The 40,414-nt window shown below is 61.0% G+C and carries 39 protein-coding genes and 1 pseudogene; 18 read left to right on the top strand and 22 right to left on the bottom strand.

Annotated features, from left to right (window positions below):
• Positions 1 to 699: hypothetical protein (locus ACILSI_RS19665; RefSeq protein ID WP_395723614.1), on the top strand; the 699-nt coding region annotated here is incomplete at its 5' end.
• A 16-nt stretch (positions 700 to 715) separates the two neighbouring features.
• Positions 716 to 1,516 carry an HAD family hydrolase gene (locus ACILSI_RS19660; RefSeq protein ID WP_395723613.1) on the top strand — a complete coding sequence of 267 codons (801 nt, stop codon included), beginning with the start codon at positions 716 to 718 and terminating at the stop codon, positions 1,514 to 1,516.
• Positions 1,517 to 1,750: 234 nt separating this feature from the next.
• On the opposite strand, the gene ACILSI_RS19655 is transcribed toward ACILSI_RS19660, so the two are convergent.
• Together ACILSI_RS19655 and ACILSI_RS19650 are read right to left on the bottom strand one after the other, a co-directional pair.
• Positions 1,751 to 2,092 (bottom strand): hypothetical protein, encoded by a 342-nt coding sequence (locus ACILSI_RS19655; RefSeq protein ID WP_395723612.1) that lies wholly within the window; start codon positions 2,090 to 2,092, stop codon positions 1,751 to 1,753.
• A gap of 81 nt (positions 2,093 to 2,173) precedes the next feature.
• Positions 2,174 to 3,964, bottom strand: coding sequence for an NADPH-dependent assimilatory sulfite reductase hemoprotein subunit (locus ACILSI_RS19650; RefSeq protein WP_395723611.1), 1,791 nt, complete (start codon positions 3,962 to 3,964; stop codon positions 2,174 to 2,176).
• A 303-nt stretch (positions 3,965 to 4,267) separates the two neighbouring features.
• On the opposite strand from ACILSI_RS19650, the gene ACILSI_RS19645 reads away from it, so the two are divergent.
• Positions 4,268 to 4,846, top strand: a complete 579-nt coding sequence (locus ACILSI_RS19645; protein WP_395723610.1) for a c-type cytochrome domain-containing protein — start codon at positions 4,268 to 4,270, stop codon at positions 4,844 to 4,846.
• A 2-nt stretch (positions 4,847 to 4,848) separates the two neighbouring features.
• The gene (locus ACILSI_RS19640) at positions 4,849 to 6,213 is read left to right on the top strand and encodes a prenyltransferase/squalene oxidase repeat-containing protein (protein WP_395723609.1); all 1,365 of its coding nucleotides are present in this window, start codon (positions 4,849 to 4,851) and stop codon (positions 6,211 to 6,213) included.
• Positions 6,214 to 6,230: 17 nt separating this feature from the next.
• On the opposite strand, the gene ACILSI_RS19635 is transcribed toward ACILSI_RS19640, so the two are convergent.
• Both ACILSI_RS19635 and ACILSI_RS19630 read right to left on the bottom strand, forming a co-directional pair.
• Complete coding sequence (locus ACILSI_RS19635; RefSeq protein WP_395723608.1) at positions 6,231 to 7,328, bottom strand: DNA alkylation repair protein; 1,098 nt, start codon at positions 7,326 to 7,328, stop codon at positions 6,231 to 6,233.
• Between the two features lie 52 nt (positions 7,329 to 7,380).
• Complete coding sequence (locus ACILSI_RS19630) at positions 7,381 to 8,199, bottom strand: hypothetical protein (protein WP_395723607.1); 819 nt, start codon at positions 8,197 to 8,199, stop codon at positions 7,381 to 7,383.
• Positions 8,200 to 8,278: 79 nt separating this feature from the next.
• Between ACILSI_RS19630 and ACILSI_RS19625 the strand changes: the two genes are divergently transcribed.
• The gene (locus ACILSI_RS19625; RefSeq protein ID WP_395723606.1) at positions 8,279 to 9,436 is read left to right on the top strand and encodes a pyridoxal phosphate-dependent aminotransferase; all 1,158 of its coding nucleotides are present in this window, start codon (positions 8,279 to 8,281) and stop codon (positions 9,434 to 9,436) included.
• Between the two features lie 1,231 nt (positions 9,437 to 10,667).
• Here the strand turns inward: ACILSI_RS19625 and ACILSI_RS19620 are convergent.
• From ACILSI_RS19620 to ACILSI_RS19575, 10 genes and pseudogenes are all read right to left on the bottom strand, one after another.
• Positions 10,668 to 11,384, bottom strand: a pseudogene (locus ACILSI_RS19620) (sulfate/molybdate ABC transporter ATP-binding protein); the annotation flags it as partial.
• Positions 11,381 to 12,244, bottom strand: a complete 864-nt coding sequence (gene cysW / locus ACILSI_RS19615) for a sulfate ABC transporter permease subunit CysW (protein ID WP_395723605.1) — start codon at positions 12,242 to 12,244, stop codon at positions 11,381 to 11,383. The gene cysW and the pseudogene ACILSI_RS19620, both read right to left, overlap by 4 nt.
• A gap of 211 nt (positions 12,245 to 12,455) precedes the next feature.
• Entirely contained in the window at positions 12,456 to 13,280 is an 825-nt protein-coding gene (gene cysT, locus ACILSI_RS19610; RefSeq protein ID WP_395723604.1) for a sulfate ABC transporter permease subunit CysT, read from the bottom strand.
• Between the two features lie 9 nt (positions 13,281 to 13,289).
• Complete coding sequence (locus ACILSI_RS19605) at positions 13,290 to 14,066, bottom strand: succinylglutamate desuccinylase/aspartoacylase family protein (RefSeq protein ID WP_395723603.1); 777 nt, start codon at positions 14,064 to 14,066, stop codon at positions 13,290 to 13,292.
• Between the two features lie 4 nt (positions 14,067 to 14,070).
• Complete coding sequence (gene cysK, locus ACILSI_RS19600) at positions 14,071 to 15,033, bottom strand: cysteine synthase A (protein ID WP_395723602.1); 963 nt, start codon at positions 15,031 to 15,033, stop codon at positions 14,071 to 14,073.
• A 33-nt stretch (positions 15,034 to 15,066) separates the two neighbouring features.
• On the bottom strand, positions 15,067 to 16,056 hold the full coding sequence (locus tag ACILSI_RS19595) for a sulfate ABC transporter substrate-binding protein (protein WP_395723601.1): 990 nt from the start codon (positions 16,054 to 16,056) through the stop codon (positions 15,067 to 15,069).
• A gap of 46 nt (positions 16,057 to 16,102) precedes the next feature.
• A complete protein-coding gene (locus ACILSI_RS19590; RefSeq protein WP_395723600.1) occupies positions 16,103 to 17,542 on the bottom strand; it encodes an alginate export family protein in 1,440 nt (479 codons plus the stop codon).
• A gap of 90 nt (positions 17,543 to 17,632) precedes the next feature.
• Positions 17,633 to 17,824: a YezD family protein gene (locus ACILSI_RS19585; RefSeq protein WP_395723599.1), complete on the bottom strand. Its 192-nt coding sequence runs from the start codon at positions 17,822 to 17,824 to the stop codon at positions 17,633 to 17,635.
• A gap of 6 nt (positions 17,825 to 17,830) precedes the next feature.
• Positions 17,831 to 18,373, bottom strand: coding sequence for an RrF2 family transcriptional regulator (locus ACILSI_RS19580; protein ID WP_395723598.1), 543 nt, complete (start codon positions 18,371 to 18,373; stop codon positions 17,831 to 17,833).
• Positions 18,374 to 18,457: 84 nt separating this feature from the next.
• Positions 18,458 to 19,834, bottom strand: a complete 1,377-nt coding sequence (locus ACILSI_RS19575) for an alginate export family protein (RefSeq protein ID WP_395723597.1) — start codon at positions 19,832 to 19,834, stop codon at positions 18,458 to 18,460.
• Between the two features lie 118 nt (positions 19,835 to 19,952).
• Between ACILSI_RS19575 and ACILSI_RS19570 the strand changes: the two genes are divergently transcribed.
• Positions 19,953 to 21,515 carry a sialate O-acetylesterase gene (locus ACILSI_RS19570; RefSeq protein ID WP_395723596.1) on the top strand — a complete coding sequence of 521 codons (1,563 nt, stop codon included), beginning with the start codon at positions 19,953 to 19,955 and terminating at the stop codon, positions 21,513 to 21,515.
• Between the two features lie 82 nt (positions 21,516 to 21,597).
• Here ACILSI_RS19570 and secG read toward each other — a convergent pair whose 3' ends face one another.
• Positions 21,598 to 22,164, bottom strand: a complete 567-nt coding sequence (gene secG / locus ACILSI_RS19565; protein ID WP_395723595.1) for a preprotein translocase subunit SecG — start codon at positions 22,162 to 22,164, stop codon at positions 21,598 to 21,600.
• 146 nt (positions 22,165 to 22,310) lie between these two features.
• On the opposite strand from secG, the gene ACILSI_RS19560 reads away from it, so the two are divergent.
• Entirely contained in the window at positions 22,311 to 23,195 is an 885-nt protein-coding gene (locus ACILSI_RS19560) for a polyprenyl synthetase family protein (protein ID WP_395723594.1), read from the top strand.
• Here the strand turns inward: ACILSI_RS19560 and ACILSI_RS19555 are convergent.
• From ACILSI_RS19555 to ACILSI_RS19535, 5 genes are all read right to left on the bottom strand, one after another.
• Entirely contained in the window at positions 23,148 to 23,909 is a 762-nt protein-coding gene (locus ACILSI_RS19555; protein ID WP_395723615.1) for a glycosyltransferase, read from the bottom strand. The two genes, ACILSI_RS19560 and ACILSI_RS19555, sit on opposite strands and share 48 nt — an antisense overlap.
• 132 nt (positions 23,910 to 24,041) lie before the next feature.
• A complete protein-coding gene (locus tag ACILSI_RS19550) occupies positions 24,042 to 24,488 on the bottom strand; it encodes an arsenate reductase ArsC (protein WP_395723593.1) in 447 nt (148 codons plus the stop codon).
• Positions 24,485 to 25,132, bottom strand: coding sequence for an MIP/aquaporin family protein (locus ACILSI_RS19545; RefSeq protein WP_395723592.1), 648 nt, complete (start codon positions 25,130 to 25,132; stop codon positions 24,485 to 24,487). The genes ACILSI_RS19550 and ACILSI_RS19545 overlap by 4 nt, the downstream gene beginning before the upstream one ends.
• A 1-nt stretch (position 25,133) precedes the next feature.
• A complete protein-coding gene (locus ACILSI_RS19540; RefSeq protein WP_395723591.1) occupies positions 25,134 to 25,625 on the bottom strand; it encodes a DUF6428 family protein in 492 nt (163 codons plus the stop codon).
• 6 nt (positions 25,626 to 25,631) lie between these two features.
• Positions 25,632 to 25,943: an ArsR/SmtB family transcription factor gene (locus ACILSI_RS19535; protein WP_395723590.1), complete on the bottom strand. Its 312-nt coding sequence runs from the start codon at positions 25,941 to 25,943 to the stop codon at positions 25,632 to 25,634.
• Positions 25,944 to 26,101: 158 nt separating this feature from the next.
• On the opposite strand from ACILSI_RS19535, the gene arsD reads away from it, so the two are divergent.
• Together arsD and arsA are read left to right on the top strand one after the other, a co-directional pair.
• Entirely contained in the window at positions 26,102 to 26,434 is a 333-nt protein-coding gene (arsD, locus tag ACILSI_RS19530) for an arsenite efflux transporter metallochaperone ArsD (RefSeq protein ID WP_395723589.1), read from the top strand.
• Complete coding sequence (gene arsA / locus ACILSI_RS19525; RefSeq protein ID WP_395723588.1) at positions 26,431 to 28,230, top strand: arsenical pump-driving ATPase; 1,800 nt, start codon at positions 26,431 to 26,433, stop codon at positions 28,228 to 28,230. Before arsD ends, arsA begins: the two co-directional genes overlap by 4 nt.
• Positions 28,231 to 28,239: 9 nt before the next feature.
• Here arsA and ACILSI_RS19520 read toward each other — a convergent pair whose 3' ends face one another.
• Positions 28,240 to 29,352: a GTP-binding protein gene (locus ACILSI_RS19520; RefSeq protein WP_395723587.1), complete on the bottom strand. Its 1,113-nt coding sequence runs from the start codon at positions 29,350 to 29,352 to the stop codon at positions 28,240 to 28,242.
• 87 nt (positions 29,353 to 29,439) lie between these two features.
• Here ACILSI_RS19520 and ACILSI_RS19515 point away from each other — a divergent pair, with 87 nt between their 5' ends.
• The 6 genes from ACILSI_RS19515 (at position 29,440) to ACILSI_RS19490 (ending at position 33,864) form a co-directional block, all read left to right on the top strand.
• Positions 29,440 to 29,754: an ArsR/SmtB family transcription factor gene (locus ACILSI_RS19515; protein WP_395723586.1), complete on the top strand. Its 315-nt coding sequence runs from the start codon at positions 29,440 to 29,442 to the stop codon at positions 29,752 to 29,754.
• Positions 29,755 to 29,820: 66 nt separating this feature from the next.
• Complete coding sequence (locus ACILSI_RS19510) at positions 29,821 to 30,201, top strand: hypothetical protein (protein ID WP_395723585.1); 381 nt, start codon at positions 29,821 to 29,823, stop codon at positions 30,199 to 30,201.
• Between the two features lie 78 nt (positions 30,202 to 30,279).
• Entirely contained in the window at positions 30,280 to 31,272 is a 993-nt protein-coding gene (locus tag ACILSI_RS19505; RefSeq protein WP_395723584.1) for a hypothetical protein, read from the top strand.
• A complete protein-coding gene (locus ACILSI_RS19500) occupies positions 31,269 to 32,390 on the top strand; it encodes a hypothetical protein (RefSeq protein WP_395723583.1) in 1,122 nt (373 codons plus the stop codon). Before ACILSI_RS19505 ends, ACILSI_RS19500 begins: the two co-directional genes overlap by 4 nt.
• Positions 32,387 to 33,133, top strand: a complete 747-nt coding sequence (locus ACILSI_RS19495; RefSeq protein ID WP_395723582.1) for a hypothetical protein — start codon at positions 32,387 to 32,389, stop codon at positions 33,131 to 33,133. The genes ACILSI_RS19500 and ACILSI_RS19495 overlap by 4 nt, the downstream gene beginning before the upstream one ends.
• Before the next feature lie 281 nt (positions 33,134 to 33,414).
• Entirely contained in the window at positions 33,415 to 33,864 is a 450-nt protein-coding gene (locus tag ACILSI_RS19490; protein WP_395723581.1) for a hypothetical protein, read from the top strand.
• A gap of 191 nt (positions 33,865 to 34,055) precedes the next feature.
• On the opposite strand, the gene ACILSI_RS19485 is transcribed toward ACILSI_RS19490, so the two are convergent.
• A complete protein-coding gene (locus ACILSI_RS19485) occupies positions 34,056 to 35,033 on the bottom strand; it encodes a hypothetical protein (RefSeq protein WP_395723580.1) in 978 nt (325 codons plus the stop codon).
• Positions 35,034 to 35,105: 72 nt separating this feature from the next.
• On the opposite strand from ACILSI_RS19485, the gene ACILSI_RS19480 reads away from it, so the two are divergent.
• From ACILSI_RS19480 to ACILSI_RS19470, 3 genes are all read left to right on the top strand, one after another.
• Complete coding sequence (locus ACILSI_RS19480; RefSeq protein ID WP_395723579.1) at positions 35,106 to 38,918, top strand: RDD family protein; 3,813 nt, start codon at positions 35,106 to 35,108, stop codon at positions 38,916 to 38,918.
• A gap of 22 nt (positions 38,919 to 38,940) precedes the next feature.
• Complete coding sequence (locus ACILSI_RS19475) at positions 38,941 to 40,188, top strand: hypothetical protein (RefSeq protein ID WP_395723578.1); 1,248 nt, start codon at positions 38,941 to 38,943, stop codon at positions 40,186 to 40,188.
• 2 nt (positions 40,189 to 40,190) lie between these two features.
• Positions 40,191 to 40,414, top strand: a 224-nt coding sequence (locus ACILSI_RS19470) for a zinc-ribbon domain-containing protein (RefSeq protein ID WP_395723577.1), incomplete at its 3' end; no start/stop codon positions are given.

Here is a 40,414-nt window from a genome sequence, read left to right as displayed (position 1 = left end):
ATTTTGCTCGTCGCCTGTCACTTGATCACCGTGGGGCCGATGCTTGCGCATTCGAAGGAGAAGCTGGGCGATGCCGCGCCGTTCTTCTGGCGCTGGTTTGACGATGAAAACGCCATGCGCCAGTGGACGGCGGCGCATCAGACCCGCGAGTCGCTTCAGTCCGTGTCGGCGACCGAGTTGCCCAGCTATGCGAACTACCTCGAATTCCATGCTGCCGACGCAGTGAGCGAGCGCCTCAGCCAGGGCAGCCAGCAAATGATCCAGTCCGTGCTGCAATGGCCCTGGCGTTTTGATTCGCTGCCGCATGAGCGCGGTGTCTTCGTGGCCGCGCTCTCGGCAGTGCTGATTCTGCTCATGCTCATTGTTTGGTTCGTGGCCCCGCGTGCCGCGCATGCCGGGCAGGCATTGCATCCTGAGACCGCGCCGCTGGCGTTTTTCACGGTGCTGGCCTTCGCGGTCTGCACGCTCGATTTCGGCTGGGACATGCCGGTTTTGACCTGGGGCAGCCGCCACCTCGCGCTGTATCCGCCTCTGGTGCTCTGCCTGCTCTGGGCCAGCGAGTCCCTGGTGCATCGCGCCCGGCGGCGGCAGATGCGGCTGCCGGTGTTCGTGATTTATGAGACGATTCTGTGGTCGCTGTGCGCCCTGGCCGTCTGGCGTGTGATCGCGGTCTTGCAGCCCGTCCCTTTCACGGCATGAATGCGCCCCCTGATTCATGGCCGCCCCCAAACATCGTTTCATCCTCTGCTTCGACTTCGACGGCACCCTCGTGCATCCAGAGGGAGATCCTGTGTATCATCCCGGTTTCGGGCAAATGATTCAAGTGCTGCGTGGCCAGGGGGCCGCGTGGGTCATCAACACCGGGCGTAGTTTGAGCCAGACGCTGCAAGGACTCGCGCAATACGGCATCTTTTCGGAGCCGGATTTCATCATCGCCGAGGAGTGCGACATCTATAAGCCCGGCTTCTTCAGCCGCTGGAAGGATTACGGCTCATGGAACCGCCTGGCACGCCGTGCGCAGGAGCGCTTCATCAAAGACCACCAGCCTTCGTTTCAAGCCATCAAGCATATGGTGGAGACGCAGACCCACGCCTCCTTCATCACGGGTGGGGATGGAGAGATGGGCATCGTTGGCACCACGGACGCCGAGCTCGACGGCATCTGCGCCTACATCGACTCGCACACTCGGCAGTTCCCGGACATCGGCTATCATCGCAACGGCATCTACCTGCGCTTCTCTCACAGCGGCTACAGCAAAGGCACCGCGCTGAGCGAGCTGGCGCGCCTGCTCGGACTCGATTCCTCCGCCTGTTTCGCCGCCGGGGACAACTACAACGACCTCAGCATGCTCGATCCGCGCCACGCCCGCATGATCGCCTGCCCGGTCAACGCGCTCGATCCGATCAAGCAGATCGTACATTCTTACGGCGGCTTCATCGCCACCCGTCCCGCCAGCGAGGGCATGATGGAGGCGCTGACGCACTTCTTCGGCGGTGCCCCTGCCCAGGCGGCCTGATGTTCACTCCGCAAACCGGCCCGTGCGCAGAAAGCGCCGCACCTTGCGCATCACGACCGGCCTGAAGAGCGCCGTGAGATGATTCACCGGCAGCACGCCGGTTTCAGGCGGCAGCGGGCCGAGTGCCTTTGGCGTGTGATTCGGTTCCGTGCCCCGTCCCGATGTTTTGGAAAGCGCTTAGGAAGTCTTCGGGATCAATCCCGACAGGGCTTGTTCAACCATTGGCTTGTTGGCTCAAAACACCGGCTTGAAGTAGCCGATGTAGCCCAGCACGCCGCCGATGAGGGCGGCGATGAGCACCACGAGGGGCGCGGCGAGCACGCGGCGTTTGGCGAGCACGGGCAGGAAGCCAAGCACCAGCCACAGCGCGATCTTGATCCACACCCAGGTGGGCATAGCGCTCATGATGCCGAGCTTGGCCAGCATGCCGAAGCCGGAGACCAGGCTGATGACCAGGCCGATGCCGTGCCACATCATGGCCTTCTTGGCGCCTTCGCTGGAGAGCAGGCCGCCGAAGCCGATGAAGACAAAGATCAGGCCGATGAGATGGAGGAAGTGGTAGGTCTGGAGGGACATGGCAGAGTCTGTGGCCCAAAGAAACGCCTCCCACAAGTCCGGCGATGCGATGATTTCGCATCACCGTTCCTGGAAGCCGTCTCAGCCTGCCTCACCCACCTTCTCACCGGCGAGCTTGGCGGCGCGTTCCGCGAGTTCGATGTGGAACTGTTCGGGTGTGGGTTCGGCGCCCTTGGTGCGGGTACGCTCGAACCAGTCGGCGAAAATTTCACCTGCCTGACGACCGGCTTTAAACTCCTCAAGGATGGCCCGTACCTTGCCCGGAACTTCTTCGCCGAGGACGGACTTGTATTCGAGGCCGGCGAGGCGGTTGCCGCGGATGCTGCCGCCGACGAACATGGCGTACTTGTTTGGCGAGCGGCCGACGAAGCCGAAATCGGCGTTGTAGGGACGACCACAGCCGTTCGGGCAGCCGGTCATGCGGAAGAGGATCGGTTCGTCTGCGAGACCGAGTTCGCGGAGTGCTTCATCAATCTTGTCCATAAAGCCGGGCAGGACGCGCTCGGACTCGCTGAGGGCCAGGCCGCAGGTCGGCAGGGCGACGCAGGCGTGGGCGACCTTGCGGGCGCGAGTCATGCCGTCGCTATGAACGACGCCGTGCTTCGCCAAAATGGCATCGGCGGCGGCTTTTTGCTCAGGCGCGACTTCAGCGATGATGATGTTTGTGTTCGGCGTGACGATGAGGGGCAGGTCGAGCGTCTGGCACAGCTCGGTGAAGGCGCTGCGGTAGTGCGGGCCGTTTTCGCGGTCCACGATGCGGCCCATGCTGACATGGACGGCGCAGTAGAGCTTGCCGTCGCCTTGCTCGTGCCAGCCGAGGTTGTCCTCGACGGTGTCAAATTGGAGTTCCTTGGCGGGGAAGGTCTCGATGCCGGGCAGCCGACGCACCACTTCGGCACGGAAGCCGTCAAGGCCCATGGTTTGCACGGTGTATTTGAGGCGGGCGTTTTTGCGCTCGGTGCGGTTGCCGTGGTCGCGCTGCGTGGTGACGACGGCTTCGATGGCATCGACGACGTTCGCACGCTTCGCGTAGAGGAGCGGCTGGCCGAGGAAGGGGCGGGTGCTGAGCTGGCCGTGGCTCATGCCAAAGCCGCCGCCGACGGTGATGGTGTAGCCTTCGACCTCGCCATTCACGACGTGCGGGACGAGGCCGACATCTTGCGAGTAGATGTCTGCGTCATTGAGCGGCTGGATGGCGACACCGATCTTGAATTTGCGCGGCAGATAGACTTTGCCGTAGATCGGGTCATCGCCCTCGGCGGCCTTGGTGGCTTCGCGGACGGCGGGATTGACTTCGGGGTCCTTGATCCAGTTCGGCTCGAGCTTTTCGCCATCGAGCCAGATGTCCGCGTAGGCGCTGGAGCGCCACAGGAAGCGCTGGCTGATTTCCTCGGTGAGCTTCTGGGTGTCGGCATGCACGGCGTCCTTGATCGGCGCGGCGGGGCCCATGGTGTTGCGCACGACGTCCCCGCAGGCGCCCATGGTGCTGAGACCGCTGTGGCAGACGTTGTGGATGACCTCTTTGAGGCCGCCTTTGAGCACGCCGTGGAGCTGGATGCCCTGGCGGTTGGTCAGGCGCATGTTGCCGAAGGCCTTGGTGCAAAGATCGTCATGGATGAGCCACTGCTTGGCCGTGATGCGTCCGCCGGGCATCTTGCTGCGGATCATGAAGCTCCAGGCCTTTTCGAGCTTGGCCTTGGTGCGCTCGGCGCGGACATCGCGGTCATCCTGCTGGTAGGAACCGTGGTGTTTGAGGAGAATGTTGCTGTCCTCCGGGATGTTCGGGATGCTAGTGTCAGCGAATAGCTCGGCGAGCTGGCCGCGGAGGCCGGCGGAGGCGAGTTTGATGTCTTCAACGGAGGCTTTGCTCATAAAAGTAGTGGCGAGGAAATGGGGGGCGGGCAGACTGGCGTAGAATGCCATGAAAGCAAGCAGCGGCAAGAGTTATTATCAATAAAGTCTATCGGTTTTATATAGAAATGGTTAATGCCGCGATTTACCGCCCTTCCTCTGATCAAATCGGTTCATTTCCCCATGATGAGTCTCGTTCCACAGATTTCTGCGTCCCTGCTATGCGCATACACCGCGCCAGATCGCTGTCGAGTCGCTGATTGCCTAACCTCAGCAAAATTAACTAGGCAAAACGCAATTTTGATCGTTTCCTAGGTCACTGCCATGACCCACCGCCTTCTCCTCGCCCTTGTTGTGCTTACCAGCACGGCCTCCGCCGTCGATTACCGGACCCAGATCTCCCCGATCTTCCGCAACAAATGCTTCGCCTGCCACAGCGTGACCAAAAAGGTCAAAGGCAAGCTGGCCATGGATGACAACAAGATCGCCGAGCAGATCGGAGCTGGAAAAAACATCATTCCTGGCGAGCCGATGAAGAGCACGCTCTTCATCAGTTGCACCCTGCCGGATGACGACACCGACGTCATGCCCCCGGATGGCAAAAACCGCCTCACCGCTGCCGAGGTTGACACACTCAAGGCCTGGATCACCGAAGGTGCCAGCCTCACAGGTGGTGGCGCGGCTCCAGCACCCGCGCCGACAGCAGCCCCCGCCGCTGCTGCTGGTGACGGCCCGCTTCTGAAATGGACCAGCAGCGACGGCAGAGCCCTCGAAGCCCACTTCATGGGACTCCAAGGCGATGGTGTTCTTCTGAAGGTTCCCGCCACGGGCGTTACCCATATTTTCCCGCTGGCCAAGCTCTCCCCTGAAAGCCAGGCACAGGCCAAGTCTGCGACGAAGTAGCCATGAAGCACGTCCTCTGCACGGCTGCATTCATCGCGACGATGTTCTGCGGCACGGCGGCGGGCGAAGTTCGTTTTTGGACGAATACCAGCGGCCAGCTCATCGAAGCCGAGATGGTCGGGGTGAATGTCCCGAAGCGCGCGGTGAAAATTCGCCTCAAGGACGGCAAGGAATTCGAGATCGCCATCGACAATCTTAGCCCGCCCGACAAGGCCTATGCCAAAGAGCATTGGCTGTCGATGCAGAATGCCCCGGCAAGTTCAGAGGGTGATTCCGCCAATCGGACACCTGATGCAGGGCTCCAAAACCTGCCGCCGCGTTATCGTTCACGTCTCAGTCCTGACGCCCGACTCAAGGCGATCCTCGAAGGCGGTGGCACAGCCGAAATCGAGGCCGCCGTGGTGCGCTCTCTGGGCGGCCTCAAGATCAGTCAGAACCCCGACGGCTCCTGGGGTCGTGCCAACAAAGGAGCCATGACCGGTTTCGCTCTGCAATGCTATCTCGGTCATGGGGAGACGGCGGATTCGGCGGAGTTTGGAGACACGGTCATGAGGGGACTCCTCTACCTCATCACTCTCGCAAAGCAGAACCCGCATGGTCTTCTCACGGAGGCGTGGGCAGGCCAGAAAGGCGGGGCAGGCACCTATGAGCATGCGATTGCCACCGTCGCTCTGGGTGAGGCCTATGTCCTGGCAAGGCTTGGCTCCAAAGCTCTTCCCGGCTTGCGTGAGGCCTTTGAGCAGGCCGTCGAAACCATCATCAGCCAGCAGACCAAACGCGGTTCCTGGACCTATGGCGGCCAGGACATTGCTTATAATCCAAATGGAGGCGCAGACCTGTCTCTCGCGAACTGGCACTTCCAGGCGCTACACCTCGCCAAGGAAACCGGCCTGCAATTGGGCGCCCTGGATGCCTGCATCAAAAAATCCGTTGGCTACATCGAAACCATGCAGACCAAAACGGGTGGTTTCGGTGGCTCCGCCCGCGACACGCATTACAACCAGTGGAGCCTGACGGGTGGAGCGCTGGCTGGAATACAACTGCTCGCCACGCAGCCGAAGCCCGCTGAGACCAACAAGGCCGTCACGTTTCTTGCCGATTTCATCTCCGCCGAGCCGCTCGACTGGAACAAGAACTGCAATCTCTACAGTTGGCATGGCTACACCACGGGCTTGTTTCTCGCTGGCGGTGAGGTCTGGAAACAATACGCCCGGCAGCTCATGCCGCAGCTCCTCGCGGCCCAGGAGCCCGACGGCAGCTTCAAGCGTGGCAGACCCAACTGGCCTGCGAGCGATGCCGCCGACGCCATCTATCGTCAGACGCTGTGCACGCTGATGCTGGAGGTGTTCTACCGTTTCGCGCGCTAAGCAGGACCGCCGGACGGCTACTTCAAAGCAAACATCGTCTCCGCCACCCGCTGCCCGTTGATCTGCAATTCGACGCGGTGTCTGCCGGGATGATGCTTCCGCGTCGTGAAATCACGGATCACCTGGCTTTTGCTCAATTCAAGCGTGCCACGCGCTGGCAGATCGACCTCGGTCCATTTGAAAACCTTCTCGGCGCTCACACCACGCGCCTTCACATAGTGAATGACGTAGTCCACCGCGAGCCGCTGCGATTGACGGCTGGTCGAGGTGATCACGGCGGTCAGCGTGAGCCGTTCACCGAGTTCGAGACATTGCGGAGATGCTTTGAGCGTGGCGGCGACCTCGGCTTGTTTGCCAAAACCGAACAGTTTCAACGCGCGCGGATGTCCGCGCTTGATCAACGTGCGGCAGGCCTGCTTCGCGATCCAGCGCAAGTGCTCGCGCTCCAGCTCCCAGGACTCAAGAAGCTGCAAAACGAACTCAGGATGATCCTTGGTGATGTCATTGAGATGATTAGCCACCGAACGCCGCACAAACAGCGACTCATCGTCCTTCAACGCCTCCAAAATCACCAGCGTCGGCGAAGGATCGCGCACCAGCGCGCTCAAACGCATGCCCCATGGCAGACGTGGTCGTGAGCCTTCGCTCGCCAGCCGCCGCACCTTCTCATCCGCGTCCTTCGTCCACTGCCGGAGCGTTTTCAGCGCCCGCTCCTGATCTGCTACGATGAACGGCCGCACCGCGAACTCCGAAGAGCCAAACACCGTGAAAAATCGCAGTGCCTCCATCGAGAAGTCGAAATCTTCGCGCCCGAAGGTGGCCACGAAGTCGCCGAGGAAAATGGTCACAAACTCATGCCCGAGCTTGGGCGCGAGCTTTTGCAGCACGCGCACCTTCTGCTGAAAAGATCCCGGCAGCGTCGCATCCGTCGCCACCGCAGACTGATGCAGCCGCTCCATCAGCGTGCGCACCTCCAGCCCATCGAGCACGAGCTTCAAAAACGTCTTCGCATCAAACTTTGGCGCGAGTTGGGTCAGTTCGCGTGCGATGGACCGGTAGCGGGCTTCATCAAACCAGTCTTTGAGTTGGGCTGGAGGGCTAGGTTCGGAGGGCATGAGTATTGGATTGCCGCAAAAAGGCTCAAAAATGGAGAGTTGCCTTAAAGCATCATCTTTTTGCGTCTTCTGCGCTTTTTTGCGGCCATTCCTTCAGTTGCGCAAACGCTGCCCGGATTTCCTCCAAGCTGCCAATCGTGAGCACCACCTCGTATTCAAACACCAATCCAGGCTTGAGCGCGAAGGTCTGGATCGGTGCGAGGTAACTGCAGTCGCCCTTGTTGCCGTTGCGCACGCGGTAGCAGGTGATCTGCGTCGTGTGCGGCATGGACAGGCCAATACCGTGGTCGTTGGCGTCCACCCATGCGCACCATGGCTCGCCGACGCGAAAGTATTCGTTCGGGAATCCCGGCTGATTGCGCTTGAGCTTCTTTTCAGCGTCCACAAACACCAGCGTGTCGAGCTTCGGTGCCACAAACAACGCTGGCAGCTCCTGATGTCTCGGTTTGTGCTCCTTTTCCCCGGTGTAGGTCATCTTGAACTTCAATCGCGCCAGTCCGCCATCCAGCCGCAGCCATTCCTCCATCACGCACTCGGGCGTAAAGGCTCCGGTGGCCCAGTGTCGCGGCTTCGTCTTCGCGTAGAAGCTGGTGGCGTCGGATTTCGTCTCCACGACCTCCGCAGGTGCGTTTTTCCAGCTTCCACCCTGCACCGGATTGTAGCGCCAGGGTTTGCCGTTCCAGTCACTGCCATCCTCATCGCCATAATACGACTGCTGCACATAGCGGCCCACATCGTAGGCGTTGAGCAGGTTGTCCTGCGATCCTGAAGGCGAAAACCAGCCGATGCAGGCTCCGGCGCTGAGGTTCACGCCGAGCCGGACCTCGCCGTTGTCGAGGTAATGCCAGTTCTCGGCCGCCTGGACCGGCATGCCCAGCGGCAAGAGTGCGATAATGAAACATTTTGGCGACATCCTTGCAGCCTCGCGGCATCTCGCCAAATGCGCAAGCATGCCCGCGACCTCACGCCGACTTCACGCCTTCACCGAATCCGTCATCCGTGCGATGACGCGCCTCTCGAATCAGCATGGTGCGATCAATCTTTCCCAGGGCTTCCCCGACTTCAATCCGCCGGAGGAGCTGCTCGCCGCGCTCGAACGCGCCACACGCGGCCCGTTTCATCAATACGCTGTGACCTGGGGCGCACCACGCTTTCGGCAGGCGCTGGCGCGGAAGATCACGCATTTCTCCGGCACGCCGGTCGATCCCGATCAAAACCTCGTCGTCACCTGCGGCAGCACGGAGGCGATGATGTGCGCCATGATGACCTGCTGCGAGCCGGGGAACAAAGTCATCGTCTTCTCGCCCTTCTACGAGAACTACGCCGCCGACGCGATCCTCTCCGGCGCGGAACCAATCTACGTCCCGCTGCGTCCGCCGCAGTTTGGCTTCGACCCCGATGAACTCGCCCGCGCTTTTGCCCAGGGCGCGAAGGCCATCATCGTCTGCAATCCCTCGAATCCGACCGGCAAGGTCTTCACACGCGCCGAACTGCAAACGATCCTCGATCTCGCCGAAAAACACGATGCGTTCGTCATCACCGACGAGCCCTACGAGCACATCGTCTATGCGCCGCATGAGCATGTTTACATGCACTCGCTGCCCGGAGCCTCGGAACGCGTGATCGTGTGCAATTCGCTCTCCAAAACCTACTCCATCACCGGCTGGCGGCTCGGTTACGTGCAGGCCGCGCCGTACATCATCGCCCAGGCACGTAAGGTGCATGATTTCCTCACCGTCGGTGCCGCTGCACCGCTGCAGGAGGCCGCCGTGGCCGGTCTGGAGCTGCCCGACAGCTACTACCACGGCCTGCGCGATCTCTACACCGCGAAGCGCGATGTCTTCCTGAACCATCTCCGCGCCACCGGCCTGCCCTTCACCGAACCGCAGGGCGCTTACTACGTGCTGCTCGACATCTCATCACTCGGCTTCACCACGGACACCGAAGCCGCCGAATGGTTCGTGCGCGAGATCGGCGTCGCCGGCGTCCCCGGCTCCAGCTTCTTCCGCGAACCCGAGCACCGCTTCATCCGCTTCCATTTTGCAAAGCAGGTGGAGACGCTGAATGCGGCGGGGGTGAAGTTGGAGAGGTTGAGGAAGGGATGTTAAGTCGTGGCCTCAATCTGCTGCGCCCGCTTGTGCTTTGTCCGCTATCCTTGTGCATAGACTTTTCCATATGGATCTTTGATTACCCAGTGGTCGTTGAATGGACGCGCCCATTTTTCAACTACAACCAATGCCTCTTGCGGTGTCTTGAAAAGACCTTTGAATGTTCCGTTAATTTCTAGTGTGTACATGTTATTTGTGTTGTTGGATTAATGGTGTGGTTCGACTTGAATTGTGGCGCACACTTTTGATGCAGCCGCTTGTTCTGCTTTGGGGCGCAATAGTTGCCGAAATGCTTCTCGGTTACTCGGATCTAACTTGGCTTGAGTCCGCCACCTCTCCATGAGGTCTTTCCAAGCTTGAGTTTGAAGGAGAGCTTCGAAACAATCTAGCGGTAAGTATCCCTTCAAATCGTTGAGTGCGTAACAGGTAATCTGAACTCCCGATGTCAGGCACCCTGGTGAAATATGATCAACAGCGGGCGATAATGGATGACAGCCAGGGCCACCCGCGACCGGAGTTCTATCCAGTCTATCGAAAACAAGATCCACACTGGAAAAAGCGCACTTTCCGGCCTGTTTTACGAGTAGCTCTCGAAGTTTTGATGATGAGATGCGTTGCTTTGGCTTCGATACCCAGTATTCCTGCTCACTTGATAATTTCATATTCAGTCTGCTTCTGGATTCTTTACAAGTTCATGTAGCCGCGAAATCGCGGCATACTGATCGGTCGATCCTCCCACAAGATTTACCAACATCGAACCCAAGGTCTCATCAATGTTCCGCAGGAGAGTCGCCGTCGATAACGCCCCGAGTTTCTCTCGTGAAACCCGATTGGGGCCTTCTACCAATCGTCGATTAATCCGACCCGCATGAAGTTGACTAAACATTAGCGACTGTGCGAAAGCTCGCGGGCGCTCATACCTTCCAATGCGCTCGCACACCTCTTCCAACATCTGATAAATGTGTGGGATGGAGTTCATAAGGAGGATTTGATTTTAGCAGAACTAGTTGATGAGAAACAATTCTGTAGAGTGTGTCAACAACGCTTTTGGAGGAGGTTTTTTCCAGCACCAATGAGCCGCGATGGCGATCACTACAAGTTCGCCGCATACGCCTGCATCTCGCAATATTCCGCCAGGATGCGTTTCACAGAGGCGGCGGTCGTTTTGACCTGCGCCGTGGCCGCCCTGACCTCCTGACCCTGGTTCCTCCCCTCAAATCATCACGCAGTCCAAGAAGTCGGCGACGAACTCGTTTTTCGGGTTCTCGCGAAGTTGCGCGGGCGATCCAACCTGTTGCACATCGCCTTCGTGGAGGATGACGACGCGGTCGGCGAGTTCGAAGGCTTCGTCTTGATCGTGGGTGACGAACAAGGTGGTGACTTTAGTCTCGTCGTGGAACTGACGGAGCCATTTGCGCAGGGTTTTGCGCACTTTGGCGTCGAGGGCACCGAAGGGTTCGTCGAGGAGAAGAACTTGGGGGCCGACTGCCAAGGCACGGGCGAGCGCGACGCGTTGTTTCTGGCCGCCGCTGAGCTGGGAGGGATAACGGTTCCCGTAGCCTTCGAGAGCGATGCGGCGGAGGAGTTCGGTGACGGATTTGTCGATGTCTTCACGCTCGGGACGCTGTGGCTTTTTCATGACGCGCAGGCCGAAGGCGATGTTGTCGGCTACTGTCATGTGATTGAAGAGCGCGTAGTTTTGGAAGACGAAGCCGGCCTTGCGCTCGTAAGCGGTGTGGTTGGTGACGTCGGTGCCGTGGAACTCGATTTTGCCCTCGCCTTCGTCGGCGAATTCGAGTCCGGCGATGATGCGCAGCAGCGTGGTCTTGCCGCTGCCGCTGGGACCGAGCAGGGCGACGAGCTCGCCGGTTTTGACTTCCAGGTTGACGTTTTTAAGCGCGTTGAAACTGCCGAAGGTCTTGGTGATGTTGTGAATGTGGATGCTCATGCAGCTCCTCGTTTGGTGGTCGTGAGAGTTTTCAAAATCAGGGTCGCCAGCGCGAGCAGCGTCAGCACGGACGCGACGGCGAAGGCGGGGACGAATTGGTACTCGTTGTAGAGCACCTCAATGTGCAGCGGGACAGTGTTGGTCTTGTTGCGGATGTGGCCGCTGACGACGGAAACGGCGCCGAACTCGCCCATGCTGCGCGCATTGCACAGGATGATGCCGTAGAGCAGACCCCATTTGATTTTTGGAATGGTGACACGCCAGAACATCTGGAAGCCGTTCGCGCCGAGTGTCATGGCGGCTTCTTCCTCGGCCTGACCCTGGGCTTCCATCTGTGGCGTGAGCACACGGGCGACGAAGGTGAAGGTGACGAAGATGGTGCTCAGGACGATGCCGGGCAGCGCGAAGATGATCTTGATGCCGTGCTCCTTCAGTGAGGGGCCAAAGAAACCCTGCGCGCCAAACAACAGCACATAAATCAGTCCAGCGATGACGGGCGAGACCCACAACGGCAGCTCGATGAGCGAGGTGAGCAGTCGTTTGCCGCGAAACCGAAAGCGCGAGACGCACCAAGCCGCCGCGAGACCAAAGATCGTGTTCAGCGGCACGGTGATGGCGGCGACTTGCAGCGTGAGCCAGATGGCGTGCATCGTGGCGCGATCATCAAAGGCCTCGACGTAGCCCTCCCAGCCTTTGCGGAAGGCCTCCTGGAAAATAACGACGAGCGGCAGCACAAACATCAGCCCCATGAAGCCCACGGCGATGCTGATGACGAGCCAGCGTGACCATGCGGACTCGGCGGTGGCACGGCGGACCCGCGTACGATGTTTGGCAGGATGAATGTCGATGAGAGCTGCCATGATGAATCAATAACGAATGGTGGCCGGTTGGCGAAGCGAGGCGTGACCCCTCACCCAACCTCTCCCCGAAGCAGAACCTGTGAGTTTGCGAATGGCTAGGGCGGGGAGAGGGGACAGAACGCGCAACTCCTCTCCCCGTCGATGTCGTGGCTGGGTGTTGGATGAAATTCGGGGAGAGGCCGGGTGAGGGGTCATGACCATTGAAGAAGGGCTAGTGGCCGGTGCGTTTGCGATTCCACTGCGCGAGGAGATCGGCGGTGAACAGGATCAGAAAAGAAGCGATGAGCATAATGACACCAATGGTCGCCGCGCCGCTGTAGTCGTATTCTTCGAGGCGCATGGTGATGAGCAGCGGGGCGATCTCGGTCTTGAACGGCAAGTTGCCGGAGATGAAGACGACGCTGCCGTATTCACCGACGGCCCGGCCAAAGGCGAGCGTCATGCCGGCCAGCGTGGCGGGTAGCAGCGCGGGAAAAACGACGCGCGTGAGCGTCTGCCAGCGATTCGCACCGAGGCAGGCGGCGGCTTCTTCCAATTCCATCGAGAGATCGGCGATGACCGGCTGCAAGGTGCGCACGACGAACGGAAAACCGACAAAGACGAGCGCAATCGTGATGCCGAGCGGCGCATAGGCGGCCTTGATGTCGTATTGCGCCAGCCAGGCGCCGATCCAGCCATTGGGCGCATACAACGTGACCAGCGCGATGCCGGCGACGGCGGTTGGCAGTGCGAAGGGCAGATCGACCATGGCATCGAGCAAACGGCGTCCTGGAAATGAATAGCGCTCCAGCGCCCAGGCGGTGAGCAGGCCGAAGAAGCCGTTCACCAGCGCGGCAGTGAAGGCGGTGGTGAAGCTGAGTTTCAACGACGCGATCACGCGCGCATGCGTGATCGTGGCCACCACGCCATCCCAGCCAGCGGTCGATGCTTTCCACACGAGCATCGACAAGGGAATGAGAACGATGAGACTGAGATAAGTGATGGTGAAGCCGAGGGACAATCTGAACCCCGGCAGCACATGACGTGTGCGTGCCATGAGGTGGGATTACAGGTTCGCGGCGTAGGCCTGGAGTTCGCGGTATTCGATGAGGATGCGCTTCACGGCGGCGATGGTTGCTTTGACCTGCGCGTCCATGGGTGCGAGCGCAGGAGTCTCGAACACGATTTCCAGCGCATGCGGTCGTTGCTCCGGCGGAGCGCTGAGGATGCCGAGGTAGCCCTCCTTGATGATGCCGCGTGAGGAGAGGAAGCCATCAATGATATGCTGCTCGTTGCGCGGCAGAAATTCGCTCGATGCTTGCAGCGCAGGCTCCAGCAGGTGCTCGCTGAGCAGCGCACCGCTGACGAAGCCGTAGCAGCCGTCGGAGGTGTCGTCGGAGTGCAGCGAGATGATGCCATCGTATTTCTCACGACGCAGTTCGCTTTCGAGATAGACGATCTCCGGCTCGGTGGAGCCGAACCAGAACTCGCGGTTCAAATCGAGGCCGCTGTGACTGTGACGTGTGCCAAGATTGCTGCCGGTGGGATTGCAGATGGGGAAGAAGTGCAGCTCGTAGTCGTGCAAATCCTCCGGCTTCTCGGCGGCCCAGCGGATGAGATCCTGCACGGCCAGCGTGCCCGCCTCCTCATCGCCATGGATGCCGGCAAAGATGCCGATCTTGATGCCGTGGCCCGGCTTGAGCGGCTTGCTGACGATCTTCGGGATGAAGATGCCTTGCTCTGGCGGGTTGATTTCAGTCATCAGTCGTGAAGACGGCAGCGGGGTGGTGCCACGCTGAAACGCGTGCCTGCCGGTGAACTGCAAATGGGAGGGAAGTGTCATGGTTTCAAGCGGTGACTTTGTTGCGGGCCTCGTCAGTGAGGGCGGTGGAGAGATAGCGCTCGCCAGTGCTGCAACCGACGGTGACGATGAGCTTCCCGGCATTCTCAGGCCGTGCGGCGACTTGCAGCGCGGCCCACACGTTCGCGCCGGTGGAAATGCCGACGAGCAGGCCTTCCTCGCGAGCGAGACGCTGCGCTGTGGCGAAGGCGTCCTCGTTCGTGACCTGGATCACGTCATCGACGATGCCGAGATTGAGGTTCTTCGGCACAAAGCCAGCGCCCGTGCCTTGAATCTTATGAGGGCCGGGCTGCACGGGCTGACCTGCACGCGTCTGTGAGATCACTGGCGATGCCGCAGGTTCGACGGCGATGGATTGCAGCGAAGGTTTACGCGATTTGATCACTTCGCTCACGCCGGTGATCGTGCCGCCCGTGCCCACAGCGGCAACGAAGATGTCGATCTGCCCTGCGGTGTCGTGCCAGATTTCATTGGCCGTCGTTTTTCGATGAATCTCGGGATTGGCAGGATTCTCAAACTGCTGCGGCATCCAAGAGCCGGGCGTTTCGGCGATGAGTTCCTCGGCGCGTTTGATGGCACCCTTCATGCCGTCCTTCGCCGGCGTGAGCACCAGATTGGCTCCGAGCAACGCCAGCAATGTACGACGCTCTAGGCTCATGCTCTCCGGCATCGTCAAAGTGAGCGGATACCCTTTGGCCGCAGCGACAAACGCGAGCGCGATGCCCGTGTTGCCGCTGGTCGGCTCGATGATATGCGCACCGGGCTTCAAAACGCCGGATTGCTCCGCTGCCTCGATCATGGCACGACCGATGCGGTCCTTAACGCTGCCGAGCGGATTCTTGAACTCGCCTTTGAGGGCGATGGTGGCAGGAAGTCCGGCGGTGATGCGATTGAGCTTCACCAGCGGAGTGCGACCGATAGTTTCGACGATGTTGGAGAAGAAGGGCATGATATGAAGGTGGTTTGAAGTTTCAGCGACGGATCACTTAGGTTGGTAGATCTGGTCAAAGATGCCGCCGTCATCGAAGTGCTTCTTCTGCGCCTTGCCCCAACCGCCGAAGTCGCCGTCGATGGTGACGAGACTGAGTTTGGGGAAGCGGGCGCTGTATTTGGCAGCAGCAGCGGCATCACGCGGGCGGTAGTAGTGCTTGCCGATGATGTCCTGTGCTTCGGGCGTGTAGAGGTATTCGAGATAGGCCTTCGCGACCTCGGCGGTGCCTTTTTTCTCGGCGTTCTTGTCCACAACAGCCACGGTCGGCTCAGCGAGAATGCTCAACGAAGGAATGATGATCTTGGTCTGGCCGGGGAACTCACGCTGGATTAGCCAGGCCTCGTTTTCCCAGGAGAGGAACACATCGCCAATGCCACGCTGCGCGAATGTCGTCGTCGAAGCACGAGCACCGGTGTCGAGCACGGGCACGTTCTTGTAGAGCGAGGTAATGAACTCTTTGGCCTTGGCTTCACTGCCGAATTTCTTCAGTGCGTAGGCCCATGCGGCGAGGTAGTTCCAGCGCGCACCGCCGGAGGTCTTCGGGTTCGGCGTGATGACGTTCACGCCGGGTTTCACCAGATCATCCCAGTCCTGGATGTTCTTCGGGTTCTCTTTGCGGACGACGAACACGATCGTGCTCGTGTAAGGCGCGCTGCTGTTGGGGAGACGCTTCTGCCAGTCCTTCGCGATCAAGCCTGCCTGTTGGCCGATCACGTCGATGTCACCGGCGAGCGCCAGCGTGACGACATCGGCTTCGAGACCATCAATGACGGCGCGGGCCTGTTTGCCGGAGCCGCCGTGTGATTGGTCAATGCTGACTTTCTTGCCTGCGGTTGCCTTGTAATGCTTAGAGAAGGCTTTGTTGAACTCGGCGTACAGTTCGCGAGTCGGGTCATACGAGACATTGAGCAGCTCGAAGTCGGCGGCTTGAACGGTGAGGCCGAACAGAACGGCGGAGAGGAGTGTGAGCGATGCTTTCATGATGTTTGGATGAGTTGGAGTGTTGAAGTGAGAGTTGTGGTGTGGATCAGAAGAAGCGGTGGCTGACTTCGAGATAGGCGAAGTCGGTGTCGCCGCTGCGAACGCGGTTTTGAATGAAATCACCCTCTTTGAAGTAGGCGTAGCCGAGAGTGACCTCTGTCTTGGGGCTGAGCGCGTAGCGGGCGCGGATGTCGAACTCCTGGCCGACGAAACCACCGCTGCGTCCCGTCACATCACGGGCGTTATTCGCTCCGTTGAAGCGATCTTTGTCGCTGGCGAGCCAGTACCAACTGTGGCCGAAGTCCACGCGCAGGTTGTGACGTGGTTTGATCTCCACGCGTGCCTTCGGCGCGCTGATATTCTCGAAGACGATGTAATCGTTCGCCGACCACGGACGGCCGAAGCCGAAGAAGCGCTCGAAGCGGTTGTCTTCGTTGTCGGTCGGATCACGATCGCCGCTGGCATAGCCGTAAAAGAGGCTGAAACGAGGCTTCCAGGGGTTCGAAGCGAGTGTGTAACCGACTTCGATGTTTCCGGCATACGCACGCACATCCCGCGCCCCGTTTCTGCCAAACTGGTAGATGAAACTGAAGTCGTAGTCGAAGCCCGTGCTGCCCACAATGCCGTAGCCGCGCAGACCGGGTGAGTGAACGAGTCGCTCTGCCACCCCCCTATAAGCCGACTGATTCAAGGCCAGATAAAACGGCTCAAGCGTGATGACATCTGACCAGCCCCGCCAGTGACCAATGGCGGCGTAGAGCCACTGCTGCTCCACGGGGCGGTCCCATTCATACTTCGAGCGATACAGCGGCTGCACGGCGAGCAGGTCGATCTGCCAGTCGTTGCTTTCCTGGCCGAGGCTGCCGTGGAAACCCTGGAAGGTGTTGGCCGTGTTGCGCCACTGGTTGTTGCCGAGCAGACGACGGTCAAGGAACTCAAAGTTGTGAATGCCGTAGCGGATGCTGACCGGACGCGAGTTGCCGATGGCATCATGGCCGAGCAGATCCTTGAAATACAACTCGCCGTAGAGCCGGATGAACTCGAACTCATTGAAGTCGCGGTTGTCGCGGGCGTAGTTCGAGTTGTAGCGGCGTGAGTCCTGCAACTCGGCGGCAAAGCGGAAGGGATCAGCGATCTCCTTGATGCCGATGTAGGCCCGCGTGCGGTGCAGCCATGGCTCGTCAAGTCCGGCCTGGGCACGGCGGATGTCGTCGTCGCGATACTCGTAGCGGAAGCGGTAATCGAGGCCCACGTCGAGCCAGTTCACGTTCAGCAGCGAGTCGATGCCGAGTTCACTCACATTGCGTACATACTTCGGCGGATCAGGATCACGCGTGGTGCTGTAGCTGAGCGGATTTTGGTAAAAGGTTCCTCGCGTGAGCTTGGGCGGCTCATAGTCCTCTGCGAAGGCCGGAGCGGCGATCAGGAGGAGTGCGGCGAGGGAAGAGACGTATCGTTTTCTGAGGTGCTTGGTGTTGTGGTGCATGATTCTTGCGGGCGTCGGCTTCCGGTGGTCCGGTCGGCGTCAGCAAGAGTGTTTTCGGAGGCCCCTGCGGGTGCAGTAGGCAAAGGGGTATCAAGGCCGCGAAGTTCGGCGTGGGGGCGGAGACTCGTCAGCGGCGAAGCGTGTCTTCTCGGTGCTTTCGACCTGAGTCACGCGTCCTTCATGGACGACGATCTGCACGGAGCCGAAGCGCATGGCGGCGACTTTCTGGCGGACGATTTCGAGCCATGGCTCGATGGAAGATGGGGAGAGGGTCTGGCTCATGACGCATCAGGTGGCGGGTGAGAGCAGGGCGGCGAGGAAGCCGTCGGCGGGATCGGCGTGGAGGATTCTGGAGGTTTTTTTCTTGGCGGTCTTTCGTGTGGCAGCAGCCTGCTGCTCCTGCTTGCGGAGCGTGACCTCGACGACGTGCTCCAGCGTGTAGCGGTCAAGGATGTTGGCGATGGCGTTGCGCACATCGATCATGAGCATCCGCAGGCCGCAGTGCTCCTCGTCGGGGCAGGTACACTTTTCATACTCCGTCTCGCTGGCGCAGCCGATGGGGGCGAGCTTGCCGTCGATGAGGCGGACGACATCGCCCATCTTGATGGACTTTGCCGGCTTGGCGAGGCGAGCGCCGCCGTGCTTGCCGCGCAGGCTTTCCACATAGCCGGCCTGGCGTAGCTCAAAGAGGATGGCTTCGAGAAACTTGAACGGCAGGCGCTCCTGATCTGCCAGCACGGACACGGAGATCACGCCCTCGCCCTGCCGGTCGGCGATGCCGAGCCGGATCAGGGTGCGCAGTGCGTATTCGCCACGTTTGGTGAGTCTCATGGCCGAACTTATGCACGTCTAATATACACTCATCAAGTAGGAATTAAGAATTTCTTTCCGCTGCTGTGGCAGGCTGCCGCGTTCTCAAAAGAATCGCGTGCTGATCTCCAGATAGGCGAAGTCGGTGTCACCGCGCCGCACATTGTTTTCGACAAAACCGCCTGCGCTGTAGTGCGCGTAGTCGAGGATCAGCTCGGTCTTGTCGCCGATATTGAAACGGGTGCGAAGGTCGAACTCGTGGCCGATGAAGCCGCCGCTGGCTCCGGTGGCGTCGCGGGCATTGTTGGCACCGGCGAAGCGGTCCGTGGCGCTGTCGAGCCAGTACCAACTGTAGCCGAGGTCGAAGCGGAAGGTTTTGGCCGGAGCGCATTCGAGGCGGAGCTTCGGAGCGCGAATGTTTTCATAGACGATGTAGTCGTTGGCAGACCACGGCCGGCCGAAGCCGAAGAATTTCTCGAAGCGATTGTCCGTGCCGTCATTGGGATCGTGGTCTCCCGAGGCTTGGCCGTAGAAGAGGCTGAGGCGTGGATTCCAGGGCAGTTGGAAGTTGTAGCCGACCTCGGCGGTGCCGGACCATGCGCGGACTTTGCGCGTGCCGTTCTGGCCGAACTGATAATTGAAACTGGCGTCGTAGTCGAAGCCAGTCGCGCCGATGACGCCGTAGCCGCGCAGGCCGGGATTGTGAACCATGCGCTCCAGCACTCCAGCGTGCGCGGACTGGTGCAAGGCGAGGTAGTAAGGCTCCAGCGTGATGATCTCCGCCCAACCGCGCCAGTGGCCGATGGCGGCATACAGCCACTGCTGCTCGACGGGACGATCCCAATCATACAGAGCACGGCTCAGCGGCTGCACGGCGAGGAGATCGAGCTGCCAGTCGTTGCTCTCCTGGCCGAGAGAGGCGTGGAAACCCAGGAAGGTGTTCGCGGTGTTGCGCCACTGGTTGTTACCAATGAGGCGGCGGTCGAGGAACTCGAAATTGTGGATGCCGTAGCGAATGAAAGCGGGGCGGGCGTTGCCGTGCAGATCGGCACCGAGAAGGTTTTTGAAATGCAGTTCAGCGTAGAGCCGGATGACCTCGAACTCGTTCACATCGCGGTTGTCACGCGGATAGCGGCTGTGGTAGCGGCGCGAGTCCTGCATCTCCACAGCGAAGCGGAAGGGATCGAGAATGTCGTGGATGCCGACATAGGCCCGCGTGCGGTGTAGAAAGGGATCATCCAGCCCGGCTTGCGCACGGCGGATGTCATCGTCGCGGTATTCGTAGCGGAAGCGGTAATCGAGGCCGAGGTCGAGCCACGCGGCGTTTTTGAGGAAGTCGATGCCTGTCTCTGGCGCATGCCGCGCATACTTCGGCGGATCAGGATCGCGTGTGGTGCTGTAGCTCTGCGGCGCACGGTAAAAGCTCTCCGCGAGAAGCGACGTGGAGAGTATGAGCAGCAGAAATGACGAGCGAACCGGCATGACGAAGTCGGAAACGAACCTGCGTGGCCTCATTCGGCCACGAGTTCAAGCGTGATGGCAAAAGTTTGATGAAAAAGCACCCGGGTGCCGCGTTGATTCACGCCCCGTCCATCCGACCATGAAACTCACGACCCTGACCACCCTCCTTGCCGCACTGGCGTTCACCGCCCGCGCCGAACTGAAACTCCCCGCCATCATCGGCGACAACATGGTGCTGCAGCAAAAGCAGACGAATCCGCTCTGGGGCTGGGACAAACCCGGCACGGAGGTGACGGTGACGTTTGCCGGTCAAACCAAGAGCGGCAAGGCCGGCGCGGATGGCAAGTGGACGGTGAAACTCGATCCTGTGCCCGCGAACGCGAAACCCGCGACGATTTCAATCAAGGGCAGCAGCGCAAAGGAGATCAAGAACGTGCTCGTCGGCGAAGTGTGGATCTGCTCCGGCCAGTCCAACATGCAGTGGAGCGTGCAAAGCTCCTGGGACTCCGATTTGGAGATCGCCACGGCGAAATATCCAAACATCCGTCTCATCACGGTGCCAAATGTGGGCACGCAGGAGCCGCAGCAGGATTTCAAGGGAGCGTGGGCTGAATGCACGCCGCAGAACGTCGGCGGCTTCAGTGCTGTGGGCTTCTTCTATGGCCGCGTGCTGCACAACATCCTCGATGTGCCCGTCGGTCTCATCAACAACGCCTGGGGTGGCAGCGCCGCTGAGGCGTGGGTGAATCGTGGCGAACTGGAGGAAGATCCGCGCTTCAAGCTGCTGATGGAGAACACCAAGGCCAATGAGGCACGCCTGACCTCCGCTGCCGCCAAGCAAAAATACGAGGCCGACCTCGCCGCATGGAAACAACAGGCCGATCAGGCCAAGCAGGTCGGCAAAGCCTTTACCATTCGTGCCCCTGCAGCGCCAGACGCTTGGCTGCGTGGCAATGCCCGCCCCGGCAACATCTACAATGGCGCGTTGCTGCCCACCATCGGCTACGGCATCAAGGGCGCGATCTGGTATCAGGGTGAGAGCAACGCCAGCCGTGCTTACGAATACGCCAGCCTCTTCCCCTTCATGATCCAGAACTGGCGCAACGAATGGAAGCAGGGCGATTTCTCCTTCTACTGGGTGCAGCTCGCCGACTTCATGGCCGAAAAAACCGACGCGGAGCAGGCCACCGCCAGCCAATGGGCCGAACTGCGCGAGAGCCAGACCAAAACCCAGAACGCCATCAAGAACGGTGGTCAGGCCGTCATCATCGACCTCGGTGAGGCCAACGACATTCATCCGAAGAACAAGCGCGACGTCGCCGAGCGCCTCGCCCGCTGGGCTCTGGTCAAAGATTACGGCATGAAGCTGCCGTATCGCAGCCCTGAGTTCAAATCCGCCGAGTTTGCGGGTACGAAGGCCATCGTCACGCTCGACACCTTCGGTAGCAGCCTGCGCACCGTCGATGTGAGCGATGTGAAGGGCTTCGTCATCTGCGGCGAGGACAAAAAATGGGCCTGGGCCACCGCCAAAATCATCGGCAAGGACAAGGTCGAAGTCAGCGCTCCAGCCGTCGCCAAACCGGTCGCTGTCCGCTACGCCTGGTCGGACAATCCGGTGTGCAATCTCTTCACCACCGACGGCCTGCCCGTCACGCCATTCCGCAGCGACGACTTCGAGATGCTCACCAAGCCGAAGCCGTAACGAGTTCATACAAAGCCATCAAAACAAAAGGCACGACCTTCAGGTCGTGCCTTTTTCGTTGGGAACTTGTGAGATCAGTCAATCACTTCGGCTGCGTGGCCGGAGCCGCAGGAGCCGGGGCGGGAGCTGGCGTTGCAACAGGAGCAGGTGGCGGAGTCGCCGGAGCCGGGGCAGCAGGTTTTGGTGCTTCAGGAGCTTTGGCAGGAGCGGGAGTCGCAGCGGCGGGCGCGGCTTTGGGAGTTTCGACGGACTTGGCCTTGGCAGGTGCGCCAGCTTTCGCGGGTTCGGCTTTGACGGCGTCTTGGATCTTCTGCACGACCTTGGCAGCTTCAGCGTCCGGTGTGGCGGCAGCCGGGGCTGCGGGGGCGGGTTTGGCGTCGCCAAAGATTTTTTCGGTCTTGCCGCCCGTGTGGGTGCGGCTGACGAGCACGGCGAGCAGCAGGGTCAGGCCAAACAGGATGACGGCGAGCCAGACGGTGAACTTTTGCAGCACGTTGGTGGTTTGCGCACCCCAGACTTGGCTGGCGGCGGCGTCGCCGAAGGAGGCGCCGAGGCCTTCCTGACGTGGGCGCTGCATGAGCACGACGAGAATGAGCAGAAGGCTGACGATGACTTCCACCGCGGTGAGAATTCCAATGAAGATGTCCATAAAAGGGTCGCGAATATGGGGGCACTTCCCGGGTTGGCAAGGGGTAGTTCAGCCTGTTCCACGGCCTTCTGACCGACCCAGTTTGGCGCTGCCGGGGCCAGAAATGAGGTTGAAGGCGGCCCAGTCGGCTCCAAGTGTCCCGTTTCATGTCCGATCTCAAAGAACACCTCACCCAGCGCTGCCAGCTCGTGGACGCGGCGCTCGAACGTTTCATCCCGAGCGCCGAAACTCGCCCCGTGACACTCCACCACGCGATGCGGCACAGTGTTTTCGCCGGGGGCAAGCGGCTGCGGCCCATTTTATGCCTCGCGGCGGCGGAAGCCTGCGGCGGGTCGGTGGAGGCTGCGATTTTCAATGCCTGCGCGACGGAATGCCTGCACACCTACTCGCTCATTCACGACGACCTGCCCTGCATGGACGACGACGACATGCGCCGCGGCGTGCCGACCTGCCACAAGGTCTATGGCGAAGCGATGGCGCTGCTCGCAGGCGACGCGCTCCAGGCGCTGGCCTTTGAATTGGTGACGAAAACGCCCGCCACAGCGAATCACACGACAGCCTCAATGGTGCTCGAACTCGCCAGGACTGCCGGCAGCCTCCATCTCGTGGGCGGGCAGGTGGCGGATCTCGAAGGCGAGGGCAAACAACTGCCGCTGGACGACCTGCGCTTCATTCACGAAGGCAAAACGGCGGCGCTTCTCACCACCAGCGTGAAACTCGGCGCGATGAGCGCGAACGCGAGCGCGGCACAAATGCAGGCGCTGCATGATTTCGGCATGGCGACGGGCCTGGCTTTCCAAATCATCGACGACATCCTCGACGTGACCCAAACCAGCGAAAAACTCGGCAAGAGCGCCGGGAAAGACATCGCGGCGGAAAAGAGCACCTATCCGGCGCTAATGGGGTTGGAAGCCTCGCGAGCAGAAGCACATCGCCTCACTGAGGTCTCGCACCGGGCGCTGGATGTGTTTGGCGCGGCTTCTTCACGGCTGCGTCAGCTCTCGGATTATCTTCTCAACCGGGATTATTGAAACTTTTTTCCGCTCCGGCAGATCATCCGCCAGGTGCATGGGGCGTGCGTCGCGCCACGCGCCGCGTTTGGCCTCGTCCACGTCGATAAAACCGGTGATGAGGTCAAAGACCCCGTCAAAGCGCCGCCGCGTCACCCGGCCCGCGCCCCACAGCCAGATCTCTCGGCCTGTGGCATGTGTTTTGAGCCAGTCCTTCAAATAGAGGCACTTCATCGCATAAAACGCCTCCACGGAGTATCGCGCATCCGTGCGTGAAAGCCGCTGCGGCGGGTCATTCCAGGTGAGCAATTCCTCATCCACCTTTCCAAACCTCACGCCCGCCTCCAGCCAGCGAAGGCAAAGCTCGTAGTCCTCCGGGAAATCACCCTCGCGATACCCGCCATGCCTCGCGAGCAGCTCGCGACGAAACATCACGCTCGGATGCGCCACGGGTGCCTCCACAAAACGCCGCAGGCTCATCGCATCGTGATTCATGAGGGAGTTCACCCATTCCACATGCCCCGCATAACCTACCTCCGTGCCGCCAAACCGCACCCGGCACGGAACGAGGCCTTGATCATCGTTCTCGGTCAAAAACGCCCGTTGCAGCTCCAGCCGCCGAGCATCCATCACATCGTCCGCATCCATCCGCGCGATGAACTCGCCGCGACACGCCTCAAAACCACAACGCAACGCCTGCGCGATGCCTTCCACCTTCTGCTGGATCAAAACGATGCGAGCATCAATCCTCGCAAAACGCTTTAAAATTTCCAGCGTGCCGTCCTGCGAACCGCCGCCTCGACCGTCTCCCGTGCGTCGCGCACGGGCATGAGAACGGAGATGGCGGAAAATTCGGGCATGCGTCGATCACGAAGCGGCTCGCCGCTTCATTTCATCGCGCCGTCCATCCGCATACGCGATGAAGACCGCTTTGATCTCTTCGCGAACGCGACGGAAGACGGCCAGGATTTCTTCCTCGCTGCCGGTGGCGTGGGCGGGATCGTCAAAGGGCCAGTGGTGGCGGTTGAGCTGGCCGGGGAACATCGGGCAGGCCTGGTCGGCGTTGCCGCAGACGGTGATGACGGTTTCAACATCGCGGCTGAGGAAGTCGTTCATGTGCTTGCTCGTGTGAGCGCTGATGTCGATGCCGATCTCGGTCATCGCCTTGATGCCGAGCGGATGAACGTAGCCTGCGGGCTTCGATCCGGCGCTGGCGACTTCAAGGATGTCACCAGCGACCGAACGCAGGATGCCTTCGGCGAGGTGGGAGCGGCAGGAATTGCCGGTGCAAAGAATAAGGACGAGGGGTTTCATGAGGGGGAAGGTTCGACTGCTTTTGCGAGCGGCACGGCGGTCACCGCGCCAAGCACGATGGCTGTCAGATAGACCCACAGATGCTCCAGATGGCCGGAGACGAGCGCTGGGGCCAGTGAGCGGGCGGGATTCATCGATGCACCACAAATTGGACCGGCGAACATCGCCTCAAGTGCGATAATGCCGCCGATGGCGATGCCGGCGGTGATGCCTTTTTCCTTCGCGCCGGTCGAAACACGCAAAATGGCCAGCATGAGCACGCAGGTGAGAATGAACTCCAAAATGAAGCTCTGCATCGCGGAGCCACTGGGCAGCGTCGCGCCGAGTTTTTCGTGCGCGGGGAACAAAAACCGCAAAACACCGCTCGCAGCCATCGCACCCGCGATTTGGGCCAAAACATAGCCGGGGACAGCTTTCCATGCGAAACGGCCTGCGACGGCGAAACCGAGTGTGACGGCCGGATTAAGATGCGCGCCGCTGACATCGCCATAGGTGTAAATCATCGCCATGACGACGAGTCCAAAGGTCAGCGCGATGCCCGCGTGGCCGATCACGCCGCCGCTCACGTCATTGATGATGATGGCTCCCGTGCCCGCGAAGACGAGGGTGAAGGTGCCAAGCAATTCTGAGAGCAGCTTGTTCATCTCAGCAGCATTTCGAGCCGGGCGTGCAGCAGGTCGCGGGAACGACTTTCGCAGCGGGTTCTGGAGTCGTGCAGCACTCGCCGGGAAGGCAAATGCCACGCGCTAGGCAGTCCGTGTGCTTCCAGCCGCAGAGGAAGACAAGCTGCTCGTCGATGATCTCCACGCTTTCGACCGGAAACTGCGCCACGACGCCGTCCTCGTATTCGATTTCGACCGGCAGTTCATGATGCGGTAGCACATCGCCCGCTTTGTCAAAAATCATGGCCAGCTTGCCCGCCACGAGCCGATGATCGAGATCGTCATGCACCCAGGTTTGCAGCAGGCAGGTCTCTAGCGTGCGCCGCGTGCCGCCGCAGTCGATGAAGCGCTTCAAAACGTGCCCCACCTCCGTGATGTGGAAGTGCGCCGGGATCAGGCCGCCATCTGGCAGTAGGAAGCGCACGGGCTTTTCAGCGTGGGAGCGGAGTTGGGAAAGGAAGTCAGTGATGTTCATGGGGGATCAGCAGCAGGTGGTTTTCTTTCCGCCGCAAGCGAGCTTGTCCACACAGCGGAGGAAGTCGCCGAGGCAGTCGCAGGCGAGCGAATAGTAGATATTCAGCCCGCGCTTCTCGCAGTTCAGCACCCCGGCCTCGCGCATGAGCGTGAGGTGCTTTGAAACGGTGGACATGTCCGCGCCGACGAGGTCTTTCAGGTCGCACACGCACATTTCCCCCTTCATCAAAGCCTCGGCAATGAGCAACCGCGACGGATGCCCCAGCGCCTTGATCACGGCGGCACGGCGTTCGGAGGTTTTGGCGGAGGACTTGGGCATCTTATTGGCTTTTTAGCCAAATAGTTTGAGTGGGCAACAAGTTTCGCGCACTGACCGGTCTTTACTTGGCTTTTCAGCCAACTAGAATTCTTCTGCCGTGTGGGGCCAACACCCCATGGCAGCGCAGTCGCGAGCCGAATATCCTCCCTCCTCCCACCATGAAAACCATCCAAGTCTATGACCCTCCCATGTGCTGCTCCACCGGCATCTGCGGGCCGAGTGTCGATCCCGACCTCGTCAATTTTGCCGCCATGCTCTCGCAGCTTGCCAATCAGGGCGTCAAGATTGAGCGCCAGAACCTCGGGCAGAAGCCGATGGCCTTCGCTCAGAACGTGGTGGTGAAAACATTCCTCGAAAAAGAAGGCACCACGGTGCTGCCGCTCATCTTCCTCGACGGCGAGGTCTATATGAAGGGCCGCTATCCGAATCATGACGAACGTCCGGCCTTCTTCCGCGCCGCTTTGGGTGTCCAAGAGGAGGCTGCGGCGTGAAACTGCCGTTTTATCAGCCCGATGCCGCCAGTTCAACACGCTTCCTCTTTTTCACCGGCAAGGGAGGCGTGGGGAAGACCTCGTTGTCTTGTGCGACGGCCTTGAAACTCGTCGAGGCGGGCAAACGTGTGCTGCTGGTAAGTACCGATCCGGCTTCGAACCTGGATGAAGTACTGGAAACAAAACTCACGAACCAGCCCACGCCCATCGCGGGTGCGCCGGGGCTGGACGCGATGAACATCAACCCCGTCGAAGCTGCTGCGGCGTATCGTGAGCGCTTGATCGGCCCGATGCGCGGCCTGCTGCCCGAGACGGCGCTGCGCAGCATGGAGGAGCAGCTTTCCGGCTCCTGCACGGTGGAGATCGCGGCCTTTGATGAGTTCTCCGGCCTCATCGGCGATCCGAATGCCGCGAAGAATTACGATCATGTGATCTTCGACACCGCACCGACCGGCCACACGCTGCGCCTGATGAGTTTGGCGAAAGCGTGGGATCAGTTTCTCGATAACAACACCAGCGGCACGTCCTGCCTCGGGCCGCTGGCCGGGTTGGAAAAGCAGCGCGTCATTTATGAAGCCACCGTCAAGACGCTGGCGGATGCCTCGGCCACGACACTCGTGCTCGTGAGCCGTCCTCAAGGTGCTGCGTTGCGAGAAGCCGAGCGCACCTCCAAAGAACTGCGCGCCATCGGCGTGGGCAATCAATGCCTCGTAGTGAACGGCACCTTTGAAACGAACTGCCCGGGAGACGTGACCGCGCAAGCCATGCAGCAGCGTGGTTTGTCCGCCTTGGAGGCGGCGGGTGAGTTCATCAACTCCATGCCGAGCTTTATCGTACCCTTGAGGCCCATCAACATCCTCGGCATTGGCGGACTGCGCGTGCTGCTGAGCGGCGATGCGCAGGGAAAGTGCGTGAAGGCGGATGAAAGTGGCTGGACACCACCCGAGATGGAAAGTCTCCAAGACCTCGTCTCCACCATCGAACAGCAGGGCCATGGCGTGATCATGACCATGGGCAAAGGCGGCGTGGGCAAGACTACCGTGGCCGCCGCCATCGCCGTCATGCTCGCGCGTCGCGGCCATTCCGTGCATCTCAGCACAACCGATCCCGCCGCGCATGTGGCGCAGACTTTGCATGGCAAGGTGGAGGGCCTCACACTCAGCAAGATTGATCCTGCGGCCGAAACTGCCGCCTATCAAGGCGAGGTCATGCAGGCCCAAGGTGCGGCGATGGACGAAGCAGGCCGCGCTTTGCTCGAAGAAGACCTGCGCTCGCCATGCACGGAAGAAATCGCCGTGTTCCGTGCCTTTGCGCGTGAAGTGGGCCGTGGCACAGGTCGTTTCGTCGTGCTCGACACCGCACCCACGGGCCACACGTTGCTCCTTCTCGATGCCAGCGAGGCCTACCAGCGTGAACTCGAACGCCAGGCCCGCAGCACGCAGCCCGAGGAAGTGCTCAAACTTCTCGAACGCCTGCGCGATCCTGACTTCACCCGCATACTGCTTGTCACGCTTCCGGAGGCCACACCCGTGCATGAAGCCGCCGCTTTGCAGGAAGACCTACGTCGTGCGCGCATCGAGCCCTTTGCGTGGGTCATCAATCAAAGCCTGCTCAACAGTGGCTCCTGCGATCCCCTGCTGCAATGCCGCGAAGCCTCCGAGCATCGCTACCTGCGTGAAGTGGTGGAAAAGCAGGCCAAGCGCACCGCCTGGCTGCCCTGGCAGGCACAAGAACCCGTCGGACCGGAAGCGCTGGCGCATCTGGCGGCAGCGAGCTTGCATGCGGAGGTGGTGTGAGCGAATCGCTCACGCATCCCGATGCGTCGGCGTCGGTTTGCCGGGGCGGAAGTGCTCTTCGTGATCCAGCGTGGCCTTGAGGCCGAAAAACTTCGCCGCAGCCTCATCGAGGCCAGCTTTCACCGCTTCCATCAGCGACGCGGGATCGGCCTCGGCACGCAGATTGACGATGAGCTGGCCGCCAGTGGTCGGTTCATCGAGTTCCATGCCGAGTTCGGCCACATAATCGCTGCGCACGAGGTTGATGCTCGCCAGTTCGCCCGCGATGCCATCGTCGGGACTGAAGGTCATCTTGAAATGAGCGATCTCGACGCCCGCGAGCTGCAAACGACCCTGCACGTTTGTGGCGAGCTTTTTGAGGAAGTCGTTCGCCTCGAACTCGTCGTCGGATTTCAGCGTCACAGTGGCATTCAGCCAGCCGAGCAGTGCTTCGCCATCGGCATAGACTTCGTAATCGACCGCCATCGGATTGCGGCGGGCTTGTTCGTCGGTCATGAGACTCGCGAACAACTCATCAAGGCCGGTTTCTTGTCGTGGCGAGGCCGTGACGACTTTTGCGAGCGGAAATTCCTTCGTCAAAACGGCACGCAATTCCTCGCGCTGCGCATCGTCGATGAGATCGCTTTTGCTGATGACGATGATGTCGGCTTCTTCGAGCTGTTTCTTGAAGATGTAGGCCACCTTGGTCGAAAACGTGCCGCCCGCATCGAGACCAAACACACGCCTTGCGCGGATGGGGTCCACCAGCACGCTGAGCGGCGCGATGGTGAAGGAATCGCCATACATGCGGCGCAGCGGATAGGTCACCGTCGCCACGAGGTCCGTGCAGCTTCCCACCGGCTCGGCGATAAAGACATCGGGCTTGGTTGTGTCTGTGAGCTTGCTGGCGGCATCGACGAGCGTGTTGAAACGGCAGCAGAAGCAGCCGCCCGCGATTTCCTCCGTGGCGTAGCCCTGACCGCGCAACAGCTTGGTGTCCACGAGGCCGCCGGCCTGGTCATTCGTGATGAGGCCGACCTTGAGGCCCTGATCGCTCAAATGCCGCGCCAACCGGCCGACGGTGGTGGTTTTGCCGGCTCCGAGGAAGCCGCCGATCATGATGTAGCGTGCGCGTTGGGACATTGAGTTTGGTATTTGCCAGATGTGGCAAATAAACAAGCGCCAATTGCCTTTCTTGCGCAAAAATCCTCCTCGCTGTATTCCCTCCGCATGCCCGGACGCAAATCATTCGACTGCCTCAGCGCCATGCGCGCGCTGGGCGAGCCGACGCGGCTACGTCTCGTGCGCCAGCTCATCGCCGGAGCGAAGCCCGTGACCGAGCTGTGCGACACGCTCCATGTCACGCCCTACAACGTCTCCAAGCATCTCCGCGTCCTCAAAGAGGCCGGCCTGCTCGAAGTCGAAAAGCAGGGCCAGCAGCGCATCTACGCCCTCGCCGCCGCGTTTCGCGAAAAGCTCTCGAACAACGCCAAAACGCTCGATCTCGGCTGCTGCCAGTTTCATTTCGACAAGCTGCCGGAGTAAGCGAAGCGCAAGGAATGAGCGATCAAGGCCAGCGAGAAAATCCTGGGCGACGCGTAAACTGGCCTCATGAGACTTCTCTGCTTTTCGCTGCTGATCCTGATGCTGCGTTCCGCCAGCGCCGGAACCGGGTATGATGTCCGTTGCGAGGATGCGAAGTGTGGTTTCACCACCTCGATCGGAATCGGTGGCGGGCGAATGTTTGAGGAGGCCTCGGGCTATTGCACGAAATGCGCCAAGAGCGTGTCGGTCACCTGGCCGCGCGGCGAAAAGCCGAAAGCCGCGCCGGTGAGGTTCTGGGATGCGATCACCGGTCGTGTCCGGGAGATTTTCCGCTGCAAAGCCTGCCAGGAGCCGTTTGTGAGGATCGCGCAGATCGAGGAGCTGAAGCACTGTCCGAAGTGCGGCAAGACATCGCTGAAAGCCAGGCGAACGGTCATGTACGACTGAGCTGGCAGGGGCAAGAAACGACCGGGAGTGCCCAAGAGCCGGGTGGAGACAACGAAGCCAATCCTGTAGGATCAAACCATGAAAATCCCGACCTTACCGCGCCTGGTTCTCATCCTGACGGCACTGCTGGCACCTGCCTGGAATCTCCACAGCGAGGATTTCCCTGAAGAACCGCTGATCCTGCAGGTGGATCTGAACGGCGATGGCGTGGCAGAGCAAATCTCGCGGCGGAAACTGGGCGCGGATGATCAACTGGGAACCTTCCACCAAATCCTGGTGAAGGACTCGCGCGGGAGCGTGCTGTGGCGGAGCCCGGAGGTTCTCGATGTCGATCATCCACTGGCCTTCGGCGAATGGGACTTTGGCATCAGCCTGCCGCAGTTTGCGGCGGACATTGATCGTGACGGCACCGTGGAGCTGCTGGTGCCCGCACCGCAGAGTGATGTGTCTCCCACGACGTTTCGAATGCTGAAATGGAACGGCACGGCGTTCGAGCCACACCAATCGAGATCGCTGGTGGGCAAAGGACAGAAGGGCGCGGCGTTTCGCTGGACGGATGAGCCTTCCACCTCGTCCTACTGGGTGGAGAAATGGATCGGCACGAGCGCGGAGGGCGGCTGGGTGGTGAAGCTGGTGAGCCTGCCGGAGAACGGCAGCCTGATGACGGCCATCGCCGTGCTTTCAACGAAGGGAGATGGTTTTGATCTGGTGCGCTGGATCGAGCCGCCAGCCGCGCTGGGCGGTGGCGATGAATCGGCTGGCGTGCGTCCGGATGCCTATCGTGCGAGGCTCAGCGCCCGGGATCATGCGAACTCCGCCGGCGCGCCGCTCAAGAAGGTGCTGGACGTGCTGCGCCAGGACCGGGCGAACGTGCATCGCGGCACGCACCGCGACACCGAGGACGATGTGGATGTGTTTTTCCCCACGGCGGAGAACCGCGAGGGCATGGCGCGGATGCCGCTGCGTGTGATCGGCGGGGCCAAGGCGGAAGCGGCCATTCTCAACGGCACTCCAGTCGTCGAGGTGCAGGTCTCGAAGGACGGATTGCAGGTGGAGATCATCACCCCATGAGCACGACGACGAACCAAACCTGCTGCGCGAAATGCGGTGCCGTGCTGGCCGAGGGCGTGCGTTTTTGCGAACAATGCGGCAACGCGGTGACGGCACCACCGCCACCCGTGGCAAACACGACCTCACCTCCAGCGAAAGCAGGCGGCGGCATGCTGTGGTTGTCGATTATCGCGGCCATCATGGCCGGAGCACTGGGCTTTGCAGGTTACAGCCAGCGCGAGCGGCTGACGGGCTGGTTCAGGCCAGATCCCAAACCAGCTTCGACATCAGGCGCGGCCACAGCGCCAACCACGCCCGCAGTTCCAACCACGCCAGCCGTGCCAGCGGACCTGGTGGAAATGACCTCGTGGTTTCAAAAGCAGCCGTGGATCATCAAATTGCGACAATCCATGCCGCGTGGCGTGGGCATGATGCTGAGCGCGGAGCCGTATGACGCGGAGGGCTGGTCGGAGCTGTCCGTGCGGGAGACCCATTCGGCAGACTCGGGCTACGAGCCGGATGTCAGCCCGATGATCGGCCTGTTTCGTGTCTCACGCGCCGACCGGCGCATCGAGTGGCTGGAGCCGGTCTCCGGTGATTTCGTGCCGCTGGAGGTCTTTCTCAAAGATCACGGTCTGCAATCCGGTGGCGCGGCTAAGGTGGCTGCGGCCACGAAAAGCAGCGCCGGCGGCATTCAAGGCGGCGATTTCGAGTCGGCGGTTCCCGGCGGTCCGAACAGCGACAACGCGGTCATCGTGGCTGACCCCATGCAGAAGGGAAATCATGTGGCCTGCATCACCGGGCCCGATGAGATGAGCTTCGACCTGCCGTTGAGTTTGCCCGCAGGCACGGAGGAGGCCACCATCTCCCTGCGGCTTCTGCACCCGATGAGCTCGAAGCTGATTCGTTTTGAGGATGGACGCACGCCGGAGGGCATCCGCCTGCGCGTGCGGCTGGTCAACGACATCGGCAACTCCGCCATCCGCGATGCCGTGGTGCGGCCCATCGGGCAATGGCGGGAGCTGGAGTTCGCGTTCTACGACCTGCCAAAGAAGGTGGTGAGTGTGAGCGTGGAGGCCATCTGGATGGAAGGGCCGGTGTATTTCGATGATGTGAAACTGATTCCCACCAAGCCATGAACCGGGACTTCCGAATCGCCCGCCGCGCATGGATCGTGGCGCTGGTTTTCTTCCTCGCCTGTTTCATTCCCTCACTGGGCGACTGGGACATGATGAACGCCGGTTATGCGATGATCGTGCTGTCAGGCTTTGTGTGCCTGACGGCGGTGATCACGGCATTGATGTTCCGCAGCCGTGGCAAACAGGCGGAGGCGCTCATCAGCGGCACGGGTGAGTTCATCGCCGAGTGGAGCATTCCCGCCGAGCTGTGGCGCGAGATCCTCCAGCGTCAGTATGAGGAGGAGAAGTCCGCGAAAATGATGCTGCTGCGCATCGTGTGGTTCTTCTGCCTCACGATCGGCGGCGGTTTCATCATCTACGACCCGGAGGCGGGCGTCTGGGTGGCGGCGGTGCTGCTGTTCGTCATGGTGGCCACCGGACTGGCGGCCACGCTGACACCTGGGGCGCGGCTGCGTCGGCTCAGCACCACGGAGACACGCGTTCGCGTCGGCAAAAAGTGCGTGATGCTCGGCGACGAGCTGCATTCATGGTCGATGGTTGGCTCGTGGCTCCAGGGCGTGGATTTGGAGACGGAGGAGGGCCGTTACTGGCTGCGCGTGCGCTATGCCTTCCTCACACGCACCGGCGTTCAGGAGGAACAGGTGCTGCTCCCCGTGCCACCGGCTGAAATGCCGAAGGCGGAACTCGCCGTGACAGAGCTGACGAAACTGAAGCGCGACAAGCAGCCTTCGATTCAGCGCTGACCTGCATTTCTCACCATCTCCACGCCCCACCAGCGCAGCCGCTGCTCCCCATCTGCGTTGGCCGGCATGAACACCCCCACCGCCTCGACGACTCTGCGCACCCATGGCTTGACCTCCGGCGACTTTTTCGCTTCCATCGGCGCATTCATCCAAAAATCCTTTCGGTTCGTGAGCGCCGCCCTTTGACCCGACCCAGTCCCGAAAAACCACCAAAAACTGTGGGCGAATCCGATTCGCCCACAGTTTAGTGTGGCTAAACAACGTTAGGCATCACTACGCGCATGACCCAGTTCCTCCATCCTTTTGCTGTCAGCTACAAAGACATTGACCTGTCGTGGATGGTTGGGCGTGTTGTTACCGAGGTTTCGTTTAGCGAGCCTGAGCTCTGGCATTTCTCGTTTGGCCCGGACGTCAGCATCGGAGTCGAGTGTCTTTGGCGCATCGTCGAGCACGGACGGATTGGGTTGACGAGTGACGACCACGGACACCAGTTCGGTCTGCCTGCTCCCGTTGATGCGGTTGCACGCAGCACAGATGTGCTTTCAGGACATCCGATCACAGCAGTTCAGTTGCGCCCGTTCACAGCAGACTTGGTGATTGAGTTTACAGATGACTTACGGCTAGAGATTATCCCGACGTCATCAGGCTACGAGGCTTGGCAGTTGCGAGACGCGGCGGGCATGTCATACATTGCAGTTGGCGGAGGAGAAGTTAGCAAATGGAAACCGTGATGCCTAACCAGAGCGCTGCAGCGAACCGCCGCCCCGCTGGACAGTCGGACGGTTCAGGTAATTTGGCAGCGACTGTTGCAGCCGACCGGGCGTTTCCGGCGGCGGTCGCTGAGCTTGGTCGTTCGCGCCATTCGGGTCTGTCCCTCTATCGACATTAAACTGAAGCGCGACAAGCCGCCTGCGATTCAGGTTTAACGCTCCCACGCAAACACCCACGCGCTGCGCCAGGGCTCGCCTGGCACGGCGAGCTGATAAAGACCGCCGGCAGGCAAAGTGTGCGCTTTTTCTGACTTTGCTGGCAGCACGATTTCGACGCCTGCACCGTGGTGACCGTCCTTGGTGCTGCGCAGACGCGCTTTGAGCTCACGATCGGTTTCATTGCGAAGCATGATTTCCGCGCCAGCGGGCAGATGGATGTCACGCACGCCAGGATAGATGGCCGCAGGGCCGATGCGGATCACACGGCCGGAAAGCTTGGGATAACCAGCCACCGGCTGCCACGCGAGCACAAACCACGCGGCCAGCGCTGCAATGGCCGTGCCAGACCAGCCCAGTGAAACACCGAGGCCGCGTGATTTGCGATCCTGACAGATGCGGCCGAGCGGGTAGCCGTAAAACAGATGGGCCACGAAGGCGATGATCACCGTCTGTGAGAAAGCACGCAGGCCGAACAGCTCACCAAACGGCGTGACCACGGCCATGACCTCCAAACCCAGGCCAAACAGCACCCCCCAGCCCCAATGCCGCCCGGTCATGAGCAGCGCGTAGATCCAGCCAAAGGTGATGCCGTTCGAGAGGTGGTAGGAGAAACCGACGAAGTCAGTCAGCGGCGTGGCGTGATCAAGACCGCTCACCCACATGCCATAGGCGCGAATGGGCGGAAAAGGATTCAAGCCCATCAAATGAAGCGGCACGCGCACCACGTCATAACCCGCCGTGCCCCACAAACCACCCACCAGGCCGAGCCGCAGACGCTCCGTGAGAAAAGAATCTCCTTTGGACGAGGCCCGCCACCATGCGACCGCGATCCACAACGCGCACGGCAGTGCCAGAGGCAGCAGCAGCGCGTTCATGGTGCTCAGACCGGCCACCTGGGCGATCAGCATGGCGATGGAGCCGAAACAGGCGATCCACACGGAAATGGGCAAGGGACGGAGGAGTGTGTTCATGAAAGGAGCAGCGCAATTCAGGCGTGGAGGTACGCATTGTCAGCCACAGGCAACGACAACACGTTTTCCACGATGTCCAAGCCAGCACAAGAACCGCAGGTGCTCAAATGCAACCATTGCTCCTCCGTTGTCGCGGATGGAGCGCGGTTTTGCCCGGCGTGCGGCAAGCCCGTGGAGGCGCAACCCGCCGCTCCCGCGCCAGGCGAGACCTTGATGCCCTCGCAACGCCAGGGGCCGACACCGGTGGTCATGAGCAGCCAGTCCGCACCACCGCCGCTGCCACCTGCGGCGCTGGCGGACCGCGTGAAGGCCGGCGCAATCGACGCGGCGATCATTTACGGCGCCGCCTGGTTGATCGGGCAGATGGTGTGGGTGTCGGCATGGACGAGCTGGCGCTACCCGCTGCCCTTTGGCGGTCAGACTACGACGCTGCTTCCCTGGCTGCCGCTGCTGGTGGCCGCGTTGTATTGGTTCACGGAGGTCGCGGGCGGACGTTCGCCGGGCAAACGCATCGTCGGTGTGCGCGTCGTGACTGCCGAAGGTGGCAAGCCGGGCTTTGGGGTGCTGAAGAAACGCTGGATGATCAAGATCGGCGTCTTCACAGGCACGATGTTCCTCTGCATGGTGCTGTGGCAGATCCAAATGGGATCTCCCATGCGCAATGAGCCGTGGCTGCTGAATCGCCTCGTGTTTTTCGCAGGCGCGGGCATCCAGGTGGCGGTGCTGATCTCTTTGCTAGGCATGCGCGGCCTGCATGACCGGCTGGCCGGCTGCACGGTGGCGCGTTTTGATGCTGCTGCCGCAATGCATCCCGCATGGACGGCGGGTGAGCTGCATGTGAAGCAGCTCATTCTCAAAACACCGCGTCTGCTGCTGAATTTCGTGAAGAGCGCGAGCGGCATCTTTGACGCGCAGGGAAAGTTTTCGCTGAAAAGGCTGCTGCTCTACCCGGTGCGCATGATCAAATCCAAGACACAGGCCTTCCTGCAAGGCGCGGCGCTCGGTTTGATCATCCATTTCTCCACCGTGGGCCTCAGCGGCGGCTATCACGACGTGGCGCGCTTTCCCACCATGCTGCTGGTGCCCACGCTGACGCAGACCGCGCCGGCCTCGACGTTCTTTTTCCCCGTCGCCACGGCCTTGTGGGGAGCGGTGGCCTCGATGTTCGGCTTCATCATCGGTGTGCTGCGCGGCGGGAGCACCAGGAAGGGCAAAGCACCGCCGCCGCTGCCTGGCGCGGGTGTCGCGGCGGGTGTGCTGGCTTTCCTCGTCTGTGAGGATCTTCTGGCGGATGACTCCGGGCTTTCCGAGTGGGGCGCAGACCCCTCGCGCTTCGCTGCGGAGGGTGGCGTGAATCTCGTGAGCCAGAGCGCGGTCGTCGGCACGGCCACGGGTGTGGGCAACGCCCTCGGACAAACTGCCGGTGAAACGGTGGGAGACACCCTGGCCGAGGGCGAAGGCAAACCGGGCGAGGGCTGGATGGTGAAGGACGACGACGGCAAGGAGCACTATTTCCCCACCCAGGAGGCGGCCAACAAATACTGGCAGTCCCTCGTCAATGCGGAGAACACGCGTCAGACGCAGAACGACTACAAGAACACCGTCGAGCAGATCGGCTTCGTGCAGTCGATTCGCGACGGATTGAAGGCCTCCGGCCGTGACACCACCGAACATGACCGCGAGATCGAACGACTGACACGCGAGCGTGACCGCCTGAACAAAACGCTCGGCGACCAGGGAGCCTCCATTTCCTACACCGCGCGAGAACGATCGATCTGGCGGCCGGACCCGGTGCTGGAGCAGATGGTGAAGCAGCACAAGGAAGAAGCGCAGACGCTGCAAGACATTCACAAGACCGGGCAGGCGATCCGCAACCTGCAGGACCAGGGCAGTCTCAGCACCACCGAAGGCCAGTCGGAAAAAATGCTCGAGAAGCTCAATCAGATGTCAAACGAGCTGCTCAAGGGCAATCCGCCCTCACGCGAGCAGCTCAACAAAATCCAGAGCCTCATCAGAAAGGAGATGGGCGCGGAAGCCGCGCGTCAGGAGGTCCGTGACAGCAACTGGGTCAAAGAAGGCGCCCAGTCCACCTCACGCGAGGTCTTCACCGGCACGAACGCCGATGGCGAAACCTCCTATAAGGCGATGGTGCTGCGCGGATTGCTCGGCGCGGCCACAGGCGGCCAGTCCGAGTATGGCATGGAAGTCGCCGAGAAGATGTACGGAGTCCATGATGACGTGATGGCTGGCAAGAGCGGCATGGAGGCCTTCACCAATGCCGCAGGCAAGGTCATCTTCGATGAAGGCGCGGGGCGTGTGATGGAAAAAGGCATCGCTCTCGGTGGCAAGACCGCCGGTGCCGCCTACGACGCCACGCTCAAGGGCACCAACATCGACAAAACCATCCGTGAGGGGCTGGAAAAGACCGGCAAGTTCGTGAACCAAGATGTGAAGGATCTCGTCGGCGGACCGAAGCCGAAGAACCCGGATTTGCCCGGCAGGAAGCCCTCCGGACCCTCGCAGGATGTCGTGGACGAACGCACCGCCGCCTTCGAGAAAGGCCGCGAGATGGGCAGCTCCAAGGTGGACGACCTTGAGGAGGCGATGAACCAGCACCGCAGCAATCCCACGCCGGAAAGCGCCGCCAACATGCGCAGCAAGCTCGACGCGGTGCAGCAGGACAAGCACGCCATGCAGGCTCTCAACGGCCGCACCGGCGATTCCGCCGACGAGTTGCGCAAAGGCTTCGGCGAAGATCTGGGCAAGTCCTACAACCAGTCCCACGACGCCGCCAAACAGCGCATCGCCAAGGAATATGGTGTCGATCCAGACGATGTGAAGGTCGTGCAGCCCACCAACAAGCCCGGCGACGTGCCGGAACCTGATCCAAGCGGCTTTGCCAGGAAGCCCAAGGGAGCGCCCGTGACGCATGGCGATGACATTGTGCAGACACCCGGCAAGACGCCCGATGGCGTGAATCCGAAAAAGACCAGCTTTGACCAGGATGTGACCTATCGCGTGAAGCAGCAGGGCATCGACCCGCGCACAGGCAAGCCCGTCAGCGGCAACCTTGACGTGCCCAAGCAAGACGCCAAGCGCATCTACAACGAGGAGTTCTACAAAGCCCGCAACGACGGCAAGCTGCCCTATGAAACGCACCCCGACGGCAGCGTGAAGCTCGATGGCAATGGCAAGCCCGTCGTGGATTCAAAAGCCGTCAGTGATTACAACCACAAGATGGACCAGTCCGTCACCGACCGTCTCGACGCCGAGGCCTACGGCACCGGCGACAAGGATCTCCAGACCGCCACGAACAGCAATGTGCGCGGCCGCGACTTCAGCGATGTGGAAGGCGTGGGCAAGACGATGGAGCACAAGCAGTACGAATGGCGCAACCAGGCGCAGGACATGCAAAAGCAGGCCGCAGATCTCAACCAGCAGGCCGCCCGCGAGGCAGCCAGTGGAAATGCCGGGCGTGCCGCCGAGCTCAAGAGCCAGGCCGAAAACCTCTCCTCCGCCGCCGAGGGCAAAATGGAGGAGGGCTTCCGCCAGACGACCAAGCAGTTCAAAAACCAGATCCAGGGCCGTGTGGATGCGATGAACACCACCATGGGCAAACCGGTGGCGCATGTGCCGCCAAAACTTGAGGAAGCCGCCGGCATCATGGAGCAATGCGGCAAGCCAGGCTTCTCTCCGGCGCAGGTGGAGCAGAAGCTCGCCCAGATCGGCTACACGCCCGAAAAAGTCGTGCAGCAGATGTCTGGCACGCTGGAAAGCCTGCAAAAGTTCAAACCCAGCGGCCTGCCGAAACCACCCGTTCGCGTGCCACTCGATCACACCGGACGCATCCTCGGCCAGACGCTCACCAAAGGCCGGTTAGACTGACCCAACCCCCACTCACCCGTTTATGAACTACGAAGGCAAAGATCTCGTCGCCACCGGTGCGGAACTCGTGGCGGCATCATCACTCATTGGCGAGGTTTACGGCAGTCTTTCCCGCCTGCCGCGAGTGCTGCCCACACCGGAGGTCGAGACTGCGGTGAAGGCATTTCTCGACCAGTTGTCACCCGAACGCCGCACCGTCACCAGCGCCATGATCGCCGCCGTCGCCAATCCTGGCCGCGCTGGCACGCTGCATTACACGTTGGGGGATGTCGAGGTGCGCCGCAGCATCCTCGCCTGGCATCCGCGCACGGGGCCGGCATGGGCTTTCATGTTCTTCGCCGACACACGCTGGCACCTGCGACTGCTCACACCGGAAGACCTGCTCCGCGTGCTCATGGAGGTGCTGCAGGAATCCGCCCCGCTGCGCAGCACGCCCTACCGCTGCTGCTTGAACACCTCCTCCTCTCTGCTCTTCCTCGGCATTCTGCACCTGCTTCAGGCCGCGCATTGGCAGGCCTGCCTCAGCCATGTGGAGTCGCCCCTCAGCTTCGATCCCGGCGTGCTTCCTGACGTCATGCATGAGGGCGGCACCGAGGACTTCCGCTGGCCGCTCTACTTCTTCGACAAAGTGCTGCCGCATTCCGTCGAGATCATGCCATGGGCCGAGGAACTGGCTCCCGCGCTCGCCGATCTCGTCGCGCATGACCTCATCAAGCCCGATGGCGCAGACTACCGCCTCACGATGAACGGATTTGCCTTCGCCGCCGGGTTCCGTCATCACCTCACCAAGGTCGCCCTGCGCTTCACCAGCCAAAACGCTGCCGACATTGAGGCACACGAGGCCGTCCTGCTTGTCCGTTCGCCGCATGACCTGCATTTGCTCGATGTCGGCGGCAAGGAGAGCGCGCTGGCTTCCCTTTCACTCGCAGACGCCCGAGCGCTGCTCGAAGATCTGCTGCGCATCGGTCCCGCTGTGGCCGTGGAAGCGCCTGCGGCCACGCCAGCAGCTCCGACGCCCGCCAAACGCACCTGCACCGTCTGCGGCACGCGTTTTGCCATGGACGCGGATGTCTGCCCCACCTGTGGAACGCCCGCCCACCTGGAAACGTCCTCCCCACCTCCGGCAGCCACGCCACCTGCGGCCATCGAACCACCGCCGCCGCCAAAAACACCGCCCGTCACCACCCCACCGCTGTGCAAGCAGTGCGGCAAACCTCTTGCCAAGGCCACGTCCAAATTCTGCGGCCACTGCGGCGCACCTGTTTCCTGATCATGTCCAATACCAAACCAGCCTTCTGCTCGAACTGCGGTGCCGCCCTCGCGCCCGGCACGGCCTTCTGCGACCAATGCGGTCATCGTGTTGCCGCCGCTTCACCTTCACCTTCACCTTCACCTTCACCTTCACCTTCACCTTCACCTTCACCTTCACCTTCACCTTCACCTTCACCTTCACCTTCACCTTCACCTTCACCTTCACCTTCACCTTCACCTTCACC

This window comes from Prosthecobacter sp. (assembly GCF_044232965.1).
Classification (GTDB): Bacteria; Verrucomicrobiota; Verrucomicrobiia; order Verrucomicrobiales; family Verrucomicrobiaceae; genus Prosthecobacter.
The sequence above is the reverse complement of the archived record's forward strand: the minus strand, read 5'-3'. Positions and strand labels throughout refer to the sequence as shown.

Bases quoted from the DNA above. Each gene is read 5' to 3' on its own strand.
- cysW (WP_395723605.1), bottom strand. From the start codon at position 12,244: ATGGCAGCTCTCATCGACATTCATCCTGCCAAACATCGTACGCGGGTC.
- ACILSI_RS19485 (WP_395723580.1), bottom strand. From the start codon at position 35,033: ATGAACACACTCCTCCGTCCCTTGCCCATTTCCGTGTGGATCGCCTGT.
- ACILSI_RS19505 (WP_395723584.1), top strand. From the start codon at position 30,280: ATGAAAATCCCGACCTTACCGCGCCTGGTTCTCATCCTGACGGCACTG.
- ACILSI_RS19515 (WP_395723586.1), top strand. From the start codon at position 29,440: ATGCCCGGACGCAAATCATTCGACTGCCTCAGCGCCATGCGCGCGCTG.
- ACILSI_RS19630 (WP_395723607.1), bottom strand. From the start codon at position 8,199: ATGCCGGTCCAGGCGGCCGAGAACTGGCATTACCTCGACAACGGCGAG.
- cysT (WP_395723604.1), bottom strand. From the start codon at position 13,280: ATGGCACGCACACGTCATGTGCTGCCGGGGTTCAGATTGTCCCTCGGC.
- ACILSI_RS19500 (WP_395723583.1), top strand. From the start codon at position 31,269: ATGAGCACGACGACGAACCAAACCTGCTGCGCGAAATGCGGTGCCGTG.
- arsD (WP_395723589.1), top strand. From the start codon at position 26,102: ATGAAAACCATCCAAGTCTATGACCCTCCCATGTGCTGCTCCACCGGC.
- ACILSI_RS19580 (WP_395723598.1), bottom strand. From the start codon at position 18,373: ATGAGACTCACCAAACGTGGCGAATACGCACTGCGCACCCTGATCCGG.
- ACILSI_RS19495 (WP_395723582.1), top strand. From the start codon at position 32,387: ATGAACCGGGACTTCCGAATCGCCCGCCGCGCATGGATCGTGGCGCTG.
- ACILSI_RS19510 (WP_395723585.1), top strand. From the start codon at position 29,821: ATGAGACTTCTCTGCTTTTCGCTGCTGATCCTGATGCTGCGTTCCGCC.
- ACILSI_RS19475 (WP_395723578.1), top strand. From the start codon at position 38,941: ATGAACTACGAAGGCAAAGATCTCGTCGCCACCGGTGCGGAACTCGTG.
- ACILSI_RS19650 (WP_395723611.1), bottom strand. From the start codon at position 3,964: ATGAGCAAAGCCTCCGTTGAAGACATCAAACTCGCCTCCGCCGGCCTC.
- ACILSI_RS19575 (WP_395723597.1), bottom strand. From the start codon at position 19,834: ATGCCGGTTCGCTCGTCATTTCTGCTGCTCATACTCTCCACGTCGCTT.
- ACILSI_RS19480 (WP_395723579.1), top strand. From the start codon at position 35,106: ATGTCCAAGCCAGCACAAGAACCGCAGGTGCTCAAATGCAACCATTGC.
- ACILSI_RS19645 (WP_395723610.1), top strand. From the start codon at position 4,268: ATGACCCACCGCCTTCTCCTCGCCCTTGTTGTGCTTACCAGCACGGCC.
- ACILSI_RS19595 (WP_395723601.1), bottom strand. From the start codon at position 16,056: ATGAAAGCATCGCTCACACTCCTCTCCGCCGTTCTGTTCGGCCTCACC.
- ACILSI_RS19590 (WP_395723600.1), bottom strand. From the start codon at position 17,542: ATGCACCACAACACCAAGCACCTCAGAAAACGATACGTCTCTTCCCTC.
- ACILSI_RS19490 (WP_395723581.1), top strand. From the start codon at position 33,415: ATGACCCAGTTCCTCCATCCTTTTGCTGTCAGCTACAAAGACATTGAC.
- secG (WP_395723595.1), bottom strand. From the start codon at position 22,164: ATGGACATCTTCATTGGAATTCTCACCGCGGTGGAAGTCATCGTCAGC.
- ACILSI_RS19640 (WP_395723609.1), top strand. From the start codon at position 4,849: ATGAAGCACGTCCTCTGCACGGCTGCATTCATCGCGACGATGTTCTGC.
- ACILSI_RS19545 (WP_395723592.1), bottom strand. From the start codon at position 25,132: ATGAACAAGCTGCTCTCAGAATTGCTTGGCACCTTCACCCTCGTCTTC.
- ACILSI_RS19560 (WP_395723594.1), top strand. From the start codon at position 22,311: ATGTCCGATCTCAAAGAACACCTCACCCAGCGCTGCCAGCTCGTGGAC.
- ACILSI_RS19605 (WP_395723603.1), bottom strand. From the start codon at position 14,066: ATGACACTTCCCTCCCATTTGCAGTTCACCGGCAGGCACGCGTTTCAG.
- ACILSI_RS19570 (WP_395723596.1), top strand. From the start codon at position 19,953: ATGAAACTCACGACCCTGACCACCCTCCTTGCCGCACTGGCGTTCACC.
- ACILSI_RS19540 (WP_395723591.1), bottom strand. From the start codon at position 25,625: ATGAACATCACTGACTTCCTTTCCCAACTCCGCTCCCACGCTGAAAAG.
- ACILSI_RS19585 (WP_395723599.1), bottom strand. From the start codon at position 17,824: ATGAGCCAGACCCTCTCCCCATCTTCCATCGAGCCATGGCTCGAAATC.
- ACILSI_RS19625 (WP_395723606.1), top strand. From the start codon at position 8,279: ATGCCCGCGACCTCACGCCGACTTCACGCCTTCACCGAATCCGTCATC.
- cysK (WP_395723602.1), bottom strand. From the start codon at position 15,033: ATGCCCTTCTTCTCCAACATCGTCGAAACTATCGGTCGCACTCCGCTG.
- ACILSI_RS19550 (WP_395723593.1), bottom strand. From the start codon at position 24,488: ATGAAACCCCTCGTCCTTATTCTTTGCACCGGCAATTCCTGCCGCTCC.
- ACILSI_RS19635 (WP_395723608.1), bottom strand. From the start codon at position 7,328: ATGCCCTCCGAACCTAGCCCTCCAGCCCAACTCAAAGACTGGTTTGAT.
- ACILSI_RS19655 (WP_395723612.1), bottom strand. From the start codon at position 2,092: ATGTCCCTCCAGACCTACCACTTCCTCCATCTCATCGGCCTGATCTTT.
- ACILSI_RS19660 (WP_395723613.1), top strand. From the start codon at position 716: ATGGCCGCCCCCAAACATCGTTTCATCCTCTGCTTCGACTTCGACGGC.
- ACILSI_RS19535 (WP_395723590.1), bottom strand. From the start codon at position 25,943: ATGCCCAAGTCCTCCGCCAAAACCTCCGAACGCCGTGCCGCCGTGATC.
- ACILSI_RS19520 (WP_395723587.1), bottom strand. From the start codon at position 29,352: ATGTCCCAACGCGCACGCTACATCATGATCGGCGGCTTCCTCGGAGCC.